Origin of the sequence: Rhodococcus sp. A14, from assembly GCF_011603105.1 — a bacterium.
Lineage (GTDB): Bacteria > Actinomycetota > Actinomycetes > Mycobacteriales > Mycobacteriaceae > Rhodococcus_F > Rhodococcus_F opacus.
This window is the reverse complement of record NZ_JAAOQS010000001.1, coordinates 1-56,869: the sequence shown is the minus strand read 5'-3', so window position 1 is coordinate 56,869 and position 56,869 is coordinate 1. Positions and strand designations below refer to the sequence as shown.

At 67.6% G+C, this 56,869-nt stretch carries 57 protein-coding genes, 2 tRNA genes, 1 other RNA gene and 4 pseudogenes (1 of these 64 cut by a window edge); 26 read left to right on the top strand and 38 right to left on the bottom strand.

Features of this window, described 5'->3' with window-relative positions; genetic code table 11:
* Positions 1-363: the final stretch of a PQQ-binding-like beta-propeller repeat protein gene (locus tag G9373_RS00325; protein WP_005566343.1), read on the top strand. Its footprint begins 945 nt before the window's first position; 363 of the gene's 1,308 nt are visible here — the last part of the coding sequence; its start codon lies off the left edge, out of view; the stop codon is at positions 361-363.
* Positions 364-402: 39 nt separating this feature from the next.
* On the opposite strand, the gene G9373_RS00320 is transcribed toward G9373_RS00325, so the two are convergent.
* From G9373_RS00320 to G9373_RS00300, 5 genes are all read right to left on the bottom strand, one after another.
* Entirely contained in the window at positions 403-1,560 is a 1,158-nt protein-coding gene (locus tag G9373_RS00320) for a hypothetical protein (RefSeq protein ID WP_005566344.1), read from the bottom strand.
* Position 1,561: 1 nt separating this feature from the next.
* The gene (locus G9373_RS00315) at positions 1,562-2,533 is read right to left on the bottom strand and encodes a class I SAM-dependent methyltransferase (RefSeq protein WP_005259548.1); all 972 of its coding nucleotides are present in this window, start codon (positions 2,531-2,533) and stop codon (positions 1,562-1,564) included.
* Positions 2,534-2,588: 55 nt separating this feature from the next.
* Positions 2,589-3,368: an enoyl-CoA hydratase-related protein gene (locus tag G9373_RS00310; RefSeq protein ID WP_005566345.1), complete on the bottom strand. Its 780-nt coding sequence runs from the start codon at positions 3,366-3,368 to the stop codon at positions 2,589-2,591.
* A 57-nt stretch (positions 3,369-3,425) separates the two neighbouring features.
* Positions 3,426-4,268 (bottom strand): NUDIX domain-containing protein, encoded by an 843-nt coding sequence (locus G9373_RS00305; RefSeq protein WP_054246651.1) that lies wholly within the window; start codon positions 4,266-4,268, stop codon positions 3,426-3,428.
* A 65-nt stretch (positions 4,269-4,333) separates the two neighbouring features.
* The gene (locus tag G9373_RS00300; protein ID WP_054246652.1) at positions 4,334-5,158 is read right to left on the bottom strand and encodes an ABC transporter ATP-binding protein; all 825 of its coding nucleotides are present in this window, start codon (positions 5,156-5,158) and stop codon (positions 4,334-4,336) included.
* A gap of 50 nt (positions 5,159-5,208) precedes the next feature.
* On the opposite strand from G9373_RS00300, the gene glgX reads away from it, so the two are divergent.
* Entirely contained in the window at positions 5,209-7,356 is a 2,148-nt protein-coding gene (glgX, locus tag G9373_RS00295; RefSeq protein ID WP_167113554.1) for a glycogen debranching protein GlgX, read from the top strand.
* A 651-nt stretch (positions 7,357-8,007) separates the two neighbouring features.
* On the opposite strand, the gene G9373_RS00285 is transcribed toward glgX, so the two are convergent.
* The 3 genes from G9373_RS00285 to ctaD form a co-directional block, all read right to left on the bottom strand.
* Positions 8,008-8,787, bottom strand: a complete 780-nt coding sequence (locus tag G9373_RS00285; RefSeq protein WP_167113551.1) for an aminoacyl-tRNA hydrolase — start codon at positions 8,785-8,787, stop codon at positions 8,008-8,010.
* The gene (serB, locus tag G9373_RS00280; protein ID WP_005240300.1) at positions 8,784-10,004 is read right to left on the bottom strand and encodes a phosphoserine phosphatase SerB; all 1,221 of its coding nucleotides are present in this window, start codon (positions 10,002-10,004) and stop codon (positions 8,784-8,786) included. Before serB ends, G9373_RS00285 begins: the two co-directional genes overlap by 4 nt.
* A gap of 104 nt (positions 10,005-10,108) precedes the next feature.
* Positions 10,109-11,899: a cytochrome c oxidase subunit I gene (gene ctaD, locus G9373_RS00275; RefSeq protein ID WP_011598346.1), complete on the bottom strand. Its 1,791-nt coding sequence runs from the start codon at positions 11,897-11,899 to the stop codon at positions 10,109-10,111.
* 301 nt (positions 11,900-12,200) lie between these two features.
* Between ctaD and G9373_RS00270 the strand changes: the two genes are divergently transcribed.
* The 3 genes from G9373_RS00270 to G9373_RS00260 are packed head-to-tail and all read left to right on the top strand — an operon-like array spanning position 12,201 to position 14,793.
* Complete coding sequence (locus G9373_RS00270) at positions 12,201-13,208, top strand: iron-siderophore ABC transporter substrate-binding protein (RefSeq protein WP_054248122.1); 1,008 nt, start codon at positions 12,201-12,203, stop codon at positions 13,206-13,208.
* A 35-nt stretch (positions 13,209-13,243) separates the two neighbouring features.
* On the top strand, positions 13,244-14,311 hold the full coding sequence (locus G9373_RS00265; protein ID WP_167113548.1) for an iron-siderophore ABC transporter substrate-binding protein: 1,068 nt from the start codon (positions 13,244-13,246) through the stop codon (positions 14,309-14,311).
* 8 nt (positions 14,312-14,319) lie between these two features.
* A complete protein-coding gene (locus G9373_RS00260) occupies positions 14,320-14,793 on the top strand; it encodes an NUDIX domain-containing protein (protein ID WP_005566353.1) in 474 nt (157 codons plus the stop codon).
* 84 nt (positions 14,794-14,877) lie between these two features.
* On the opposite strand, the gene nrdF is transcribed toward G9373_RS00260, so the two are convergent.
* The 4 genes from nrdF to G9373_RS00240 all read right to left on the bottom strand — a co-directional run bounded on the left by nrdF (position 14,878) and on the right by G9373_RS00240 (position 18,860).
* The gene (nrdF, locus tag G9373_RS00255) at positions 14,878-15,843 is read right to left on the bottom strand and encodes a class 1b ribonucleoside-diphosphate reductase subunit beta (protein ID WP_005240291.1); all 966 of its coding nucleotides are present in this window, start codon (positions 15,841-15,843) and stop codon (positions 14,878-14,880) included.
* Between the two features lie 77 nt (positions 15,844-15,920).
* Positions 15,921-18,002, bottom strand: coding sequence for a class 1b ribonucleoside-diphosphate reductase subunit alpha (gene nrdE, locus G9373_RS00250; protein WP_005259572.1), 2,082 nt, complete (start codon positions 18,000-18,002; stop codon positions 15,921-15,923).
* Positions 18,003-18,061: 59 nt separating this feature from the next.
* Complete coding sequence (nrdI, locus tag G9373_RS00245; protein WP_005259574.1) at positions 18,062-18,538, bottom strand: class Ib ribonucleoside-diphosphate reductase assembly flavoprotein NrdI; 477 nt, start codon at positions 18,536-18,538, stop codon at positions 18,062-18,064.
* 88 nt (positions 18,539-18,626) lie between these two features.
* On the bottom strand, positions 18,627-18,860 hold the full coding sequence (locus tag G9373_RS00240) for a redoxin NrdH (protein WP_005240286.1): 234 nt from the start codon (positions 18,858-18,860) through the stop codon (positions 18,627-18,629).
* A gap of 564 nt (positions 18,861-19,424) precedes the next feature.
* Here G9373_RS00240 and G9373_RS00235 point away from each other — a divergent pair.
* On the top strand, positions 19,425-20,258 hold the full coding sequence (locus G9373_RS00235; RefSeq protein WP_005566356.1) for a siderophore-interacting protein: 834 nt from the start codon (positions 19,425-19,427) through the stop codon (positions 20,256-20,258).
* A 30-nt stretch (positions 20,259-20,288) separates the two neighbouring features.
* On the opposite strand, the gene G9373_RS00230 is transcribed toward G9373_RS00235, so the two are convergent.
* Positions 20,289-20,852, bottom strand: coding sequence for an NAD(P)H-dependent oxidoreductase (locus G9373_RS00230; protein ID WP_005240282.1), 564 nt, complete (start codon positions 20,850-20,852; stop codon positions 20,289-20,291).
* A gap of 101 nt (positions 20,853-20,953) precedes the next feature.
* Between G9373_RS00230 and G9373_RS00225 the strand changes: the two genes are divergently transcribed.
* Complete coding sequence (locus G9373_RS00225; protein WP_005240279.1) at positions 20,954-21,553, top strand: TetR/AcrR family transcriptional regulator; 600 nt, start codon at positions 20,954-20,956, stop codon at positions 21,551-21,553.
* A 34-nt stretch (positions 21,554-21,587) separates the two neighbouring features.
* A complete protein-coding gene (locus G9373_RS00220; RefSeq protein WP_005566359.1) occupies positions 21,588-22,358 on the top strand; it encodes an META domain-containing protein in 771 nt (256 codons plus the stop codon).
* Here the strand turns inward: G9373_RS00220 and G9373_RS00215 are convergent.
* Positions 22,355-22,906 carry a nucleosidase gene (locus G9373_RS00215; protein WP_043789679.1) on the bottom strand — a complete coding sequence of 184 codons (552 nt, stop codon included), beginning with the start codon at positions 22,904-22,906 and terminating at the stop codon, positions 22,355-22,357. The genes G9373_RS00220 and G9373_RS00215 overlap by 4 nt on opposite strands.
* 50 nt (positions 22,907-22,956) lie before the next feature.
* Between G9373_RS00215 and nadE the strand changes: the two genes are divergently transcribed.
* Both nadE and G9373_RS00205 read left to right on the top strand, forming a co-directional pair.
* Positions 22,957-23,796 carry an ammonia-dependent NAD(+) synthetase gene (gene nadE / locus G9373_RS00210; protein ID WP_005566362.1) on the top strand — a complete coding sequence of 280 codons (840 nt, stop codon included), beginning with the start codon at positions 22,957-22,959 and terminating at the stop codon, positions 23,794-23,796.
* A gap of 4 nt (positions 23,797-23,800) precedes the next feature.
* On the top strand, positions 23,801-24,586 hold the full coding sequence (locus G9373_RS00205; protein WP_005566364.1) for an NAD(P)H-binding protein: 786 nt from the start codon (positions 23,801-23,803) through the stop codon (positions 24,584-24,586).
* Here G9373_RS00205 and G9373_RS00200 read toward each other — a convergent pair.
* Entirely contained in the window at positions 24,583-24,840 is a 258-nt protein-coding gene (locus G9373_RS00200) for a MoaD/ThiS family protein (RefSeq protein WP_005566366.1), read from the bottom strand. The two genes, G9373_RS00205 and G9373_RS00200, sit on opposite strands and share 4 nt — an antisense overlap.
* Positions 24,833-25,888 (bottom strand): GTP 3',8-cyclase MoaA, encoded by a 1,056-nt coding sequence (moaA, locus tag G9373_RS00195; RefSeq protein WP_005259589.1) that lies wholly within the window; start codon positions 25,886-25,888, stop codon positions 24,833-24,835. The genes G9373_RS00200 and moaA overlap by 8 nt, the downstream gene beginning before the upstream one ends.
* Positions 25,889-26,010: 122 nt before the next feature.
* Here moaA and glp point away from each other — a divergent pair, with 122 nt between their 5' ends.
* From glp to G9373_RS00175, 4 genes are all read left to right on the top strand, one after another.
* Positions 26,011-27,195, top strand: coding sequence for a gephyrin-like molybdotransferase Glp (glp, locus tag G9373_RS00190; protein WP_167113546.1), 1,185 nt, complete (start codon positions 26,011-26,013; stop codon positions 27,193-27,195).
* On the top strand, positions 27,192-28,166 hold the full coding sequence (moaCB, locus tag G9373_RS00185) for a bifunctional molybdenum cofactor biosynthesis protein MoaC/MoaB (protein ID WP_167113542.1): 975 nt from the start codon (positions 27,192-27,194) through the stop codon (positions 28,164-28,166). Before glp ends, moaCB begins: the two co-directional genes overlap by 4 nt.
* A complete protein-coding gene (locus tag G9373_RS00180) occupies positions 28,159-28,572 on the top strand; it encodes a molybdenum cofactor biosynthesis protein MoaE (RefSeq protein ID WP_025432319.1) in 414 nt (137 codons plus the stop codon). Before moaCB ends, G9373_RS00180 begins: the two co-directional genes overlap by 8 nt.
* Before the next feature lie 252 nt (positions 28,573-28,824).
* On the top strand, positions 28,825-30,243 hold the full coding sequence (locus tag G9373_RS00175) for a DEAD/DEAH box helicase (protein ID WP_169693573.1): 1,419 nt from the start codon (positions 28,825-28,827) through the stop codon (positions 30,241-30,243).
* Here G9373_RS00175 and bluB read toward each other — a convergent pair.
* From bluB to G9373_RS00160, 3 genes are read right to left on the bottom strand one after another with little or no spacing between them, the layout of a single operon-like run.
* The gene (gene bluB / locus G9373_RS00170; RefSeq protein ID WP_051055332.1) at positions 30,240-30,899 is read right to left on the bottom strand and encodes a 5,6-dimethylbenzimidazole synthase; all 660 of its coding nucleotides are present in this window, start codon (positions 30,897-30,899) and stop codon (positions 30,240-30,242) included. The two genes, G9373_RS00175 and bluB, sit on opposite strands and share 4 nt — an antisense overlap.
* A complete protein-coding gene (locus G9373_RS00165; RefSeq protein ID WP_144286201.1) occupies positions 30,896-31,933 on the bottom strand; it encodes a GTP-binding protein in 1,038 nt (345 codons plus the stop codon). The genes bluB and G9373_RS00165 overlap by 4 nt, the downstream gene beginning before the upstream one ends.
* 45 nt (positions 31,934-31,978) lie before the next feature.
* On the bottom strand, positions 31,979-32,827 hold the full coding sequence (locus tag G9373_RS00160; protein ID WP_054247805.1) for an alpha/beta hydrolase: 849 nt from the start codon (positions 32,825-32,827) through the stop codon (positions 31,979-31,981).
* A gap of 64 nt (positions 32,828-32,891) precedes the next feature.
* Here G9373_RS00160 and G9373_RS00155 point away from each other — a divergent pair, with 64 nt between their 5' ends.
* On the top strand, positions 32,892-33,416 hold the full coding sequence (locus G9373_RS00155) for a MarR family transcriptional regulator (RefSeq protein WP_005572223.1): 525 nt from the start codon (positions 32,892-32,894) through the stop codon (positions 33,414-33,416).
* Here the strand turns inward: G9373_RS00155 and G9373_RS00150 are convergent.
* A complete protein-coding gene (locus G9373_RS00150) occupies positions 33,356-33,841 on the bottom strand; it encodes an acyltransferase (protein ID WP_005572221.1) in 486 nt (161 codons plus the stop codon). The two genes, G9373_RS00155 and G9373_RS00150, sit on opposite strands and share 61 nt — an antisense overlap.
* 127 nt (positions 33,842-33,968) lie before the next feature.
* Between G9373_RS00150 and G9373_RS00145 the strand changes: the two genes are divergently transcribed.
* Positions 33,969-34,370 (top strand): PAS domain S-box protein, encoded by a 402-nt coding sequence (locus tag G9373_RS00145; RefSeq protein ID WP_005572219.1) that lies wholly within the window; start codon positions 33,969-33,971, stop codon positions 34,368-34,370.
* Positions 34,371-34,649: 279 nt separating this feature from the next.
* Here G9373_RS00145 and G9373_RS00140 read toward each other — a convergent pair whose 3' ends face one another.
* The 16 genes from G9373_RS00140 to prfB form a co-directional block, all read right to left on the bottom strand.
* Entirely contained in the window at positions 34,650-34,859 is a 210-nt protein-coding gene (locus G9373_RS00140; protein ID WP_011598322.1) for a hypothetical protein, read from the bottom strand.
* A gap of 86 nt (positions 34,860-34,945) precedes the next feature.
* A tRNA-Ala gene (locus G9373_RS00135) sits at positions 34,946-35,018 on the bottom strand.
* 162 nt (positions 35,019-35,180) lie between these two features.
* Positions 35,181-35,912 (bottom strand): DsbA family protein, encoded by a 732-nt coding sequence (locus G9373_RS00130; protein WP_054247804.1) that lies wholly within the window; start codon positions 35,910-35,912, stop codon positions 35,181-35,183.
* 41 nt (positions 35,913-35,953) lie between these two features.
* Positions 35,954-36,442 (bottom strand): MauE/DoxX family redox-associated membrane protein, encoded by a 489-nt coding sequence (locus tag G9373_RS00125; RefSeq protein WP_005259608.1) that lies wholly within the window; start codon positions 36,440-36,442, stop codon positions 35,954-35,956.
* A 26-nt stretch (positions 36,443-36,468) separates the two neighbouring features.
* Positions 36,469-37,695: an MFS transporter gene (locus G9373_RS00120; RefSeq protein WP_005259609.1), complete on the bottom strand. Its 1,227-nt coding sequence runs from the start codon at positions 37,693-37,695 to the stop codon at positions 36,469-36,471.
* A 60-nt stretch (positions 37,696-37,755) separates the two neighbouring features.
* The gene (gene pgm, locus G9373_RS00115) at positions 37,756-39,387 is read right to left on the bottom strand and encodes a phosphoglucomutase (alpha-D-glucose-1,6-bisphosphate-dependent) (RefSeq protein ID WP_005259610.1); all 1,632 of its coding nucleotides are present in this window, start codon (positions 39,385-39,387) and stop codon (positions 37,756-37,758) included.
* 74 nt (positions 39,388-39,461) lie between these two features.
* Complete coding sequence (crcB, locus tag G9373_RS00110) at positions 39,462-39,806, bottom strand: fluoride efflux transporter CrcB (RefSeq protein WP_005240232.1); 345 nt, start codon at positions 39,804-39,806, stop codon at positions 39,462-39,464.
* Positions 39,803-40,177, bottom strand: coding sequence for a CrcB family protein (locus G9373_RS00105; RefSeq protein WP_043793026.1), 375 nt, complete (start codon positions 40,175-40,177; stop codon positions 39,803-39,805). The genes crcB and G9373_RS00105 overlap by 4 nt, the downstream gene beginning before the upstream one ends.
* An 86-nt stretch (positions 40,178-40,263) precedes the next feature.
* Positions 40,264-40,635, bottom strand: a transfer-messenger RNA (tmRNA) gene (gene ssrA / locus G9373_RS00100).
* A 95-nt stretch (positions 40,636-40,730) separates the two neighbouring features.
* A complete protein-coding gene (locus tag G9373_RS00095; protein ID WP_080606182.1) occupies positions 40,731-41,585 on the bottom strand; it encodes a DMT family transporter in 855 nt (284 codons plus the stop codon).
* An 8-nt stretch (positions 41,586-41,593) separates the two neighbouring features.
* Positions 41,594-42,067, bottom strand: coding sequence for an SsrA-binding protein SmpB (gene smpB, locus G9373_RS00090; protein WP_005240226.1), 474 nt, complete (start codon positions 42,065-42,067; stop codon positions 41,594-41,596).
* Between the two features lie 76 nt (positions 42,068-42,143).
* Entirely contained in the window at positions 42,144-43,049 is a 906-nt protein-coding gene (ftsX, locus tag G9373_RS00085) for a permease-like cell division protein FtsX (protein ID WP_167113539.1), read from the bottom strand.
* 66 nt (positions 43,050-43,115) lie between these two features.
* A complete protein-coding gene (gene ftsE / locus G9373_RS00080) occupies positions 43,116-43,805 on the bottom strand; it encodes a cell division ATP-binding protein FtsE (protein ID WP_005240222.1) in 690 nt (229 codons plus the stop codon).
* Positions 43,806-43,860: 55 nt separating this feature from the next.
* Entirely contained in the window at positions 43,861-44,322 is a 462-nt protein-coding gene (locus G9373_RS00075) for a hypothetical protein (protein WP_005572214.1), read from the bottom strand.
* Positions 44,319-45,215 (bottom strand): mechanosensitive ion channel family protein, encoded by an 897-nt coding sequence (locus tag G9373_RS00070; RefSeq protein ID WP_005240218.1) that lies wholly within the window; start codon positions 45,213-45,215, stop codon positions 44,319-44,321. The genes G9373_RS00075 and G9373_RS00070 overlap by 4 nt, the downstream gene beginning before the upstream one ends.
* 5 nt (positions 45,216-45,220) lie before the next feature.
* On the bottom strand, positions 45,221-46,327 hold the full coding sequence (prfB, locus tag G9373_RS00065; protein ID WP_005259617.1) for a peptide chain release factor 2: 1,107 nt from the start codon (positions 46,325-46,327) through the stop codon (positions 45,221-45,223).
* A 166-nt stretch (positions 46,328-46,493) separates the two neighbouring features.
* Here prfB and G9373_RS00060 point away from each other — a divergent pair, with 166 nt between their 5' ends.
* The 5 genes from G9373_RS00060 (at position 46,494) to G9373_RS00040 (ending at position 52,739) form a co-directional block, all read left to right on the top strand.
* Entirely contained in the window at positions 46,494-46,988 is a 495-nt protein-coding gene (locus tag G9373_RS00060; RefSeq protein ID WP_167113536.1) for a carbonic anhydrase, read from the top strand.
* 49 nt (positions 46,989-47,037) lie between these two features.
* Positions 47,038-47,826: a histidinol-phosphatase gene (gene hisN / locus G9373_RS00055; RefSeq protein ID WP_167113533.1), complete on the top strand. Its 789-nt coding sequence runs from the start codon at positions 47,038-47,040 to the stop codon at positions 47,824-47,826.
* A gap of 466 nt (positions 47,827-48,292) precedes the next feature.
* Positions 48,293-49,705, top strand: coding sequence for an acyl-CoA dehydrogenase family protein (locus tag G9373_RS00050; RefSeq protein ID WP_167113530.1), 1,413 nt, complete (start codon positions 48,293-48,295; stop codon positions 49,703-49,705).
* A gap of 29 nt (positions 49,706-49,734) precedes the next feature.
* Positions 49,735-50,940, top strand: a complete 1,206-nt coding sequence (locus G9373_RS00045) for an acyl-CoA dehydrogenase family protein (RefSeq protein ID WP_005572206.1) — start codon at positions 49,735-49,737, stop codon at positions 50,938-50,940.
* A gap of 164 nt (positions 50,941-51,104) precedes the next feature.
* A complete protein-coding gene (locus G9373_RS00040; protein WP_167113527.1) occupies positions 51,105-52,739 on the top strand; it encodes an acyl-CoA synthetase in 1,635 nt (544 codons plus the stop codon).
* Here the strand turns inward: G9373_RS00040 and G9373_RS00035 are convergent.
* A pseudogene (locus tag G9373_RS00035) lies at positions 52,726-53,145 on the bottom strand (nitrate ABC transporter substrate-binding protein); the annotation flags it as partial. The gene G9373_RS00040 and the pseudogene G9373_RS00035 sit on opposite strands and share 14 nt — an antisense overlap.
* A 74-nt stretch (positions 53,146-53,219) precedes the next feature.
* On the opposite strand from G9373_RS00035, the pseudogene G9373_RS00030 reads away from it, so the two are divergent.
* The 3 genes and pseudogenes from G9373_RS00030 (at position 53,220) to G9373_RS00020 (ending at position 55,092) form a co-directional block, all read left to right on the top strand.
* Positions 53,220-53,856, top strand: a pseudogene (locus tag G9373_RS00030) (ABC transporter permease subunit).
* 23 nt (positions 53,857-53,879) lie between these two features.
* Positions 53,880-54,167 (top strand): annotated as a pseudogene (locus G9373_RS46120) (2-oxoglutarate and iron-dependent oxygenase domain-containing protein); the annotation flags it as partial.
* 280 nt (positions 54,168-54,447) lie between these two features.
* On the top strand, positions 54,448-55,092 hold the full coding sequence (locus G9373_RS00020) for a GntR family transcriptional regulator (protein WP_005572201.1): 645 nt from the start codon (positions 54,448-54,450) through the stop codon (positions 55,090-55,092).
* A 72-nt stretch (positions 55,093-55,164) separates the two neighbouring features.
* On the opposite strand, the gene G9373_RS00015 is transcribed toward G9373_RS00020, so the two are convergent.
* Positions 55,165-55,241 (bottom strand) — tRNA-Met (locus G9373_RS00015).
* Positions 55,242-55,685: 444 nt separating this feature from the next.
* On the opposite strand from G9373_RS00015, the pseudogene G9373_RS00010 reads away from it, so the two are divergent.
* Positions 55,686-56,015, top strand: a pseudogene (locus G9373_RS00010) (transglycosylase family protein); the annotation flags it as partial.
* 475 nt (positions 56,016-56,490) lie between these two features.
* On the top strand, positions 56,491-56,869 hold a 379-nt coding region (locus tag G9373_RS00005; RefSeq protein WP_167113524.1), incomplete at its 3' end, for a transglycosylase family protein.

Here is a 56,869-nt window from a genome sequence, read left to right as displayed (position 1 = left end):
ATCGGGTATGCCGCCGCCGGCAGCCCGTCGACGTCCGCGGACGGTCTGATCATCCCCGCGGGCGGACTCGACGGCCACCTGCTGGCGTTGCAGGACAAGGGCGATCATGCCGAACTTGTCTGGGAGCGGAAGGATCTGCTGCAGCTGGGCGTCCCGGCCCAGACGGCCGGGTCCACCGGTTACGCGGTGGTCCGCGAGGGTACGGACGGACTGGCGATGCTCACGTTCGACACCGGGACCGGCGAAACCCTCGACCAGGACACCCTGCCCGGGGCGAAGGGCTTCACGGTCGGCACGTCCGTCGGGCCGAAGGGTGAAGTTCTCACGCCGACACTGCTCGGAGAGCTTTTCGTCCTCCGCTGACCCGTGAGTACTTATTAACGTCCGGCGGTTAAGAAGTACTCACGGGCGCGAAGCGCAGATGAAGACGACGCCGGCTCGGCCGATCCGCGTGATCACCACACTGAGCGAACGACTTCCGCGCAGCTTCAGCTTGGGACGCAGGACCGCGGGATCGACGTCGACGCCGCGCACGAGGATTTCCGCCACCCCGCAGTCGTGCCGCGCCAGCTCCTGCCGCAGCGACTTCTCCGAATACTTCACCTGTTCGAGAATGCGGAAGCCCCGCACGCCGTCGGGGACCGAATCGCCGGTGAGATAGGCGATCCGGGGATCCAGCTGCCACAGCCCGTGCCGGGCGGCGTAGTGCCGCACCAGGCCCGCACGCACGACGGCGCCGTCGGGGTCGATGATCCACTCGCCCGGCGCGCGTTCGGGGATGTCGTCGTCCTCGGCGTCCGTCACCGTCCACGCGGTGCCGTCGGAGCCGAGGACGCTCGCTCGCCGGGTGACACCGGCTCCGGACAGTCCCGGCGACCACAGGCACGCCTCGCGCACGCCGCCGTCGAGCGACACCACCTCCACCTCGCCGTCCCAGCCGAGCCGGTCGAAATCGAGTCCGGGGGCGCACTTCACCGCGAGATCCCGTCCACGGTATGCGTCGATCAGATCGGGCAGCGGCGGCTCCAGCGCGGCGGGGTCGTGTGTGCGCCTGCCGCCGGACCGTCGCGCCGGATCCGCGAGCACGACGGTGCCGCGGGTGCACGGGACGAGCGCGTCGGCGCGGAGAACGGCCGCCCCGGGAACGTTGTGCTGCGCCATCAGGAGCCGGACCGGGTCGAGGTCGCTGCCGATCACGGTTGCGGCCGTCCCGGCCACCGCGTCCAGTTCGGCGCCGATGGAGCACGTGACGTCGTGGACGTGCCGGTCCTTCAGCCGCGTCGCACGGTGTGCGGCGACCGCACGCGGTGTCGCCTGTTGCAGGGCGTCGTCGGTGAAGAACCAGTTTTCGGTGCCGGGAAGTTTGGCTGCCGCCTTCCGCCGCAACAGCACGGTCTCCACCAGCAGCGCCACGTGGGAGCCGAAACGCGTACGCGCCCGGCCGATGTCGGCCAGGCGCGTAGACGTGGTCAGTGCGAAGCCGTCCACCTCCGCGAGCGCGGCTGCCCCGTCCGGGCTCTGCAGGAACTCCACGTCCCCGGCAGTGAACGCATAGCCCAATTCAGTTGCCGGGCTTCACGCCGGTGATCATGACGTTGTAGAAGAATCCCCGTGGAACCACGTGCCGGAGAACCTTCTCGTCGACCCAGCTGAGCGTCTTCCATCCGGTGAACGCGAAACGCCCCCAGCCCCAGCCCAGCTTCTCCGGGGGCACAGCCGCCTCGAACGTGCGGACGGGCCACCCGAGCAGAGCGGCGGCGAATTCCTCGGTGGCCGCGTGAACCTGCTCGGCGCCTGCCGACTTCGCGATCTTCTCGAGGTCGCTCGGATCGAACGTGTGGAGGTCGACGACGGCCTCGAGCGCGGCCGCGCGGGACGACTCGTCCAATTCCGCCTGCGGGCGACGCCAGTCCGCTAGGAACGGCAACTTGGTGACCCGGGTGGTGACCTCCCACGTCGCGCGACCCAGCCAGCGGGCGTAGAAGTTGCCGATCGTGGTCGGCTCACCGGCGAACACGAAACGCCCGCCCGGCTTCAGGACGCGCAGAACCTCGCGCAGCGACTGCTCGACATCCGGGATGTGATGCAGGACAGCGTGTCCCACGACGAGGTCGAACGTACCGTCCTCGTACGGGATGGTTTCGGCGTCGGCGACGCGGCCGTCGACGGACAATCCCAGGCCCTCGGCGTTGCGGAGGGCGACCTTCACCATGCCGGGCGACAGGTCGGTGACCGAACCGGTCTTCGCGACCCCGCCCTGCATCAGGTTGAGGAGGAAGAATCCGGTGCCGCAGCCCAGTTCGAGCGCCCGCTCGTAGGGCAGCGGCTGATCGCCCGCGACGGCGTCGAAACGTCCGCGCGCGTAGTCGATGCACCGCTCGTCGTACGAGATCGACCACTTCTCGTCGTACGTCTCGGCTTCCCAGTCGTGGTACAGCACCTGGGCGAGTTTGGTGTCCTTCAGCGCAGCCTCTACCTCTTCGGCGGTGGCGTGCGGATGAGGAGCTGGGTCGTCATGGGCGCTTGCAGTCATGCGGCAAATCCTACTCGCTGGTAAGAGTGAACAGGTTCTAGTTTCGGGCTCCAGACTACTCGCCTGTGAACTGAGCCTTACCTGGGCCGTTCTCGATGAACGATTCCATCCCGATCTTGCGGTCCTGGGTGGCGAACAACGAGGTGAACAGCTGACGCTCCACCGCGAGCCCTGTCCCCAGGTCGACGTCCAGCCCACGGTCCACGGCGGCCTTCGCCGCAGCCAGGGCGCGGCCCGCTCCCTTCGTGAACTGCGACGCCCACGTGCGGGCCGCCTCGTACACGTCGTCCGGCGCCACGACCTCGTCGACCAGACCGATCGCGAGAGCCTCCTCGGCGTCGACGAACCGGCCGGTGAACAGTAGATCCTTGGCCTTGGACGGTCCGATCAGCCGGGCGAGACGCTGAGTGCCGCCGCCGCCGGGGATGATGCCGAGCAGGATCTCCGGCACGCCGAGCTTGGCGTTGTCGCCCGCGATGCGCCGGTCCGCCGACAGCGCGACCTCCAGGCCGCCGCCGAGCGCGTACCCCGTGATGGCGGCAACGGTGGGCTTCGGGATCTCGGAGACCGCCGCGAGGTCGGACTGCAGGTCGCCGATCACGTCGGACATCTGCCCGAAGTCCATCTCGGACATTTCCTTCACGTCCGCGCCCGCGGCGAAGACCTTCTCGCCGCCGTAGACGATGACGGCCTTCACGTCGGCGTTGACGGTCGCCTCCCGCGCCGCTGCCCGCAACTCCTGCTGAACCTGGCGGTTCAGGGCGTTCATCGGGGGGCGCGCCAGCCGGATCGTGCCGATGCCTTCGGATACCTCGAGAGTGACAAACTCAGCCATGAGGCAAAAGGCTACTTGTCTGCCTCCGACCCGGTTTCGCGGCCCGCCGCATCGCGATCAGTCGCGGGACGCCCACGGATGCGGACCGGCTTCGTAGTAGCCGTCCTGCCCCGGGAACTCGACGCGGAGCTGCTCCTCGTCCGTGATCAGAGTCGGCAGGATCACCGGGATCTCCGGCTCCGCGGCCAGCACCTCCGCGACCGAACCGAACGCGCTGAGCCCCGTGAGCTGACTCCACGTCGGCGGCAGCAAAATGCTTCCGCCGCCCTGCCAGTGCGCGAGCGCCGCGGCGGGACTCTGCCACTGCACCTCCTCGGCCTCGGACGTCGCGCCGTCCGCGATCTGGCCGTGCGGTGCGGCGGCGACGAAGAAACGCGTGTCGTAGCGGCGGCCCTCGCCGACCGGGGTGATCCAGTTGGCCCAGGGCCGCAGCAGGTCGGCCCGCAGGACGAGGTTCTCGCGCTTCAGGAAGTCGCTGAACGACAGTTCCCGCTTCTCGAGCTGTGTTCGGGACTGCGAATAACGGGACGTGTCCGCCACGACCGTGTCCGCGCTCGATCCCGCGAGGAGCACGCCGCATTCCTCGAACGTCTCACGCACCGCCGCACATACGAGGGCCTTCGCGCGCGCCGCATCGGTGGAGAACCGCCCGGCCCACCAGTCGACGGACGGTCCCGCCCAGTCGACCTCGGCTTCGGCGTCGGACGGGTCGACCCCGCCGCCGGGGAATACGGTCATGCCGCCGGCGAACGCCATCCCCTTCACCCGGCGGAGGAGGAACACCTCGATACCGGACGCCGCGACATCTGCCGCGGCGTCACGGATGAGGATGACCGTGGACGCGTCCTTGGGTGCCACGTCGGTACTGTCGCGGGGCGCCTGCTCTTGCTTCGAGACCATGTCTCGGAACCTACGCCGCCGGGTGACGCGGGTCGCAGTCGGTCCCCCGGTGTGACCGCCGGTCCTCAGCCTCGCCGGTGCGCGCCGGGGACGCGGGTCCGCCGCGCGAAGAACCGGCCGTCGACCTTGTCCAGGCTGATGGACTGGCTGAACGCCTCGCTGAGGTTCTCGGCCGTGATGACCTGATCCAGGAGCCCCTGCGAGACGACCTCCCCCTCCTTGAGGAGCAGTGCATGAGTGAAGCCCGGCGGGATCTCCTCGACGTGGTGGGTGACGAGGACCGTCGCGGGGGCGTCGGGGTCGGCGGCGAGATCGGTGAGGCGCGCGACGAGTTCCTCGCGCCCACCTAGGTCGAGACCGGCGGCGGGCTCGTCGAGCAGCAGCAGTTCCGGGTCGGTCATCAGCGCACGGGCGATGAGGACGCGCTTGCGCTCACCCTCGGACAGGGTGCCGTACGTGCGTCTGGCGAGGTGCTCGGCACCGAGGCTCTCGAGCATCTCGACGGCACGGGCGGTGTCCATGTCGTCGTAGCGCTCACGCCAGCGTCCGAGGACCGCGTAGCCGGCGGAGACGACGAGATCGGTCACGATCTCCTCGGACGGCACCCGGTTGGCGAGCGCCGAGGAGGACAGTCCGATCCGCGGACGCAGTTCGTTGATGTCGACGCGGCCGAGCCGCTCGCCGAGAAGGTAGGCGCTTCCGCTCGTGGGATGCAGTTCGGCGGCCGCGATCCGGAGCAACGACGTCTTCCCTGCCCCGTTCGGTCCGAGGACGACCCACCGCTCGTCGAGTTCCACCTTCCAGGTGACCGGGCCCACCAGAGTGTTGCCCCCGCGGCGGAGGAGAACGTCGTCGAATTCGATGAGGAGATCAGGATCAGGTTCATGCACGGACCCATCTTCCCGCACATCTTCCGAGCATTCACGGCAGGATCAGTTGCGTGTCGCCTCACATCGATTCGCACCCCGGCGAGATGTCGTCGCTCCCGCCGAGTCTGCGGCTGCCCGGATCACCGTTTCCCCTGGGAGCGAATGTGCGTGGCACCGGAACGCAGTTCGCGGTCCACGCTCCCGACGCCGAACTGGTACAGGTGTGCCTGATTTCCGAGGACGGCGACGAGACGCGGATCGACCTGGTCCAGCGGACGTACGGCATCTGGCACGGCATCGTCGAGGGCGTCGGTGCGGGACAGCGCTACGGCTACCGCGCGCACGGACGCTGGGACCCCGCACGCGGCGTGCGCCTCAACCCCGCCAAGCTGCTTCTGGATCCGTGGGCGACCGGCATCACGGGCGAACTCGGCGACCACGACGCACTCGTCTCCCACGACGGCGACCCGTTCGGCGGCCCGTCGCGCGTCGACAGCCTGGGCCACACCCCTCTGTCGGTGGTGACGGCCGACCACGCCCGCACGAGCGGACCGCGGATCGAAAGGCCGTGGGAGGAAACCGTTGTCTACGAACTTCACGTGGGATCGTTCACCGCACGGCACCCCGACGTGCCGCCGCAGTACCGCGGAACGTATCTGGGTCTCGCGGAACCCGCCGTCGTCGGTCATCTCGTCCGTCTCGGGGTGACCGCGGTCGAACTGCTTCCCGTCCAGGCGTACATCTCCGAGGCCACCGTGCGTTCGCGGGGCATGCGCAACCACTGGGGGTACGCCACCGCGGCGTTCTTCGCCCCTCACCCGGGTTATGCGGTGGTGCCCGGTCAGGAGATCACCGAATTCCACACGATGGTCGACGCGCTGCACGCCGCGGGGATCGAGGTCGTCCTCGACGTGGTGTACAACCACACCTGCGAACAGGGCGTCGACGGCATCAGCCTCAGCTGGCGCGGCCTCGACGCCCCCGGCTACTACCTCCTCGACTCCGACGGTCGCGACATCGATCTCACCGGCTGCGGGAACACCGTCGACGCACAGTCGCCCGTCGCCGTCCGGATGATCGGCGACAGCCTGCGCTACTGGGCGCACGAGATGGGGGTCGACGGCTTCCGGTTCGACCTCGCGTCCGCTCTCGGCCGGCCCGGTGGCGGCCGATTCGATTCCCGCGCTTCGATCTTCTCCGCGATCACGGCGGATCCCGTTCTCTCCCGGTGCAAACTGATCGCCGAACCGTGGGACGCCACGTCGGACGGATATCGGGTCGGGCACTTCGGCGTTCAGTGGTCGGAATGGAACGACAAGTACCGCAACACCGTTCGACGGTTCTGGAACGGCGGCACCGGGGTACGCGATCTCGCCTCCCGGGTGGCGGGTTCCGAGGACGTGTTCGGAAACCGGCGGCCGTGGGCGTCCGTCAATTTCGTGACCGCGCACGACGGTTTCACCGCCGCGGACCTCGTGTCGTACCGCCGCAAACACAACGAGGCGAACGGCGAGGACAACCGGGACGGCGCCGATCACAACGACTCCGTCGACCACGGCGTCGAAGGCCCCACCGACGATCCGTCGATCATCGAGGCGCGGTCCCGGCACGTCCGCGCGCTCCTGGCCACGCTCGCACTGTCGACCGGCACGCCGATGTTCACCGCAGGCGACGAGTTCGGTCACACCCTCGGCGGCAACAACAACGCGTACTGCGTCCCCGAAGACACCCCGCGTGAAGACTCCTGGCCACTCGACTGGAGTACCGGGGACACGACTCTCACCGCATTCGTCACCCGGGCCCTCGACCTCCGACGCGCCTCCCCCGCGCTGCGCCAGCCGGAATTCTTCGAAGGCAGGCGCACACCCACCGGCCATCCCGACCTCGTGTGGTTCGGCGCCGACGGCGCGGAGATGGACGACCGCGCGTGGTACGACGACTCCAGGCGCACCCTCCAGGCGTGGATCGACGGTTCCGACATCCGCTCCCACACCGAAGACGGGCACCAGCTCACCGACGACAGCTGGCTTCTCGTCTTCCACTCGGGCGGACCCACCGTGATCACCCTGGGCTGTCCCGAATGGTTCTACGGCACGGTGCTCGCCGAATTCGACTCGGCGTCCCCCGACGGCGCACCCGCGCCGGGCGGCCCGATCTCCGGAGACTCCACGATCGCGCTGTCCGGTCCGACGCTGCTCGTCTTTCGTGCGGTCGGATAGATGCCACCGAAGCGCATCATCAGCTGGATGAGCGGGCCGATGCCCAGCGCGTAGACGACGGTGCCCACCCCCACGGTGCCGCCGAGCAACCAGCCGGTGGCCAGCACCGTCACCTCGATCGACGTGCGGATCACCCGCACCGACAGCCCGGTGCGCGCGACCAGACCGGTCATGAGACCGTCCCTCGGGCCGGGACCCATCCCCGCACCGATGTACAGCACGGTGGCGAGCGCGTTGAGGACCACGCCACCGAGCATCACCACGATGCGCACGAGAAGGGAGTCGGCGGGTTCGAGGAACGCGAGCGAGGTGTCCACCGAGACGGCAATGACCACGACGTTGGCGATCGTCCCGAATCCCGGTTTCTGGCGGATCGGGATCCAGAGCGCGAGCACCACGACACCGGTCAGCGCGGTCACCACACCGAAACTGAGTGGCGTGCGATCCGCGACCCCCTGATGGAACACATCCCAGGGGTCGAGACCGAGGCCGGCGGTGATCATCATGGCCATCGAGAAGCCGTACAGCCACAGTCCGGCGAACAGAGCGATCAGGCGTCGAGCGAGCATGCCCGTCAGTGTTCCGGGAAATCCTGCCGCACCCCATAGCCACGACGCAGGCACTGGACTGTCGATGCGTCGGCCACCACGCTCAGGGGCAGGCGATCACGGTCATCGATCCGGGAGCCACTTCGGTGAAGCCGGCGTCGCGCACTGCGATCGCCCGGCCCCGCACCACCTCGATGGTCAGCTCTTCCCACAGTCCGACGTCGGCGTCCCGCACGGTGCAGCGGTAGCCGGTGGCCGCCCACGCGCGAGCCTGCTCGGTGGTCATCGCACCGGCGAGCAGCATCGACGCGTGGCCCACCTGGGCCGCGGCCTTCCCCACCGTCATGTCCAGAGCGGAGTTGATCCACAGCACCGGATCCCCGTCCGGGATCTCTCCGGGGTCGTCGTGGTCGAGATCGGTCCCGCCGATCTGCAACTTCCGGATGCGGGGATCGAGCGCACCGACGGCGACGGGCACGAGCGCGCGGGCCTGCGCACCGTCGACGTCGACGGTGATCCCGTCGACCTCCTGCGCCGCACGCCACCCGGCTCCCCGTGCCCGCCGCGTCACCTTGCGGATCCGGGACCCGATCCAGGCGAGGTAATCCTCCTGCCACGGTCCGGGCGCGCCCGTCTCGTCGGGGCCGACGCGGGGGTCGAGGCACAACGCCACGGCCGCGGTGGCTGCAGCTTCCAGCAGAGCACTACGGGGCGGGGGGTCGGCCTTCGGAATGTGCAGCACGATCGGCATGGCGAGGACCTGTGCCGGGTCGTCCGGATCCGGCCGGCCGCCGTATCCGGCCGCGAGGACGGCGTGACGCGCCGCCCACAGGGTGTCGTCACCGGTCTCCCCGGTGACCGCACCGTGGCACGATTCCGTCACGACAGCGGGACTCGTCGCACCACGCCGTCCACCGCGTCGGCGGCCTCGACCTCGTCGCGGGTGACCCCGAGGATGAACAGCACGGCGTCGAGGAAGGGGTGCGACAGTGCGGTGTCCGCGACCTCGCGCAGAGCGGGCTTGGCGTTGAACGCGATTCCCAGCCCGGCGGCGTTGAGCATGTCGATGTCGTTGGCGCCGTCGCCGACCGCCACCGTCTGTTCCATCGGGACGCCGACCTGAGCGGCGAACTTGCGCAGTGCGGTCGCCTTCGCGGCCCGGTCGACGATGTCGCCGATCACCCGGCCGGTGAGCTTGCCGTCCACGATCTCGAGCGTGTTGGCCTGCACGAAGTCCAGTTCCAGTTCGTGGGCCAGGCCCTCGATGACCTGCCGGAAGCCGCCGGACACCACACCGCAGTGGAAGCCGAGCCTGCGCAGCGTCCGGATGGTGGTGCGGGCGCCCGGTGTCAGTTCCAAGTTCTCCGCGACGTCGTCGATCACGGACGCGTCGAGGCCGGCGAGGGTTGCGACCCGCTGGTGCAGGGATTCGGTGAAGTCGATCTCGCCGCGCATCGCCGATTCGGTGACGGCGCGCACCTCGTCCTCGACGCCCGCCCGCGCGGCGAGCATCTCGATGACCTCGCCCTGGACGAGGGTCGAGTCGACGTCGAACACGATGAGCCGTTTGGCCCGACGGGCCAGTCCCCCGCGTTCGACCGCGATGTCGACGTTCTCGCGCACGGCCACTTCTGCCAGTACGGTGCGCAGACTCTTGTCCGCCTCCGCCGTGCCGGGAGCGCTCACGAGAAGTTCGAGGCCCGTCACCGGGTAATCGGCGACACCGCGGATCGAGTCGATGTTGACCCCGAGGGTCGCCATCTCCCGGGCCACCGAGCGCAGCGCGCGAGCGGACACCGGGCTACCGAGGACGACCACGGCGTGGGTCGACAGCGACTGCCTGCCGGGATCGGCACCGATCTCGACGTCCACCGACATCCCGACGGTGGCCATCGCCTCTTCGAGTTCCTCCTGCAGCGCTTCCCCGTTCTCGGGGCAGGCCACCAGGACACCGAGGGTCAGTCGCCCACGAATCACCACCTGCTCCACGTCGAGAAGGCTCACGTCGTGGCGGGAGAGCGACCCGAAGAGCACCGAGGTGACGCCGGGTCGGTCGGGGCCCGTCACGGTCACCAGAACAGTGGTGTCTGCTGCACCCACCGATGTACTCCGATCATGTTGCTCGCGCGGCTTGTCCGGCACCCATTGTGCCAACTGAAAGGCCCCGCCCGGTGTGGGGGCGGGGCCTTTCCGAAACTGATGTGTCAGCGGCCGGTGTCGGTTCCGGGGTCGCCTTCGTCGCCGACGGTCAGCGGCTCGTGGCGTTCCTTCTCGAGCACGGTGCTGGCGTGCTTGCCACCGTGGCCCGGTCCGACGTGCGCCTCTGCCTTCATCCGCTCGACCATGTGCGGGTAGTGCAGCTCGAACGCGGGACGCTCGGAGCGGATGCGCGGCAGCTCGGTGAAGTTGTGCCGCGGCGGCGGGCAGCTGGTGGCCCACTCGAGCGAATTGCCGTAACCCCACGGGTCGTCGACGGTCACGACTTCGCCGTACCGGTAACTCTTGAAGACGTTCCAGATGAACGGCAGCGTCGAGGCACCGAGGACGAACGCGAAGATCGTCGAGAAGGTGTTCAGGAACGTGAAGCCGTCCGAGGGCAGGTAGTCGGCGTAGCGACGCGGCATACCTTCGTTACCCAGCCAGTGCTGGACGAGGAACGTGCCGTGGAAGCCGATGAACGTGGTCCAGAAGTGCCACTTGCCGAGACGCTCGTCCATCATGCGTCCGGTCATCTTCGGGAACCAGAAGTAGATGCCGGCGTAGGTGGCGAACACGACGGTGCCGAAGACCACGTAGTGGAAGTGGGCGACCACGAAGTAGGTGTCCGTGACGTGGAAGTCCAGGGGCGGGCTCGCGAGGATGACGCCGGACAGACCACCGAAGAGGAACGTGATGAGGAAGCCGATGGAGAACAGCATCGGCGACTCGAACGTCAACTGCCCCTTCCACATGGTGCCGATCCAGTTGAAGATCTTCACCCCGGTGGGCACCGCGATCAGGAACGTCATGAACGAGAAGTACGGGAGCAGCACGGCGCCGGTGGCGTACATGTGGTGAGCCCATACCGCGATGGAGAGGGCGGCGATCGCCAGGGTCGCGTAGACCAGGCCGCTGTAACCGAACACGGGCTTACGGCTGAAGACCGGGAAGATCTCCGACACGATGCCGAAGAACGGCAGCGCGATGATGTACACCTCGGGGTGACCGAAGAACCAGAACAGGTGCTGCCACAGCAGCACACCGCCGGTGGCCGGGTCGAAGATGTGGCCACCGAGGTGACGGTCCACGAACAGGCCCATGAAAGCAGCGGTCAGCAGCGGGAACGCCAGCAGAATCAGGATGCTGGTGATGAAAATGTTCCACGTGAAGATCGGCATCCGGAACATGGTCATGCCGGGGGCACGCAGGCAGATGACGGTGGTGATCATGTTGACACCACCGAGGATGGTGCCGAGGCCTGCGACCGCGAGGCCCATGACCCAGAGGTCGGCGCCGACGCCAGGGGAGTGCAGGGCACTCGTCAGGGGCGTGTAGGCGGTCCAGCCGAAGTCCGCGGCACCGCCGGGGGTGATGAAGCCGGCGGTCGTGATGATCGCGCCGAACACGTACAGCCAGTAGCTGAACGCGTTGAGTCGCGGGAACGCCACGTCGGGGGCGCCGATCTGCAGCGGCAGGATGTAGTTGGCGAACCCGAACACGATCGGCGTCGCGTACAGCAGCAGCATGATCGTGCCGTGCATCGTGAACAGCTGGTTGAACTGTTCGTTCGACAAGAACTGCATACCGGGCACAGCGAGCTCGGCGCGCATCATCAGGGCCATGAGACCACCGATGAGGAAGAACGCGATCGAGGTCGTCAAGTACATGATTCCGAGCACCTTGGGGTCGGTGGTCGTAATCATTTTGAAGATGAACGAGCCCTTGGGTCCCTGCCGCGGCGGGTAAGGCCTGGCTGCAGCTATCGCGGGGACTGGCTGGGGCGCTACGGCAGTCACTGATCCTCCTGAATGCGCGTCCGTCCCCGGGCTGCGAGGCGAACGGTCTCTGGCTTGCGCTCATCGAATCGTAGACCGTGCCCTGAGCGGCCTCCGACTGGGTCCTACCCACTGTCGTACTTACCCGGACTCAGAGCAAATTGTGGCGCACGCGACCTGCGGTTTGTGGCCCCGGGGAGTGCTCACCGTCACGCGGTCCGGCGTGTCGCACGCGACCGGTCGACACGGATCCCGGACGCTCCGACACGCCGAAACCCCGGTGCTAAGGTTTCGCTCACCTAACTTCTACCAGGAGCACCATGTGAACGTTCTCTCCCGACGCCGGGTCGTCGCCGGCGCGGTCGCACTGGCCGCTGCAGCCACTTTCTCGATCACGTCCTGCTCCAGCAGCGACGACTCCGCCGCCGCATCCAGCACCACCTCGTCGACCGGGCAGTTCCCCCGCACCGTCGACCACTTCCGCGGCAGCACCGAGATCCCGGCCGCGCCGCAGCGCATCGTGGCACTCGACAACAGCTTCACCGACGCCGTCCTCCTCCTCGAGGCGCCGCTCGTCGGATACGTCGACTACCGCGAACCCGGCCTGCCCGACTACCTCGGCTCCTCGCGGGACGAGTTCGCGGCGGAAGCCGAATCGGTGGGCAAGGTCAGCAACGCGAGCCTCGAGCAGATCGCCGCGCTGCAACCCGACCTGATCATCTCCGCCGAAGTGCGCGACGCGAAGAACTACGGGCAACTGTCCGCGATCGCGCCGACCATCTTCACCGAGACGACCGGGCCCACGTGGAAGGACAACATCCGGCTCGTCGGCACGGCACTGGGCAAGGAGGAGCTCGCGGAGCAGAAGATCGGCGCCTACGAGGAGCGGGCCGCCGCCGTCGGCGCGGAGATCAACGACACGGCGTCGAATCCGGTGATCTCCGTCGTCCGGTTCGCGGGCGAGCCGACGGCGCGCCTCTACCGCACGACCTCGTTCAGCGGGATCGTCCTGTCGGACGCCGGGCTCGCCCGTCCGCAGAGCCAGGGCCCCGATCCGGCCGATCCGGACAACATCATGCAAGCCATCAGCCCCGAGCTGATCAGCGGGGCGGAGGGCGACGCCATCTTCGTCAGCACCTGGCAGGACCCGGCCGGCAAGAGCGCCGAAGCGGCCAAGCCGTTCCTGGAGAGCCCGTTGTGGCAGACGCTGAAGGGACGCAAGATCGACGTCGACGACGCCCGCTGGATGTCGCCGGTCAGCATCCAAGGCGCGCATCTCATCCTCGACGACCTGTCGGACACGTTCGGGGTGGACAAGCACAGCGGCTAACCTGAACGCGCCCGCACACACAGGAAGTCGCCGAATTGTCCCCTCGTAGGTTTTCCGCCCGCCGCGCGTCCACCGGTCTCGTCGCCGCCGTCGCTGCGCTCGCAGTCGCCGGCTGCTCTCAACCGTCCGACGACGATCCCGCGGCGTCCATCGTCCGGACCACCACGCAAATCGCCGGAGCCGGCGTGGTCGGCATCGAGAGGGACACCACGACCGCCTGCGCCGAGCCGACCCCGGTCGACGCCGCACTCGCGGCCGGCTCGACGCACCGGGTGGTCCACACGAAGGGCGAGAGCGAGGTTCCGTCCGATCCGCAGCGGATCGTGGTACTCGACAGCGCCGCGCTGGACGCGGTGTGCGCACTCGGTATGTGGGAGAACGTGGTCGGCGCGGCGACCGTCGACGGGGACTCGCCGCAACCCGGATACCTCGGCACGGGCATCTCCGAGATCCCGAGTGTCGGATCCGTCGATGCCCCGGACGTGAACAAGATCGCGCAGGCGGACCCGGACCTGATCCTCGGATCGAGTCCGGCGTCCGACCAGCTGGACGGCGCGCTCTCCCCCATCGCGCCCACCGTGTTCGTCGGCTCCGACCCCGTGTACTGGAAGGCGCAGTTCCTCCTCGCCGGCAACGCCCTGGGCCGCGCCGACGCGGCGACGGCCGCACTGGAGCTGTACCAGCAGGACGCGAAGCAACTCGGCGTCGACATCGATGCCGCGCAGACGCAGGCCTCCGTCGTCCGCTTCGGCGCCGACAGCATGGAGGTCGAGGGTCCGGCCACGTTCGCCGGCCAGGTCCTCACCGACGCCGGTGTGCGGCGACCCGCGTATCAGAACCTCGACGGCGCAGTCACCGAACCGATCTCCGAATCCGACATCGATCAGGCCGAGGGCGACCTCATCTACGCCGTCCTGGACGGCGAGGAGGGCACCGCGCACGCGGAGGACGTCATGTCCGGTGAGGCCTGGGAAGACCTCGAGGCGGCCTCCGACAAGCGGGTCTTCGCCGTCGAGGGTGACGTGTGGGGCGGAAACGGTGTCGTCGCCGCGCGCGCGATGCTCACCGACCTGCGGAACACGCTGAACGGTTACGTCGGCTAGGAGGCCCGGTGCCCGTCCCCGAGTTCGTCACCGCCCTGCGCGGCCACGTCGGCACTGCGCCGCTGTGGCTGTCCGGGGTGAGTGTCGTCGTGCGTGACGCCGACGGCCGGGTGCTGCTGACCCGGCGCGTCGACAACGGCAAATGGGCCGTCGTGTCCGGCATCCTCGAACCCGGGGAGGAACCCGGACCCGCCGCCCTGCGTGAGGTGCGCGAGGAAACCGGCGTCGACGCGGAACTGGTCCGGATCACGAGCGTCGACGTCACCGACCCGATCACCTACCCGAACGGCGACGTCGCGCAGTATCTCGACGTGTGCTTCCTCGCGCGGTACCTGATCGGGGAGGCTTCCGTGTCGGACGACGAAAACCACGACGTCGCCTGGTTCTTCCCCGACGCGCTGCCGCCGGACCTCACCCCGTCGTCGCGGCTGCGGCTCGACAAGGCGCTGCAGGACGAGCCCGAGGCGTGGTTCCGCCGCTGAACGCAGTTCGCCCAATGCCACACCGGTGCAGTCGAACTTAACCGGTGTGACATTGGGCGACAGCTCTGGAAGTCGCGAGCGGGCCTAGAAGTCCCAGTCCTCGTCTTCGGTGTTGACGGCCTTGCCGATGACGTAGGAGCTGCCCGAGCCGGAGAAGAAGTCGTGGTTCTCGTCCGCGTTGGGTGAGAGCGCCGACAGGATCGCCGGGTTGACGTCCGTCTCGTCCTTCGGGAACAGACCCTCGTAGCCGAGATTCATCAGCGCCTTGTTCGCGTTGTACCGCAGGAACTTCTTGACGTCTTCGGTGAGGCCCACCTCGTCGTAGAGGTCCTGGGTGTAGTCGACCTCGTTGTCGTAGAGCTCGAAGAGCAACTCGAACGTGTAGTTCTTGAGGTCGTCGCGCTCGGCCTCGGTGAGCTGCTCGAGCCCCTTCTGGTACTTGTAGCCGATGTAGTACCCGTGCACGGCCTCGTCGCGGATGATGAGGCGGATGAGGTCGGCGGTGTTGGTGAGCTTCGCCCGCGACGACCAGTACATCGGCAGATAGAAGCCCGAGTAGAACAGGAAGCTCTCGAGCAGGGTGGATGCCACCTTGCGCTTGAGCGGCTCGTCGCCCTGGTAGTAGTCCATGACGATCTCGGCCTTGCGCTGCAGGTTCGGGTTCTCCTCGGACCAGCGGAAGGCGTCGTCGATGTCGCGGGTGGAGCACAGTGTCGAGAAGATCGAGCTGTAGCTCTTGGCGTGCACCGACTCCATGAACGCGATGTTGGTGTACACCGCCTCTTCGTGCGGGGTGATGGCGTCGGGGATGAGGCTGACGGCGCCCACGGTGCCCTGAATGGTGTCGAGGAGCGTCAGCCCCGTGAACACCCGCATCGTGAGCTGCTTCTCTTGCGGCGTGAGCGTCCCCCACGACGGGATGTCGTTGGACACCGGCACCTTTTCGGGCAGCCAGAAGTTGCCGACGAGACGGTCCCACACCTCGGCGTCCTTCTCGTCCTGGACGCGGTTCCAGTTGATCGCGGATACGCGACTCACCAGCTTGACCATTGATTCCTCACTTCGTTCGGCTGTGAGTACTTATCAACCGCCGGCGGTTAATAAGTACTCACGGGCGGCGGAGCCGTCTACAGCATGCAGGAAACGCAACCTTCGACCTCGGTACCCTCCAGAGCCATCTGACGCAGCCGGATGTAGTACAGCGTCTTGATGCCCTTGCGCCACGCGTAGATCTGCGCCTTGTTGATGTCGCGGGTGGTGGCGGTGTCCTTGAAGAACAGCGTCAGCGACAGCCCCTGGTCGACGTGCTGCGTCGCCGCGGCATAGGTGTCGACGATCTTCTCGTACCCGATCTCGTAGGCATCCTGGTAGTACTCCAGGTTGTCGTTGGTCAGGTAGGGCGCCGGGTAGTAGACGCGGCCGATCTTGCCTTCCTTGCGGATCTCGATCTTCGACGCCACCGGGTGGATGGAGCTGGTGGAGTAGTTGATGTACGAGATCGACCCCGTCGGCGGGACGGCCTGCAGGTTCTGGTTGTAGATGCCGTACTTCTGCACGGACGCCTTCAGCTCGCGCCAGTCGTCCTGCGTCGGGATGTGCACACCGGACTCGGCGAACAGCTGCCGCACCCGCTCCGTCTTCGGCTCCCACACCTGATCGGTGTACTTGTCGAAGTACTCGCCGGACGCGTACTTGGACTGCGGGAAGCCCTTGAAGTGGGTGCCCCGCTCGATGGCGATCCGGTTGGACGCCCGCACCGCGTGGAACACGACGGTGTAGAAGTAGATGTTCGTGAAGTCGATGCCCTCGTCGGAGCCGTAGAAGATCCGCTCACGGGCCAGGTACCCGTGCAGGTTCATTTGGCCGAGGCCGATGGCGTGGGAGTCGTTGTTGCCCTGCTCGATCGACGGCACCGAGTAGATGTGCGTCTGATCGGACACCGCGGTGAGGGCGCGGATCGACACCTCGATGGTGCGTGCGAAGTCGGGCGAGTCCATGGTCTTCGCGATGTTCAGCGAGCCGAGGTTGCAGGAGATGTCCTTGCCGACCTCGCTGTACGAGAGGTCGTCGTTGAACACTGACGGCGTCGAGACCTGCAGGATCTCCGAGCACAGGTTGGAGTGGGTGATCTTGCCCTCGATGGGGTTGGCCCGGTTCACCGTGTCCTCGAACATGATGTACGGGTAGCCCGACTCGAACTGCAGCTCGGCGATGGTCTGGAAGAACTCGCGCGCCTTGATCTTCGACTTGCGGATCCGCTTGTCGTCGACCATCTCGTAGTACTTCTCGGTGACGTTGACGTCCGCGAACGGGACACCGTAGATGCGCTCGACGTCGTACGGCGAGAACAGGTACATGTCCTCGTTCTTCTTCGCCAGCTCGAACGTGATGTCCGGGATGACCACACCCAGCGACAGCGTCTTGATGCGGATCTTCTCGTCGGCGTTCTCCCGCTTGGTGTCGAGGAAGCGGTAGATGTCCGGGTGGTGCGCGTGCAGGTACACCGCGCCTGCGCCCTGACGCGCGCCGAGCTGGTTGGCGTACGAGAAGGAGTCCTCGAGCAGCTTCATGATCGGGATGACACCGGAGCTCTGGTTCTCGATCTTCTTGATCGGGGCACCGTGCTCGCGAACATTGCTGAGCAGCAACGCAACTCCGCCGCCGCGCTTGGACAGCTGCAGCGCCGAGTTGATGGAGCGGCCGATGGACTCCATGTTGTCCTCGATGCGCAGCAGGAAGCAGGACACGGGCTCGCCGCGCTGCTTCTTGCCGGAGTTGAGGAACGTGGGGGTGGCGGGCTGGAACCGGCCGGCGATGATCTCGTCGACGAGCTTGGTCGCCAGTTCCTCGTCGCCGGCGGCGAGCGTGAGGGCGACCATGCAGACGCGGTCCTCGAATCGCTCCAGGTAACGCTTGCCGTCGAACGTCTTCAGCGTGTACGAGGTGTAGTACTTGAACGCGCCCAGGAACGTCGGGAAGCGGAACTTCTTCGAGTAGGCGTGCTCGATCAGCGACTTCACGAACGCGCGCGAGTACTGGTCGAGGACCTCGGGCTCGTAGTAGTTCTCCTCCACGAGGTAGTCGAGCTTCTCGTCCAGGTTGTGGAAGAAGACGGTGTTCTGGTTGACGTGCTGCAGGAAGTACTGGCGGGCGGCGGCGACGTCCTTGTCGAACTGGATCTCGCCGTTGGGGCCGTACAGGTTGAGCATTGCGTTGAGTGCGTGGTAATCGAGACCGTTCGTCGAGTCTCCACCGCGCGCGTCGCGCTCTACGCTCCCCGCGTCGATGGTGTCTGTGATGGTCGGCGCCACTTCTCGTGCTCCTCGTCGTCTAAGTGATCCCAGAATTCACCCAGACCGGCCCTGACCCGCTCGACGTCCTCGGCTGTGCCCATGAGTTCGAAGCGGTAGAGGTAGGGAACGTGGCATTTCTGAGAAATGATGTTTCCTGCAAAGCAATAGGACTCACCGAAATTGGTGTTTCCTGCCGCGATCACTGCTCGGATCAGCGACCTGTTGTGTGTGTTGTTGAGAAATCGGATGACCGGCTTCGGGACGTAACTGGTGTCGCGGCCCATGGCCGTCGTTCCCCCGCCATACGTGGGGACGATCAGCACGTAGGGTTCGCGAACCTCGAAGGTGCCCTCGCGGTCGTGAATGGGTATGCGCGTCGCAGGCAGCCCGAGCCGCTGGACGAATCGGTGCGTGTTCTCCGAGGCGCTGGAGAAGTACACCAGCGATGTCATCGGTTTCCACCATCCGGACTAGTACTACCGTTTACTGCCGCTCGGGAATCGGATCGAATTCCGCCTCGGGCGGTGCGATCGCCTCGCTTCAAGCAGCGTTTGCCGAGAGGGTCTTGATGCGGTCGGGGCGGAAGCCCGACCAGTGCTCGTCACCGGCCACGATCACGGGCGCCTGCAGGTATCCCAGTGCCATGACGTAGTCCCGGGCCTCGGGGTCTTCGGTGATGTCGACGACGGAGTATTCGATACCCGCCTTGTCGAGGGCCCGGTAGGTGGCATTGCACTGAACGCAAGCGGGCTTGGTGTAGACGGTGATGCTCATGAAGTCCCTCTTTCCACTGCCGAATGGAGCTGACGAAGTGTGTGTTCAGCGCACTGAGACTTCCCCTGATCGAGATGGCGGTGACCCCCGATGGAGATGCTCACCGAGTCGGTTCTCGTTGTGGTCTCTCAGTGCTCAAGACACTACACCTAGTGGCCGACAGAAACACTTAACCCGAGATGTTGTGAGTCACATTGATGAAATTCCCAGGTCGTCATCCCGCGGACCATAAATTTCGTGCTCGCTCCGGCGTGTCACACATCACATTTTCGGCGTGACGCGGAACACCCCTCGCATCGCGCTCGTGCACTGGAGGCTCCGGGAGCTTACGTCACCTCCGAGGACACGCCCGCATCCGCGGCGCAGGCCCCGGGAGAGCACCGTCCGGACCGGCCGCAGAGGACTCCGCCGGACCACGGCGGCGCCCTCCGAGCGGCGTACTCGTCACACCCGGAGGCGCCGCTTCCCGGCCGCCTGCGGCCGGGCACACCGGGGCGTCGCGTACGACGCGCCCCCCACGCTTGCCGACCGGTAACTGCCGGGCCGTCCCGCTACCGTGAGCGCATGTCCGACGACTCCCTGGACCACCTCGACTGGTCGGCACCCGTGGCGCGCACGCGGCGGGTGACGCCGAACATGCAGAGGATCACCCTCGCGGGCGGAGATCTCGGTCGATTCGAGTCCAGCGGAAGGCCGGACGAGCGCCTGCTCCTCGCCTTCCCGCCCGACGGCGAAGAGAAACGCAGCTACACCGTGCGTCGCTGGGACCCGGACGCACAGGAGATGGACATCGATTTCGCCGTCCATGCGGGCGGGACCGCAGCACACTGGGCCGCGGGCGCGCGCCCGGGCGAGACGCTCGGGTTCTCGACCGCCTCGGGGTGGTACGCGCCGCCCGCTGACACCGAGTGGCAGCTCCTCGTCGCCGACATGACGGCACTGCCCGCGGTGGGCCGGATCGTCGAGGAGCTACCCGGCTCGGCGCGGGTACACGTGATCGCGGAGGTCACCACCCCCGAGGACCGGCAGCAGTTCGCCACCGATGCCGCGCTGACCGTGACGTGGCTGGACGGGAGCGGAAACGGCGCCGGCGACAGCCTGCTCGCCGAGGCGGCCCGCGACTGGCCGCGACCGGATGCACCGGGATACGTGTGGTTCGCGGGCGAGGCAAGGGTGTCGCGGGCGGTGCGACGCTGGTTGCGCCACGACCTGCGCTGGCATGCGGACCGCTACGACGTCATCGGTTACTGGCGCGACAACAAGGAGGAGTGGGTCGCGCGGTACGAGACGGTGCGCGAACAGATAGAAGCCGCCAGGGACTCTGCCCTGGCGGCCGGTGAAGACTTCGACTCGGTGCGCGACGCCGTCGACGCAGCCCTGGATCGAACCGGGCTGTAGCGACGGCGGCGCCGCGCGCGAGCGGAATCGTCAGGCGTCGACGAGCTGCTTCGTGGCGTCGACGAGGCTGGCGACGACGTCGGCAACCTGCTGCGCGACCTCCGCGTTCTCGCGCGGGTGCCGGTCGCCGAACTTGTCGATCGTGCCGCCGATGGCGAGGGTGACGTCCTCGAGGACCTTGCCACCTGCGATGCGGACGGCCTTGCGGGTGTCCTCGTGCGCCCACTGGGCACCGTTGCCGCTGGGCGAGGCGCTGATGACGGCGACGGGCTTGTCCTTCACGGCACCGGTGCCGTACGGCCGGGAGATCCAGTCGATGGCGTTCTTGAGGACGGCGGGGATGGTGCCGTTGTACTCGGGCGTGAGGAGCAGGAGCGCGTCGGCCCGGCCGGCGGCGTCGCGCAGCGCCTCGACGGCGGGGATGGAACCGGCGACGTCGATGTCCTCGTTGTAGAAGGGGACGTCTCCGAGGCCGTCGAACACGGTCACCTCGGCACCCTCGGGCGCCACGGCGATCGCGGTCTCGGCGAGCTGACGGTTGACCGAGGCGGCGCGCAGGCTGCCGACGAGAACGAGAACGTTGGTCTGTGACATGTCAATAATCCTTCGATGGTGCGTAGGGCGACTCGTGAACATGTATAGCAACTAAACGGACCGCGGTCCACTTATGTTCCCGTCACGGTAGGATGCGAGGCGTGACCAGTCCCCTCCTGCCCCAGATCGGGGTCGATCCCCCCGAACGCGGAGACGCCGCACGCAATCGGCGTCTTCTGCTCGACGCGGCCGCGCTGCTGGTCGCGGAGCGCGGCGTCGACGCCGTCACGATGGACGCGGTCGCCTGCAAGGCCGGTGTGGGCAAGGGCACAGTGTTCCGCCGGTTCGGCAGCCGGTCGGGCCTCATGCACGCACTCCTCGACCACACCGAACGGGAACTCCAGCAGTCCTTCATGTTCGGTCCACCGCCGCTCGGTCCGGGCGCCGACCCGATCGACCGGCTGATCGCCTTCGGGCACGCCCGCATCGCGATCGTCGAGGTACAGGGTGAGGTCCAGCGCGCGGCCGAGAATTCCCTCGAGTTCCGTTTCGCCGCACCCGCCCGGGCGGTGTCCGTGCGCCACGTCGTGTCCCTGCTCCGCGCGGCCGGGGTGCACGGCGACCACGAACTGCTCGCCTGTTCCCTGCTCGCACCGCTCGAGGCCACGCTGGTACTGCACGAACTGCGCGACCTCGGGATGTCCGTGGAACGTCTCGGCGACGCGTGGGAGGACCTGATCCGGCGCGTCACCCGATGTTGATCCCGAATCCGGACAATTTGTCTAACCTCGGGGAATGCGCACCACCGCCACCGTTCTCGGCCTCCTGACGTTCGCCTCGCTCACCGCCTGCGACGGGGACGCGCAGACCACGCCGCCGGATCCCGCGGGCCGCACCTACATCTCCACCTCCGTCGAGGGCGATCCCATTCCCGGCGGTGGGCCGCTCGTGCTCGGCTTCACCGACCCCGGACGCCTCTCCGTCGAGGCCGGATGCAATCAGGGCAGCGCCGACGTCGACCTGTCCGGCGGGAAGATCGTGGCAGGTCCGCTCGCGATGACGCTGATGGCGTGTCCGGGAGAGGCCGCCGGCGCGGACGCCTGGGTGGCGGCGCTGCTCGACGCGCAGCCGAACTGGACCCTCGGCGGCGACACGCTCACCCTCACCACGCCCACCGGTTCGGTGACGCTGACGGACGAGAAGGTCGTCCGGCCGGATCGGCCCGTCGTCGGGACCACCTGGACGGTCACCGCGCTGATCAGCCCGGACGCGGTCACGACGACGGCGGCACTGGAGAGAACGGCACCCCAGTTGTTGATCGCCGGCGACGGTTCGGCGTCCGGCTTCACCGGCTGCAACCGCATGACCGGGACCGCGGACGTGCAGCAGAGTTCGATCTTGTTCAGCCCCTGGGCCACCACCCGGATGGCGTGCCCCCCGGACGTCTCGGAGGTCGAGCGTGCCGTACTCGCGGCGTTGACCGGGGAGACCGGTTACAGCGTCCATTCGGACTCGCTGCGGCTGGTCAACAGCGACGGAATCGGGCTGACACTGCGGGCGAGCTAGAGAGCCGCGAGCCAGCGCCCGAGTTCCCGGGCGCTCGCATCGATCCGGGCGGGCCAGTCCAGTGCCGAGTCGTCGGCCGTGTCGCTGACGTGCTTGACCAGCCGGCACCGGGCGCCGCCGCGAGCGCTGGCATAGGCGACCGCGAAACCCTCCATGTCGACGAGGTCGGCTCGGCGGGCGAGCACGTCGCGCACACCGGCGTCGGACACGAACAGGTCGCCGGTCGCGAGCACGGAGCCGTCACCGTCCGGCAGGGCGAGGAGATCGGCCACCTCGTGCCCGAGCGCCCGGATGGCGTCGCCACTGATGTCGTGGTTGAGCACGGTCGACGGCGTGAACAGGCCGCTGTGGTGCTCGTGCAACGCACCGGCGGTGCCGATGTTGACGACGAGCGGTTTGTCCGTTCGCGGGTAGTCGGCGAGTGCGGACGCCACGGCCACGGCGGCGCTCACCTTGCCGATCCCGGTGATCAGGACCTCGAACTCGGACGGGACGTGCACCGCCTCCGCCTTGGTCGCGCTGACCACCAGAACGCCCGATCTCCTCATGCGCGGAACCGTACCCTGCACTCGTCAGGGGCACTCGCTAGAGTTCTGTCATGGCGAATCTACGTGCGCAGATCCTCGAGGAACTCGGTGCCCAGCCCACCATCGATGCGGCTGACGAGATCCGCAAACGTGTTCAGTTCCTGAAGGACTACCTGCTGTCGACCCCGGCCAGGGGATTCGTCCTCGGCATCAGCGGCGGTCAGGACAGCACCCTCACCGGACGCCTCGCCCAGCTCGCGGCGAGCGAATTGCGCGACGAGGGCCACGACGCCGAGTTCGTCGCCGTGCGGCTGCCCTACGGCACCCAGGCCGACGAGTCCGACGCGCAGATCGCCCTCGACTTCATCAAGCCCGACCGGTCGGTGGTCGTCAACGTGAAGCCCGGCGCGGACGCCACCGCGAAGGAGTCGTCCGAGGCGCTGCGCGACATCATCGGCGACGGCGGCGAACTCCGCGACTTCGTCCGCGGAAACATCAAGGCCCGCGAACGCATGGTGATCCAGTACTCGATCGCCGGCCAGCTCGGATACCTCGTGGTCGGCACCGACCATGCCGCCGAGGCGATCACCGGCTTCTTCACCAAGTTCGGCGACGGCGGCGTGGACGTCACCCCGTTGACCGGGTTGTCCAAGCGTCAGGGCGCCGAACTCCTGCGCGAACTCGGCGCACCGGAGAGCACGTGGAAGAAGGTCCCCACCGCCGACCTCGAGGACGATCGCCCCGCCCTCCCCGACGAGGAAGCGCTCGGCGTCACGTACGCACAGATCGACGACTACCTCGAGGGCAAGGACGTGCCGGACGCCGTCGCCCAGAAGCTCGAGACCATGTTCCTGAATACCCGCCACAAGCGCACGGTCCCGGTGACCCCGCTCGACACGTGGTGGCGGTGACCCGATGGTCCAGGCGCTGGTCGCGGGCGGTACCGGCACTGCAGGCCGGCAGGTGGTCAAGGAGTTCCTCGCGCGTGGTCACTCCGTCCGGGTCCTGACCCGGCACGGCGGCGCGCCGGGCAGCGAGATCGCCCATTTCCACGGTGATCTCGTCACCGGTGACGGCCTCGCGGAGGCCCTCGACGGTGTCGACGTCGTGGTGGACACCACCGACGGCAAGACCCGCGGAACCCGGGCCGTGCTCGAGAAGGGGGCCGAGAACCTCCTCGCCACCGCGGACGGCGCGGGAGTCGGACGCGCCGTCCTGCTCTCCATCGTCAACGTCGACCGAAGCGAATTCCCTTACTACCGGGCGAAGCGGAAGCAGGAACGGGTCTACGAGAGTGCCGCGATGGAGACGTCGATCGTCCGGGCGACCCAGTTCCACGACTTCATTCCCATGATCGCGAAGCCGGCGAGCCGGACCGGGTTGATCCCCGCCTTCTCCAAGACGAGCTTCCAGACCATCGACACCAGAGACGTCGCGACCGCGCTGGTCGACGCCGCCCTGGCCGCCGAACCGGCGCCGGAGGAGCCGATCACGATCGGTGGCCCGGAGGTTCGCACCGCCCGCGATCTGACGGCGGCGTGGAAGAAGGCCACCGGGACGCACGGGTTCGTCGTGAACGTGCCTCTTCCCGGCGCGATGGGTCAGTTCTTTCGGGACGAGTCGAACCTGGTGCCCGACAATCGGTTCGGAACGATCACGTTCGACCGGTGGCTGGCCGACTCCGTGAACGCGGCCCGCTAGCCGCCGGCGAACGGCGGCAGCACGTCCACCTGCGTGCCGGCGGTGCGGGTCAGATCGCGCGTCAGCTCGGAGTCCACCAGGAAGGCGGAGACTGACAGCACCTGCTGCATGTCGGGACCGTACTTGGCGAGGAGAAGTGCCTTCACCTGGCCGAGATCCGCGCCGGCCGGAAGGTCGAGCGTTTCCTTGGTGCAGCCTGCCGCGTCGGCGGCGGCCGCGAAGTACCGCACCGAAATGCCCGTCACGTCATCCACCGATTGCTCCCATGCTGCGTTGCGGCGGCGCGAAGCCGTCCGCGTTGATTCCGTGGCCCGCCCACTTGTTCCACATCGCGCCGCGCCACAACTGCGCCAGCTCCTCGTCGCCCGCACCCGACCGCAGGGCCGCCCGCAGGTCGATCTCCTGGTCACTGAACAGGCACGACCGTACCGTTCCCTCGGCCGTGAGGCGGGTGCGGTCGCAGTCGGAGCAGAACGAGCGGGTGACGGACGCGATGATCCCGACCGTGGCCGGTCCGCCGTCGACGAGCCACTCCTCGGCGGGCGCCGACGGATCTTCCCTCCCGTGTTCGGTGAGGGTGAACCGCTCGCCGAGGACGGCCAGCAACCGGTCGGCGGCGACCATGTTCTCGCGTGCCCACTCGTGGTCGGCGTCGAGCGGCATCTCCTCGATGAACCGCAGTGCAACGCCCTCGCTCAGGCACCACTCCAGGAGATCGGCCGCTCCACTGAGCGTTTCGGGCATCAGCACCGCGTTGATCTTCAGCGGCGCCAGCCCGGCTCGGGCGGCGGCGCGGATACCGGCGATCACCGACGGCAGCCGGTCGCGCCGCGTCAGTCTCGCGAAGTGCTCACGATCGACCGAGTCGAGGGAGACGTTGACCCGCGTCAGTCCGGCCCGGGCGAGCCCGGCCGCGCGGTGTTCGAGACCTACCGCGTTGGTGGTCATCGCGAGCGGGATCCCCGGCGCGCGCTCGGCGCACCCGGCGATCATCTGCTCGAGATCCACGCGCATCAGCGGCTCGCCCCCGGTGAACCGCACCTCGCGCACTCCGAGCCGGTGGACGGCGATGTCGACGAGCCGGACGATCTCGTCCGCGGTGAGGAGGTTCTCCGCCGGGATGGCGGGCAGGCCTTCCTCGGGCATGCAGTACGTGCAGCGCAGCGAGCACTTCTCGGTGATGGACACCCGCAGGTCACGCGCGACCCGGCCGAACCGGTCGACCAGCTGGTCGACGTCGGGCCTGCCCGCGAGCGAGACCGACGACCGGACGGTCGGGATTCCCATCGCCACTGCCGTCATCGAGTTGCCTTTCGCTGCATCTGTCCAGTATGCCGCGAGGGGGTGACCGTTGTCCGGCGCGGTGCCCTCGTCGCCCTGTCGGAGGGATGCCTAGGATTGGTGACCATGGCCGGAGGAACATCGTGACCGCACGCTCTGTGGAGCAGCACACCCAGCACGTCGCCGAACTCCTCGCGACGCTCCATGAGCGCCCGGCCGAGGAGATTCCGCTCGGCGAGGCACTCGGGCGCGCCCTCGCCGCCGACGTCCACTCCCCCGTCGACCTGCCGTTGTTCCGGAATTCGCAGATGGACGGGTACGCGGTCGACGCCGCATCCGTCACGTCGGTGCCGGCTGTGCTGCCGGTGCTGGGCGTGATCGCCGCGGGACCGGCCGGCGCCACCACCCACACTCCCGGGACCGCCTACCGGATCATGACCGGGGCCCCGATCCCCGACGGCGCCGACGCCGTCGTCCCGGTGGAGGACACGGAGGCCACGGACGGACAGGTCCGCATCGAACGCTCGCGCGCCGCGGGCGAATTCGTGCGCGAGCGCGGCAGCGACGTCCGGGAGGGCACGCTCCTGCTGCCCGCAGGCAGTGTTCTCGCCGCCCGGCACATCGCCGTCCTCGCCGCCGTCGGCCTGCAGCGCGTCCCGGTGCGTCCGCGCCCCCGCGTCGCCGTGATCACCACGGGGGCCGAACTGGTGGACGCCGGGACCACACTGCACCCCGGCGAGATCTACGACTCCAACGGCATCGCCCTCGCGTCGAGCGCCAGGGCCAACGGCGCCGAGGTCGTCTCGATCACCCGCAGCGGCGACGACCCCGCCGAGTTCCGGACCCTGCTCGCGGAGGCGACCACCAGCGCCGATCTCGTCCTCACCTCCGGCGGGGTGTCGATGGGCGACTTCGAGGTGGTCAAGGAGACGCTCTCACCGCTCGGCGCACAGTTCGGTCACGTCGCGATGCAACCGGGCGGCCCGCAGGGCACCGCCGTCGTGGACGGCACGCCCGTCCTCAACTTTCCCGGGAACCCGGTGAGCACGCTCGTCTCGTTCGAGGTGTTCGCGCGTCCCGAGATCCGGCGCGCGGCCGGGCTCCCCGCGACGGAACCCGAGGAACTGCCGCTCACCGCGGCCGTCACCTCCATTCCCGGCAAGCGGCAGTTCCTCCGCGCACGCCGCACCGATGCCGGAGTCGAACTCGTGTCCGGCCCCGGTTCCCATCTCGTCGCCGCGATGGCATGGGCGGACGTCCTCGTCGACGTTCCCGCCGACGTCACCGCGCTCGACGCCGGCCAACTCGTGAAGGTGATACCCCTATGAGCGACCTGACGCACCTCGACAGTGAGGGCCGCGCCCGCATGGTCGATGTGAGCGCGAAAGCGGACACGACCCGAATCGCGGTGGCCGCGGGGCAATTGGTCACCACACCCGCGGTGATCGAACTGGTCCGGGCCGACGATCTACCCAAGGCGGACGTTCTCGCGACGGCCAGGATCGCCGGGATCTCGGGGGCGAAGAAGACGTCCGAGCTGATTCCGTTGTGCCATCAGCTCGCGCTGTCCTCGGTGAAGCTGGAGTTCGGTTTCACCGACGATGCCATCACGATCGAGGCCACCGCGAAGACGAAGGGCCCGACGGGTGTCGAGATGGAGGCCCTCACCGCCGTGGCGGTGGCCGGATTGACGTTGCACGACATGGTGAAAGCCGTCGACCCTGCCGCGACCCTGGACGGTGTCCGGTTGCTCACCAAGGACGGCGGCAAACGCGGACACTGGACGCGTGAGCAGCACAGCACCGGAATCCCCACGGTGACATCGCGATCCGCGGCCGTTCTGGTCGCCTCGACCGGCGGCGCGAAGGGCACTCGGGAAGACACGACCGGCCCGGTGATCGCCGCGTGGCTCGAGGACCGTGGCTTCACCACCCGGGGTCCGCTGGTCTACGCGGACGCCGACATCGCGGCCGGCCTCGCCGACGCACTGTCCGGCAATCCGGCGCTGATCATCAGCACCGGCGGCACCGGCGTCTCCCCCACGGATGCAACCCCGGAGGCGACCCGCGCGGTGCTCGACCGCGAACTGCCCGGTGTGGCCGACGCCATCCGGTATCGCGGGACGGAGGTCACCCCGCACGCCTCGCTCAGCCGCGGACTCGCGGGTGTGGCGAACGGCACAGTCGTGGTGAATCTGCCCGGTTCGCCGGGCGGCGTCAAGGACGGATTGTCCGTCCTCGACCCCATCGTCGACCATCTCCTCGCTCAGGTCGCCGGCGGAGGTGCGCACGATGCCTGACATCCTCGCCCAGATCTCGGACCAACCCCTCGATCCCGCCGTCGTCGACGCCGCCGTGGCCGGGCCCGAGCACGGCGCCGTCGTGGTGTTCACCGGAGTCGTGCGCAATCACGATGGCGGACAATCCGTTTCGGACCTCGAATACCAGTCGCACCCGGACGCCGAACGCTTCCTCCGTACCGTGTGCGAGGAGGTCGCGGCGTCCACCGGACTGCCCGTGGCGGCCATCCACCGGGTCGGATCCCTCACCGTCGGCGACCTCGCGGTGGTCGCCGCGGTCGCCGCACCACACCGCGCCGAGGCGTTCGCCGCGTGCGCCGAACTCGTGGAGCGCATCAAGCACGAGGTACCCATCTGGAAGCGGCAGAAATTCGCCGACGGGGCCTCGGAATGGGTCGGTTTGTGACTCCTCGGTCGGACCGTTCGGCTGCCACCGGGTAGAGTGGCGATCACTAGGTGACCACGACGGTCATCCAGCGTCGTAGAACGCATTCAGTTCGGTCACCCGAATCCTGTTGGATGTGCACCACCGCATCCGCTCTTCTTACGGCGAAGAAGCTTGCCGACCGGCAACGCCGCCAACCTGTGCTCGAGCTCCGACGGAGACCTTCCGTATCGGCCCTCCGGGCACAACCCTGTGCCCGAAAGGCCTGACCACTTGTCTGATACACATACTCCCGACACGACGTTCGCCGCGCTCGGTGTCCGTGAACCACTGGTGAAAGCACTCGCCGACAAGGGGATCACCTCCCCGTTCCCCATCCAGGTCGACACCCTCCCCGACACGCTGTCGGGCCGCGATGTGCTCGGCCGGGGCAAGACGGGCAGCGGTAAGACGCTGGCCTTCTCCATCCCGATGGTGTCCCGCCTCGCGGGTGAACTGTCGGGCGGAAAGCGTCGCCCGGGCCGCCCGGTGGGCCTGATCCTGGCCCCCACCCGCGAGCTCGCCACGCAGATCACCGCAACCCTCGAGCCCCTCGCAGCCGCCTACGACCTGCGGGTCACCACGATCTTCGGTGGTGTCTCCCAGAACCGTCAGGTGAGCGCTCTCAAGGCCGGCGTCGACATCGTCGTCGCGTGCCCCGGACGGCTCGAAGACCTGATGAAGCAGAAGTTCGTGAGCCTCGACGCCGTCGAGATCACCGTGCTCGACGAGGCCGATCACATGGCCGACCTCGGCTTCCTGCCCGTCGTCACCCGCATCCTCACCGCGACTCCCCAGCAGGGGCAGCGGCTGCTGTTCTCCGCCACCCTGGACAACGGCGTCGACAAGCTGGTGAAGCGGTTCCTGAAGAACGAGGTCCTGCACTCGGTCGACGAGGCGAACTCGCCTGTCGCGGCCATGACGCACCACGTGTTCGACGTGGACGGCGTCGAAGCCAAGCGCAAGCTGGTCGAGCGGCTGGCGTCCGGAACCGGACGCCGGATCCTGTTCATGCGCACCAAGCACCAGGCCCGCAAGCTGGCCCGTCAGCTCACCGAGGCGGGAATCCCCTCGGTCGACCTGCACGGCAACCTGTCGCAGGCGGCCCGTGACCGCAACCTCGCGTCGTTCTCCGCCGGTGAGGCACGCGTGCTGGTGGCCACCGACGTCGCCGCGCGCGGCGTCCACGTCGACGACGTGCAGTTGGTCGTCCACGTCGATCCGCCCGCCGAGCACAAGGCATACCTGCACCGTTCCGGTCGCACCGCACGCGCGGGCAGCGCCGGCGACGTCGTGACGGTTGTGCTGCCCGAGCAGCGCAAGGACCTCGCCGTGCTCATGCGCAAGGCCGCGATCAAGGTGACCCCCGTCCGCAGCACCGCGGAGTCCGCACACGTGCTCGACCTGGTCGGCGACATCGCACCGCACGTCGCTCCCGCCCCCAAGGCGGCACCGGCGTCGAACGGCGGCGGACGCAATCAGCGACCGGGCGGCGCCCAGGGTGGACGCGGCCAGGGCGGTCGCGCACACGGTCAGGGCGGCGGCGCACGTCGCTCCCGCTCGGGTGCGGCCGGACGCCCGCGCGCCGCTGCGTCCACGGGCGGCGGCACCCGCACGGCGTCCGCCGGTGGCTCACGCCGCCGTCAGGGCTAGAACTTCTCGAGGTGGACGGCGTCGGCCAGTGGCCGGCGCCCCCGCCACCCGAAGCGCTCGAGGTCCGGCACCTGCTGGAACTCGGCAACCTTCCCCACGCACAGCCAGGCGATGGGGCGCACCGGGTCGGGGATTCCCAGCAATTCGGTGAGATAGGGCTCGTCGTAGAACGACACCCAGCCGACGCCGACGTTCTCGGCGGCCGCGGCGAGCCACAGATTCTGGATCGCGAGCACGGCGGAGAACAGACCGGTGTCGTCGACCGTGTGCCTGCCGAGGATGTGTTCGCCGCCGCGGCTCCGGTCGTAGGTGACGACGATGCCCATACCGCTCTCGCAGATCCCTTCGATCTTGATGGGATCGAACGTCTTCTTTCGGTCTTCGGGCAGCGAGTCCGCGAAACGCCGCCGCGCGCCCGCCACGTGGTCGGCGAACGTGGTCAGCGTCTCGGTGTCGCGCACGACGACGAAATCCCAGGGCTGAGTGTTGCCGACGCTGGGGGCGCAGTGCGCCGCGCCCAGGATGCGGTCGAGCACGTCGGCCGCGATCGGCTCCCCGGTGAATTCGGCCCGCACGTCACGGCGACGACGGATCGCGTCGTACACGGACAGCGCGGGCTCGGGATTCGTTTCAGGACTACACACAGACTCGGTCACGCGGTCACGGTATAGCGGTGCACGCCCAGCATCGCGCCGGGGTCCGCCTCTTCTCCCTCCGCCACGACACAGTCCGCGAGCCGGGTCCGCACCTGCTCGGCCTCGATGTCGGCGCCGATGAGCACCAGCTGGGTCGCCCGCTCCTCGCCGGATTCCCAGCGCGTCGACGTGAATCTGATGTGCGGACCGACCGTCTGCACCTCGAACTTCCGCGACTGCCCGGGCACCGCAAAGTGCACGAATCCCTTGATCCGGTAGATCCCGACCGGTCGCTTCTCGAGGAACTCGACGAGCCGCCGCGGATCGATCGGGTCGTCCGAGGCGAAATCGAGTGCCTCGTAGGACGAGTGGAGGTGATCGTGGTCCTCGCAGTGGTCGTGCTGGTCCAGCAGGAGCTGGTCGAGGGTGAGTTGCTCCCCCGCCGCCGGTTCACGCCCGGGTTCCCGGTCGAACAACAGGGTGGGCTCGATCCGGCCGTGGTCGGTGGTCAGGACGGGCGCGCGGTCGTTGTAGTCGCGGACCATCGCCTGCACGGCGGCGCGCCGGCCGTCGTCGATGCGGTCCGTCTTGTTCAGGATCACGAGGTCGGCGAGTGTGACGTGCTTGCCGAGGTCCGGGTGCTGCGCCGACATGTCCTCGAACTGCTCACCGTCCACCATCACGACCAGACCGCCGTACACGACGTGCGGGTTGGTGCTGCCGAGAACGAGCCGAATCATGTTGCGCGGCTCGGCAAGTCCGCTCGCCTCGACGATGATCACGTCGATCTGCGACGTGGGATGCGCCAGGCGGTCCAGCATCTCGTCCATGTCGCTGACGTCCACGGCGCAGCACATGCAGCCGTTGCTCAGCGACACCATGGAATCGACCTGGCCGGCCACCATCATCGAATCGATGTTCACGGCGCCGAAGTCGTTGACGATGACGCCGACCCGGACCCCGCGGTTGTTGCGCAGCACGTGGTTGAGCAGGGTGGTCTTTCCCGAACCGAGGAATCCGGCGACGATGACGACGGGAATCCGCTTCTTCGCCAACGCTGCGACCTCCGTGGGACCTCGACGATCTACCGGGCGCCCATCCTAGCGCCCCACCCCCGCGGAGAGGATCGCCGCGTCGACGACGGCAGCGGGCGCCATCGGCAGCGCATGATGCGTGGCTCCGGGAATCGTCGTGACCGTGGCTGACGGGAGCAACCGGCGAACGTTCGCCGCCACCCTCCCCGGATCGTGCGCCCGGCTCGCCCCGGCCAGCACCACCGACGTGTGGGCGGTCAGCCGCGCCAGCGCGTCCCGCTTCGGGCGTGGGGGCACCACGAGCGTGGTGCGGCCGAAGGCGGCCGTCCCGAGCGCGGTGACGCCGAGCCACCGGGGGTCGACTCCGGCGCCTGCGGTCTCCCAGCCGATCAGGCTCCGCTGCCGCTTCTCCGTCGGCCTGATCAGCACCGGCACCGCACGGAGCAGGTATCTCGGGCTCGTGCCCGCAAAGCAGGACGTCGGGTCGAGCAGCACCAGGCTGTCGACGCGACGGGAACCGTGCAGCGCGTAGGCGAGGGCGATCATGGCGCCGTACGAATGGCCGACCACTGCGGACGCGTTCACCTCGAGATGGTCGAGCACGGCGTCCAGCCACTCGAACAGGTTCAAGGCCGTGCGCAGCGGTGCACCGTCGTTCACGCTGCGCCCCACGTCGCCCATGACGTCCACCGCGAGCACCCGGTGACTGCGGGCGAGCGCCGCGACGTTCGCGATCCACACGGTCGACGTCGCCCCGCCTCCGGGAAGCAGGAGAAGCGGCGCCCCCGACGCGGGTCCGCACACGTTGACCCGGGTGGACCCGAACGGTGTGGGGACGTCGACGGGGGTGACGTTCACCGGCCAGTCGTCCAGCAGCGCGTCGTAGGCGGCAACGAAGTCGTCGACTGCCGACATCAGCCCTCCTCGAATTACCTCGATGATCGAGATACTAGACAATCGAATGAAAAGTCGCAGTAGATTGCAGGGCGTGAACCCGGACGACGGCGCACAGACCGTGCACCGGCTGCGCGCACTCGCAGTCGAGCTGAACCTGCTCGGTGCCGAATTCGCGCAACTGCACGGACTGCACACCACCGATCTGCGCGCCCTGATCTGCATCCTCGACGCCAACCGGGCGGGCCTCGCCGCCACACCCGGATGGCTCGGAGGTCAGCTCGGCATCAACTCCGCCTCGGTCACCGCCCTCCTCGACCGCATGGAAAAATCCGGCCTGATCCGGCGCGACCGGGACGCCGACGACCGTCGGAGGTCGCTGCTCGCCGTCACACCCCGCGCCGTCGATCTCGGCCAGACGTTCTTCGGACCACTCATCGACCGGACAGCCTCCGTCCTCCGCGACTTCGACGCTGTCGAAAGAGCCACCATTTCACGGTTTCTCGACGGTGCGAACCGAGCGGTCGCCGTCGAACGCCAGGCCGGCGCTCAGCGGACGGACGGCGACGGGTCGAGGTCGCGGACACGACGCGCGGGCGACCCCGCGTAGAGCCCGTTCGGCTCGCAGTCGCGGGTGACCACCGTGCCCGCCCCGATGACACATCCGTCCCCCACCGTCACTCCGGGGAGGATGATCGCGCCTGCGCCGATCCAGCATCCGTCGCCGACCACGATCGGGCGGTCGACCACCCGCCCGCCCCGGCCGGAGCTCGGACCGATCTCGTGCGTGCTCGTGATGAATTGGGCCCGGTGCCCAACAGCGACCTGCCTGCCGAGCGTGATGGGCGCGGTGCCGTCGAACAGCACTCCGCGGTTGACGAACGTCCCCAGCCCCATCGTGACGTCCTTGCCGCCGAAGTGGCAGCCGGAACAGATGCCGGCCCCCCACACTTTCGCGCCTGCCGCCATCAGCAGGAGAACCCGCAGCCACACGGGGACGAACGCGGAGGCCTGGACGATGGTGACGAACCGCATCCCGTCACCCTATCCCCAAGCATCAGGTCCACTACCGGACGTTGCTCGTCGTTAACTGCGACACCGCCCGAAGATCCGAGGCGCGGCGTACTATGTGGGCGCCATCGAAGATGCCCGAGGGGGGACAGTGAGACAACTGGATAGCGACGGATTCGCTGCACTGATGGAGTCCATCCCCCACGCGATCAGCGTTCACGACCGGGAACGAAACCTCGTGTTCAGCAACCCCGCCTGTGCGGCCCTGATCGGCTACGACACCGAAGAATTCGCAGACCTCGAGCACGAGCAGCTGTTCCACCCCGACGACGCCGAACTGTGGGGAACCATGCTCGCCCGGGTCCTGGGCACGGAAAGCACCAGCGCGACAGCACATCTGCGAATCCGCCACCGGGAAGGCCACTGGATCTGGGTGCGCGTCGCGGCGTCCACGTTCACGGCAGGCACCGAGAGGTTGGTCGCCCTCGTGCTCCAGGACGAATCCGACACGATCTGGGGCAACCCCACGGCCGCGAGGCAACCGATCCGATAGCCGCGCGCTCACCGACCGTCGCCGGACGCCGCGCCACTGCACGGCGGAGTCCGGACGGTCGCGCCGCACCGCCGACAGAAATGGGTGCGGTGCCCACCGTTGTTCGACGTCGCGCACCCACACACCTCCCACCCCACCAGGCACGTGTTGGCGGCCAGCGTGTGCCCGTTCGGACAGCGCCCCGGCGCGGTTTCGGTTCTGGCGGCCACACGTCGAATCTACCCGGTTATCGAACATATGTACGAGTTCGACCTCGAGTACCGTCGCTGCGCTGGTCGGTCACATGTAGTTACCGGGCGAACCGTCCTCCTGCCCGTCCTCCCGCTCCACCAGGAACCAGCTCCCGGGGGCGTAGATCAGCTCCCGGGCGGCACGGACGATGACGAGCGCCCCGGACTCGTGGATGCTGTAGCTGTCGTCGTCGCCGAAGTCGGTGACGGCGAACTCCGCCAATTGGTCGAATGATCGATGCGTCACAGTGAATGTCATGACGCCAGTGTCCCACCGGGACAAGGGGAGGAATGAGGAAAGCCTCTCACCCGCATTGTCTGCGGATGAGAGGCTTCTCTCGAACGTGGAGCTAAGGGGACTCGAACCCCTGACCCCCACACTGCCAGTGTGGTGCGCTACCAGCTGCGCCATAGCCCCGTATTCGGTTGTTCTCCGCACTCGGAATGACTTCCTCCGTGCTCGAAGAAAGTTACACCATTGCCGACCGGGCCAACAAATCGCCTGGTCAGAGGCGCTTCGCGCCCGTGCGCCTTTCTGGTTGTTCCAGCTACCAAAAAGGCGCACGGGTGGCGGAGCCGCCTACAGCTGCGACACCCAGTTCTCGTTGGAGAGTGCATCGATCACGGTGCCGTCCTTGACCACGGCAGGGGTGCCGGTAGCGCCGCTCGCGGCGAGGGCCTGACGGCCCGCCTCGGCGTGCGCACGGGCCTGCTCGACCTTCGCGCCGGTGGTGATGCACTGGACGGCCTCGTCGGACGCTCCGGCGTCGCCGGCGATCTGCGCGAGCTCCTCGTTGGTGTGATCGGAGCTGCCGTTCTCCTTCGGCTGGTTCGACGGGGAGAACAGCGCCGCGTGGAACGCCGAATACGCCACGGCGTCACCGGTTTCTGCGACGCACTCGGATGCCGCGACGGCGCGGGTGGAGTAGTCACCGCTGGCCGAGAGCTGGTCGAGGAAGTTCAGGACGTGATACCGGACGGCCACCTTGCCGTCGTCGATGGCCTGCGCGAGTTCCTGGCCGTTCTTGTTCTCGAGCTCGGCGCAGTACGGGCACATGGGATCTTCGAACAGGTCGACCGTGGTGGCCGCGTCGGGGCGGCCGAGAAGTACGACACCGTCGTCCTGCAGCGCCACCTGGACCTCGGAGTTCTGGACCCCGCCGTAACCGTCGTTGCGCGGCTTGCTGCGGTTGCTCTGCCAGATCACACCACCGATGACCAGTACGGCGATGACCACTACCGCGAGCCCACCGAGAATATAGGTGGACCGGCTGGATTCCGGCTGCGGGTTGTACTTGTTCTTCGAGCTCACGTGGATGCAGTCCTTCGACGTCGGATCGATTTACCGAATGCTTACTCTGCCACCGCCTGCTGAGGGGTCACTGAGAATGTGGCGCTGGAGCCGAGCCCCAGCGCGAACAGGGAACGGGGGAACACGATCAGCCACACTGCCAGTGCGAGGAAGCCCACATCCCGGAGGATCTCCTTGGTGTAGTCCCAGCCGTTCACGTCGGCCGCACCACCGCCGCCGAAGCATCCGCAGTCGATGGACAGCCCGCGGGCCCACACCGAGACGATCACGGCGATGAGCACGAGCAGGAGCGCGGCGGACACCGCGGCCGTGGCGCGGACGGCGAGCCCGATCAGCAGGAGCAGCCCGAGCGCGATCTCGAGGAACGGCAACGTGTTGGCGACGGGCCGGACGAGGTCCTCGGGAAGCAGTTGGTAGGCGCGGACCGCGATGATCGTCTGGGCGGGGTCGGCGACTTTGAGTGCGCCGGAGACCAGCCAGACGGCAGCGAGAGACAGCCGGGCGAGAAGGGAGACGACCTTGATCCACACCCGAACGAGCGTACCGAAGGCGTCGGTCAGACCGCCTCGACCGACACCTTGGGCGCCGGCTTGTTCGGCACGAGCAGCCAGCCCACTGCGGCGAGAAGCATGACCCCGCCGGTGACGCCGAATGCGACCGCGTAGGACAGGTGCTGGGCGAGCAGACCCGCTCCGACCGGGCCGAGGACTCCGCCGACGTCGGCGACCATCTGGAAGGTCGCCAGCACGGGACCACCCCGGGACTTCGCGCCCACGACGTCGGCGACCGCGGCTTGCTGCGCGGGACTCATCACTCCGGATCCGATGCCCGCGATGCCGGACAGCACCAGGAATACCAGCAGGTTCTCGCTGAGTCCCATCCCGACGGTGCTGGCGCCACACACCAGCAGTCCGAGCAGGACGAACAGCTTCCGGCCGTAGACGTCGGACAACCGCCCGGACACGATGAGGACGAGTGCATTGCCGACGGCGAAGACGGTGAGGGCGATGCCGGCGAGGGCGGCGTCGCGGTGCAGCGCCTCGACGACGAACAGCGGGACCATCGCGACCCGCACGCCGAAGATCACCCCGCCGAACGCGAAATTGGAGCCGAGCGCGGCGCGGTAGACGGGCTGCCCGAGAGCCTCCCGGAGCGTCATGGCGGCTCCGGCGGCGGTGGCGTCGGGCGCCGTCAGGTGCGAACCGCGCAGACTCACGAAGACGACCGCGGCCGCGATGACGAGGGCGATCGCGTAGATGACGAACGGAACCCGCAGTCCGAATCCGACGAGCAGCCCGCCGACGAGGGGTCCGGAGATCGACCCCATCAAGAAGCTCGTCGCGTAGAGCCCGGATACTCGACCGCGGCTGTCCACCGGTGCGATGCGGATCACCAGGCCCATCGCCGACACCGTGAACATCGTCGAGCCGATGCCCCCGAGCGCGCGGAAGACGAGCAACTGCCAGTAGTCCCCCGCGACCGCGCAGGCGGCGGTCGAGGCGGCGACGATCAGGAGTCCGGTGATGTAGACCGGCCGCTCCCCCAGTTTCTGCACGAGCCGGCCGCTGACCGGGGCGAAGACCAGGCGCATGAACGCGAACGACGAGATCACCACCGTCGCCGCCGTCACGCTCACGTCGAAACTGCGGGCGAACTGTGGGAGGGCGGGTGCGACGATCCCGAATCCGAGTGCGATGACGAAGCTGGCCGAGACCAGCACCCAGATTTCCGAAGGGAGCCGCGGGCTGCGCCCGGCGGGCAGCCCGGCTGCGCGAGTGTTCATAGTTGAATCCGATGGTAGGTGCCCCCGCAGCGGCGGCGGCACCTACCCCCGGCCGAACACCTACTTCAGGACGTCGGCCACCAGTTCCTTGGCCGCCGCCTGCACCTGCGCGAGATGGTCCGGGCCCTTGAACGATTCGGCGTAGATCTTGTAGACGTCCTCGGTGCCCGACGGCCGCGCCGCGAACCACGCCGACTCGGTGGTGACCTTCAGCCCGCCGAGGGCCGCCCCGTTACCCGGGGCACTCGTCAGTGTCGCGGTGATCGGCTCCCCCGCCAGTTCGGTGGCCGACACCTGCTCGGGCGACAGCTTCGCCAGTACCGCCTTCTGCTCGCGGGTGGCGGGGGCATCGATACGCGCGTAGGCGGGGCTGCCGAACTGCTCTGCCAGTTCCCCGTACCGGACCGACGGTGTCTTGCCGGTCACCGCCGTCATCTCCGAGGCGAGCAGGGCCAGGATGATCCCGTCCTTGTCGGTGGTCCACACCCCGCCGTCGTGGCGCAGGAACGACGCACCCGCACTCTCCTCGCCACCGAAGCCGAGCGAGCCCTCGAGAAGTCCGGGGACGAACCACTTGAAACCCACCGGCACCTCCAGCAGTTCGCGGCCGAGGCTCCCGACCACCCGGTCGATCATCGACGAACTGACGAGTGTCTTGCCCACCTTCACTGTCGAACCCCACCCCCTGCGGTGCGAGAACAGGTAGTCGATGGCAACCGCGAGGTAGTGATTGGGATTCATCAGTCCCCCATCGGGAGTGACGATCCCGTGCCGGTCCGCGTCGGCGTCGTTTCCGGTGGAGATGTCGAACCGGTCCCGGGCTCCGATCAGCGACGCCATGGCGTCCGGCGACGAGCAGTCCATGCGGATCTTGCCGTCGGTGTCGAGCGTCATGAACCGCCACGTGGCATCGACGAGCGGGTTGACGACCTCGAGATCGAGTCGATGGGTGTCGGCGATCGCACCCCAGTAGTCGACGCTCGCTCCGCCCAGCGGGTCGGCGCCGATCCGCACTCCGGCCGTCCGGATGGCGTCGAGATCGAGGACGCTCGGCAGGTCGTCGATGTAGAAGCGGAGGAAGTCGTACCGCTCGGCCCGCTGGATCGCCCGCTCCGCGGAAGTTCTCCGCACCCCCGAGAGGTCCCGGCGGAGTAACTCGTTGGCACGATCGGCGATGATCGTCGTCGCCTCCGAGCCGGCGGGGCCTCCGTGCGGCGGGTTGTACTTGAAGCCGCCGTCGCGGGGTGGGTTGTGGGACGGCGTCACGACGATGCCATCGGCCTGCGACTCCGGGCCGCTGCGGTTGTAGCGGAGAATCGCGTGACTGACCGCGGGGGTCGGGGTGTACCGGTTCCGCGAATCGATCAGCACAGTCACGTCGTTCGCGGCCAGCACTTCGAGAGCCGACGTCCACGCCGGCTCCGACAGGGCATGGGTGTCGCGTCCGACGAACAGCGGCCCGTCGATGCCCTGGGACGCCCGGTACTCGACGATGGCCTGGGTAGTGGCCAGGATGTGTGCCTCGTTGAATGCGTTGTCCAGGCTCGACCCGCGGTGCCCGGATGTCCCGAACACCACCTGCTGCAAGGGATTCTCGGGGTCGGGCACGCCGCTGTAGTACGCGGTAACCAGGTGCGCGATGTCTACGAGATCCTCCGGCAGTGCCACCTGACCCGCTCTGTCGTGCGCCACGAGACCTCCTGGAAACTCATCGGGATCGAACTCGACTACCCACCCATCCTGCACCCTCGCACCGGAGTCTGCCCTCAAGACGTCAATCGGAATCCCAGCCAGGCGGCGGCCAGTCCGGCCGCCACACTCGCGACCACGTAGACGACGGACGGGAGCGCCCGCCGGATCCGCAGCAATCCCACCGATTCCACCGCGAACGTCGAGTACGTGGTCAGTCCGCCGCAGAAACCCGTGCCCAGCAAGGCGAACGTCTGCACGGACATCGACGCCCCCGACAACAGTCCGAGGATCAGGCACCCGGCGACGTTCACCAGGAAGGTGGCCACCGGAAAGCTGCGGTACGAGTCGACGTACCGGCCGGTGAGGTACCGCGTCGTCGCACCGAGCGCGCCGCCGAGGGCTACGAGGAGGACGGTCATGCCGCCGCCTGTCGCGCCAGCCGGTGCCGGTGACCGACGAGCATCCCCAGCCGCGCCGCGAGCAGGGCCGGTATCAGGGTGGCCACTACGTAGAGCGTCCCTGTGACGGCGTCCTCCCGCACCGCGTCGACCGCGAACGTCGAGAACGTGGTGAAGCCGCCGAGGACGCCGACTCCGAGGAACAGTCGCCACAACCGGTCCGGCCCGACCGTCTCGGCGAGGTAACCGAGCAAGAGCGACCCGACCACGTTGATCAGAAGGACGGTCCAGATGCCCGGCCACAGGGCGGCCAGCAGGAATCTCGCGGACGCACCGAGCGCACCGCCCAGGGCGACCACGGCCACCGGTTTCGTCAGGGACACGGCACACATCGTGTCACGGCTGAGGGGCGGGGCCGTTCGAACTCGCAGGGCACAAAAAATCCGGGCCCGACACCTGGTGGTGTCCGGCCCGGACTCGGTGGAGCTGCCGGGAATTGAACCCGGGTCCTCCGCAGCAAAGCTAGGGCTTCTCCGTGTGCAGTTTGCTATGTCTCTACTTGGATCTCCCAGTCTCGCAAACAAGCCAGGATGACGATCCCAGTCGCTGTTGGTTGTCCCATTCGACTCCGCGACCGAGTCGAACGGTAAAGCCCTCTAGCTGATGCCAGTACCCGGGCCGAGGGCGAACCCGGACTGACAGACACGCAGTCGCTACTTAGGCAGCGAGTGCGTAGTCGCGCTGATTGGAATCGGCGCTTATATGTTTGCAGCGACGCTTACGGTGGTCTCTTGCCTGCACCGACACGCTTCCCCTACCTCAACGTACGCAGTCGAAACCGTTCAGCCCCGTACGTGCCCCACGAGTCTCGCGGGGCCACCTAGTGTAACGCGAACCCGGTCCGGATTCATCCCGGTTTTCCTCCCGAGTGTCGGCGGCCGTATTTCAGCTGGCCACGGCGATCATTCCGACGGCCGCGAGGGCGAGGAGCATCCCCGCCTGCTGCATTCTGCTCACCCGTTCACCGAGCATCACCATCGCCAGCAGAACGGTGGCGGCGGGGTACAGCGATCCGATCACGCTGACGAGCGACAGCAGACCGCCCTGGAACGCGTACATCATGGCCGCATTGGCCAGGACGTCGAGGAAACTCACGTACACGGCGAGCTTGAGGGGTTCGCCGTGCGGCAGCACGAAGTGGCCGGCGGACAATGCGACGAGCCACACCACCGCGGTCGCCGCGGCACGGGACACGGCGAGCGCCCACATCCCGCCGTCGTCACCGATCTGATGCAGCGAGACGAAGGAGAGCGCGAACGCGACGCCGGATCCGACGGTGAGCAGCGCCACGGTGCGGGTGAAGCGCAGCACCCTGCCCCCGGCGACCTCTCCCGCGGTCTCGTCGGGAGATTCCCTGCTGACGAGGACGACGGCGACGAGGGCCACGGCGATCCCGATGTACGCGATGGGCCCGGGTCGCTCACCGAACGCGAGCCCGATCAGTACCGGAATGCCCGCGACCAGCACGGCCGTCAGCGGCGACACCACCGACATCGGTCCCGAGGCCAGCGCGAGGTAGAACCACCAGACCGCTACACCACCGGCCACTCCCGCCACGGCGCCCCAGACGAGGGACGACGAGGTGAGTGTGCCCCCGGCGAACGGGGCGATCACGAGCACGATCAGCAGCGACAGCGGGTACGACACGATGACGACGCGTAGCGCCGCGACCCTGCGGGACGCGACTCCCCCGATGAAATCGCTCACGCCGTAACCGATCGCGGCCACGAGCGCGAGCAGGACGGACGTCAGCGCATGCCCTTGACTCGGCGGCCGAGTTCGCGGGTCACCTCGCGCTCGGCGGTCCGCCTGGCCAGATCCTGGCGCTTGTCGTAGTCCTGCTTACCCTTCGCGAGCGCGAGCTCCACCTTGACCTTGCCGTCGGAGAAGTACATCGACAGGGGAACCAGAGTCTGGTTTCCCTCCCGCGTCTTGCCGACGAGGTGTTCGATCTCCCGCTTGTGCAGCAGCAACTTCCGGGTACGGCGCGGCGCGTGGTTGGTCCACGTGCCCTGCGTGTATTCGGGAATGTGCAGTGAGCGCAACCAGACCTCACCGTCGTCGACGGTGGCGAACGCGTCGACCAGCGACGCCTTGCCCTCGCGCAGACTCTTCACCTCGGTACCGACGAGGGCGATCCCCGCCTCGTAGACGTCGAGGATGGTGTAGTTGTGACGCGCCTTGCGATTGGTCGCAATGACCTTGCGGCCCTTTTCCTTCACTTTCCGGGCCTTTCAGTCCGCGATGTCCGAGGTGAACAGTTCGTACCCTCCAGCATAGGAGAAGAGGCAAACCGAATTATTCGCGGACGTACAAGCGCAGGGTCACGTACGCGGTGACCGCCGCCATTCCGACGCCCACGAGGATCAGCACCGGTGAGACGAACAGCACGTCACTGTTGGAGATCCGGGCCACGATGTTGGCCTCGTAGACATCCGCGAGCACGTCGTCGATGAACATGTTCTTCGCGGTGAACAGGCCCACGATGGCAAGAACGGCACCCACCAGCGCGGCGACCACCGCCTCGAGCAGGAACGGCAACTGTGTGTACCAGCGGGTGGCGCCGACCAGCCTCATGATGCCGACCTCGGTGCGCCGGGTGAACGCCGCGATCTGAACCATGTTCGCGATCAGCAGGATTGCCGCGACGGCCTGCACGATCGCGATCGCGAACGCGGCGTTGCGCACGCCGTTGAGGACGCTGAAGAGCCGCTCCACCAGCTCGCGCTGGTTGAGGACGCTCTCGACTCCCGGGCGGGTGCCGAACTTCTCGTTGATCACGCCGAACCGCTCGGGGTCGCTGAGCTTGACCTTGAACGAGGCCGGGAAGCTGTCGGGGCTGACGAGTGCGGCGAGCTCGGGTTGATCCTTGAACACCCGCTCCGTCGCGTCCTTCACGGCGTCGTCCCGGTTGAGATACTCCACCGACACCACCGACGGCGTCTCTTCCAGCTCGGTGCGCAGCGTCTTGCAGATCTCCCCCTCACACCCCGGGTCCAACGTGGAGATGTCGTCGGTGAGAAAGATCTGCACCTCGACGCGGTCCAGGAAGATCTGCTGGGTTTTGCCGGCCATCTGCACCACCAGCAACCCGCTGCCAAACAGGCCGAGCGAGATCGCGGTGGTGAGGATCATCGCGATGGTCATGGTGACGTTGCGACGGAGTCCTGTCAGGACCTCACTGAAAATGAAACTGGCACGCATCGGGGAATCAGAGTCCTTCGTAGGAGACTTGGGGACAATACTGAAGCTGGAGTGCAGGGAGGGCGGCTAACGCCCCACGCCGTACACACCCCGAGCCTCGTCGCGCACCACTCTGCCGAGGTCCAGCTCCACCACCCGACGGCGCATCGAGTCGACGATGTGGTGGTCGTGGGTGGCCATCACCACCGTCGTTCCGGTGCGGTTGATCCGTTCGAGCAGCAGCATGATGTCCTGGCTCGTCTCCGGGTCCAGGTTTCCGGTGGGCTCGTCGCACAGCAGCACCAGCGGCCGGTTCACGAACGCCCGCGCGATGGCGACACGCTGCTGCTCACCGCCCGACAGTTCGGTGGGGAGACGATCCGCCTTCCCGGACAACCCGACCATCTCGAGCACCTCGGGCACGGTCCGGGAGATCATCGCGCGCGGCTTCCCGATCACCTCGAGCGCGAACGCGACGTTCTCGGACACGGTCTTCTTCTGCAGGAGCCGGAAGTCCTGGAAGACGACGCCCATGCTCTGCCGCAGCTTCGGCACGCGCCGGGCGGAAAGCTTGTTGACGTGGAAGTCCGCGATGTGAATGTCACCCGACGTCGGCGACTCCTCCTTGAGGAGCAGGCGCATGAAGGTCGACTTTCCCGAGCCCGACGGGCCGATGAGGAAGACGAACTCGCCCTTGTCCACCTCGACGCTCACCTTGTCCAGGGCGGGCCTCGTGGAGGTCTTGTACGACTTCGACACATTCTCGACGCTGATCACGAGGAGCCAGTCTAGACGTTATCGAACAGTGACCAAATGGAGCAACGCGCGGACGTCATCGCCCACTCGGCGGTGTCGCCGACGTCGTCGGGACGGAAGACGTGGTCGGCGGGGTGCCCGTGGGCGGAGGCGGAAACGGGTTGGGAATCCCGAACGGCAACGTCGGGGTCGACGTCACCTGGCTGGTCCCCGTGGGCGCCGTCTCCTGCGGGGTCGGCTCGGGCGTCGCCTCGGTGGTCGTGACCGTCTCCGACGTCGACTCGGTCGTCGTCTCGATCTCCGATGTCGGCAGCGTCGTCTCCTGAAGGGGCGCTTCCCGGGTGGGCACGACAGCCGGCGCGACGGGTCCCTGGACCACTTCTTCGACGGGGTTCAGGTACGTGTACAGCGTGTACAGCACCACCCAGAGGATGCACAGCACCAGCGTCGACGTCCGCACCCGTCCGCCGAAGATCTTCGCGGGAAGGAACGACGAGTGCAGAATCCGGTCGAGTCCGCGCCGCGGTTCGTCGGTCATCCCTCGCCCTCCGCTGCCCGGACCGTCTGAAGGTCCGGTTCGACGGTGATCCCCTGCCGTCTCATCGCGGTGGCGATCCGCACGCGCAGTGCGCGCCCCACCTGGAACTGCTTACCCGGCAGGGTTCGCGCCACGACGCGAACGCTGACCTCGTCGACCGTCAGACTCTCCACTCCCATCACCGTCGGTTCGTCGAGCAGTAGTTTCTTCAGTCCGCGATCCGCGAAGGCCTCGACACCGACCTGGTGCAGCACCTCGTTGACCCGGTTGATGTCCGACGTCGCCGGGACGGGAACGTCGATCACGGCACGCGCCCAGTCCTTGGACAGGTTGATCGCCTTCACGATCTGGCCGTTGGGAACGGTGATGACCTCACCGTCCGAGTTCCGCATCCGGGTGACCCGGAGCGTGACGTCCTCGATCACACCCTCGGCGTCTTCCGACGACCCCGTCACCGCGAGCTGCACCGTGTCGCCGAACCCGTACTGCCGTTCGGTGATGATGAAGAAGCCGGCGAGGATGTCCTGCACCACGCGCTGCGCGCCGAAACCGAGCGCCGCACCGAGCACGGTGGCCGGGGCCACCAGGCTGCCGATCGGCAGACTCAGCTGGTCCAGCACCTTCATCGTCGCGATGACGTAGATGATGGTGATGATCACCCAGGTGATCACCTGCGCCACCGAATGCCGGTGCTTGGTCGCCTCGGACCGCACGAGGGCGTCGCCCTGCATGTAGTTGCTGTCGATCCGGTCGGTGACCTTGCTGCCGCCCCAATTGACGAATCGCGCCATCAGGATCGCTCCGAGGACGGTGAGCGACACCGCAAGCCCCGTCGACGAGAGCCAGTCGAGCAGGTTCTGGGTGGGAGCGAACATCGCCGCCGTCGCTTCCATAGGTATTAGGACGCCTGATTCTCGCGCATCCGCCAGCGGATGCCCGATTCGAGGAATCCGTCGATGTCACCGTCGAGCACCGCCGACGGGTTGTTGACCTCGTACTCGGTGCGCAGATCCTTGACCATCTGGTACGGGTGCAGCACGTACGACCGCATCTGGTTGCCCCAGGAACTGCCGCCGTCGCCCTTGAGCGCGTCCATCTCGGCACGCTCCTCCTTGCGCTTGACCTCGAGCAGCTTGGCCTGCAGAACGCGCATCGCCGACACCTTGTTCTGTAGCTGCGACTTCTCGTTCTGACAGGTCACGACGATGCCGGTCGGGATGTGCGTCAACCGGACCGCGGAGTCGGTGGTGTTGACGGACTGCCCACCGGGGCCCGAGGAGCGGTACACGTCGACGCGGACGTCGTTCTCGTTGACGTCGATGTGGTCGGTGGTCTCGACCACGGGCAGGACCTCGACCTCGGCGAACGACGTCTGGCGGCGACCCTGGTTGTCGAACGGGCTGATCCGGACCAGCCGGTGCGTGCCCATCTCGACGGACAGGGTTCCGTAGCTGTACGGCGCCTTGACCGCGAACGTCGCGCTCTTGATGCCGGCCTCTTCCGCGTAGGACGTGTCGTAGACCTCGACGCCGTAGCCGTGCTTCTCCGCCCAGCGGACGTACATGCGCATCAGCATCTCGGCCCAGTCGGCGGCGTCGACGCCGCCGGCGCCGGAGCGGATGTTGACCAGCGCATCACGCTCGTCGTACTCGCCGGAGAGCATCGTCTTGACTTCCATCGCGGCGATGTCTTCACGCAGGCTGTGCCGCTCGGCGTCGACGTCCGCGATGGCCTCCGCGCCCTCGTCCTCGGCGAGTTCGTAGAGCACCGGCATGTCGTCGAGCCTCGACCGCAGTTCCTCGACGCGGCGCAGTTCGGCCTGCGAATGCGAGAGCTGGCTGGTGACCTGCTGGGCGTGCTCCTGGTCGTTCCACAGCTCCGGATCGGCGGCCTGGTGTTCGAGCTCGTCGATGCGGCGGCGCAACTCCTCCACGTCCAGCACCGATTCGACGGTACGGAGGGTGGTGTCGAGCTCGCTGAGGTCTGCGGATACGTCGGGATGCACGGTTCCCAAGGTTACCGGGTGCGCGCGCGGACCCTCTCACCCCTGCTTCCCAGCCGAAGTCACCCCTTCCGATCACGTCGAGTCGAACCCTTGCGCACCCCGGGTACTCCTTGTTGCATGCACGAGTACGCACTTGTTTGTGCCGCCATTCCGGACGGAGTCGACGATGACCGTGACCGACCAGTACCTGAAGAACAACGAGGAGTACGCCGCCCGATTCACCGGGCCGCTCCCCCTTCCCCCGAGCAAGCACGTCGCGGTCCTCGCCTGCATGGACGCGCGTCTGGACGTCTACCGGGTCCTCGGCATCCAGGAGGGTGAGTCGCACGTCATCCGCAATGCCGGCGGTGTGGTGACGGACGACGAGATCCGGTCGCTCGCGATCAGCCAGCGACTGCTCGGCACCACCGAGATCATCCTCATCCACCACACGGACTGCGGGATGCTCACGTTCACGGACGACGACTTCAAGAAGTCCATCCAGGACGAGGTCGGTATCGAACCGGCCTGGTCGGCCGAGGCGTTCTCCGACCTCGACGAGGACGTCCGGCAGTCGCTGCGCCGCATCCGGTCCAGCCCGTTCATCACGGCGACCACGTCCCTTCGCGGGTTCGTCTTCGACGTCGCCACCGGAAAGCTCGCCGAAGTGAAGATCGACTGAGCTCGCGCCGGCGCGGTACGGATAAGCACTACGAGTAATCTGTGCGACCGTGACCGACCTCCACGCCGACCTGCAGCTCGCCCTCCGAATCGCCGACGAAGCGGACGCGATCACCAGGGCGCGATTCGGGGCGCTCGACCTGTCGGTCGACGACAAGCCCGACCTCACACCGGTCACCGACGCCGACCTGGCCGTGGAACGGGCAGTGCGCGCGACACTGGAAGCCGAGCGGCCCGCCGACGCCGTCCTGGGCGAGGAGTTCGGCGGCAACGCTCAGTTCACGGGACGCCAGTGGGTGGTCGACCCGATCGACGGGACCAAGAACTTCGTCCGCGGCGTCCCGATCTGGGCCACCCTGATCGCGTTGCTCGAGGACGGCGTTCCCATCGTCGGCGTGGTGAGCGCCCCGGCACTCGCGCGCCGCTGGTGGGCCGCTTCGGGCGCGGGCGCCTGGTCGACGTTCGACAGGTCGGAGCCCACTCGCCTCGCCGTCTCCGCCGTCGACCGACTCGGATCGGCCAGCCTCACGTTCTCGAGCCTGTCGGGATGGAAGGAACTGGGCATCCGCGAACAGTTCCTCTCCCTCACCGACGACGTGTGGCGGGTCCGCGGCTTCGGTGACTTCTTCTCCTACTGCCTGCTCGCCGAGGGCGCCGTCGACATCGCCGCCGAACCCGAGGTGTCGCTGTGGGACCTCGCGCCCCTCGACGTCCTGGTGCGCGAGGCCGGCGGCCGCTTCACCAACCTCGCCGGCGCCGACGGCCCGCACGGAGGCAGCGCACTGGCCACCAACACGCTGCTGCACGACGAGGCGCTGTCCCGTCTGCGCGCGAACTGACGTCGGAGTCAATACAGACAGCGGGTTCTGACAGGACTCCGGCGGAGGAGTCCGCCTCCGCCCTCCTCGGCCCCGAGACTCCCCGATTCCGCGGTTGGCCGCGTCCACCGTCGACGATTCCGGGGCCGCTACTTCACGCCCACCGCACGCGCGGGCACGTCCGGGATCCTGCCTGGTCGCTGGACCCCACCTGTGGTTGCGGCGAACCGCTGCTCGGTCCGAGCCGATTTCGCCCTCGCTCGCGCCGCCCCTCGACTCGACCCGGCGGTGACGGAGCCGACGAATCCGGGGATATCGATCATCGTGTCGCCCTAGGTGAGCGGACTCGCCGCCACCTCCTCCCCGAACAGGCGCCGGGACGCTTCCGCGGACGGTCGCAGGCACTCGAACTTACTCAATAGTAGACACCCACCTTACTCCTGAGTAAGATAGATCGTGTCCACGCCCGAACACCGAGAAACAGCTGGTGATCATGAGCAAGCAAGACACTGTTGCCCCCAACGACAGCGCGAAGCGGAAGCCCCGCGACACGTCCGCCGTCGGACTGAATCCGGTCAAGCGCGACGCCATGGGTGCCGCGATGCGCGTGCTGACCAAGATCACCGGTTCCGATCTGGCCGAGAAGTACAACCTTCGCCAGACGATCGACCGGGTGACCTACGAAGGCACGAAGACCGGCTTCAAGACGCTCGGCGCCGCGACCCGCGGGTTCCAGAAGGTGTCCGGCGGCGGTGCGCCGAAACGCCTCCCCGACAACCCGACCGCCAAGGCCGGCTACTTCGACCTCACCCCGAGCGACGAGCAGCAGATGATCGTCGAGACCGTGCGCGAGTTCGCGGCCGAGATCCTGCGACCCGCGGGCCACGACGCCGACGCTGCCGCCGCTGCCCCTGCGGATCTCGTGAAGCGCGCCGCCGAACTCGGCATCACCCTGATCAATGTTCCCGAGGCACTCGACGGGGCCGCCAGTGAGCGCGGGGCCGTCACCAACTCCCTCGTCGCCGAGGCTCTCGCCCACGGCGACATGGGACTCGCCCTGCCGATCCTCGCGCCGAGCGGCGTCGCCGTCGCCCTCACCCAGTGGGGCACCGACTCCCAGCAGAAGACCTACCTGCCCTCGTTCACGGGCGAGCAGGTTCCGAACGCCGCCGTGGTCGTCAACGAGCCCCGCGCACTGTTCGATCCGTTCGCGTTGCAGACCAAGGCGGTTCGCTCGCCCAGCGGTTACAAACTCAACGGCGTCAAGAGCCTCGTTCCCGCCGCCGCCTCGTCGGAGCTATTCATCGTGGCAGCCGAACTCGACGGCAAGCCCTCCTTCTTCATCGTCGAGGCCGACACGAAGGGACTCGTCGTCGAGGCGGACCCGAGCATGGGTCTGCGCGCCGCGGGCCTCGGCCGGCTCAACCTCACCGACGTCGCCGTGCCCGAGTCGGGGCTGCTCGGCGACGCCGACGCCGACGTGCGGAAGGCCGAATACGCCGACGCCATCCGGCTGGCCCGCCTGGGCTGGGCGTCGCTCGCAGTCGGAACCGGACAGGCCGTCCTCGACTACGTGATCCCGTACGTCAACGAGCGGGTCGCGTTCGGCGAACCGATCAGCAACCGTCAGGCGGTCGCGTTCATGGTCGCGAACATCGGCATCGAGCTCGACGGCCTGCGTCTGGTGACGTTGCGCGGCGCCTCGCGCGCCGAGCAGGGGCTCTCCTTCGCCCGCGAGTCGGCCCTCGCCCGAAAGCTTGCGTCCGAGAAGGGCATGCAGATCGGCCTCGACGGCGTTCAGCTGCTCGGTGGCCACGGTTACACCAAGGAACATCCCGTGGAGCGCTGGTACCGCGATCTGCGCGCCATCGGCGTCGCCGAGGGCATCGTCCTGATCTGAGCGGCCGGATTCGAACTAAGGAAACTGTCATGATCAACCTCGAACTTCCCAAGAAGCTCAAAGCCTCCGCGAATCAGGCGCACCAGGTCGCCGCGGAAATCTTCCGGCCGATCTCCCGCAAGTACGATCTCGCCGAGCACGCCTACCCCAAGGAACTCGACACCATGGCCGCCATGGTGGAGGGACTCAACGACTCCGGTAAGGGCGCGGCGGGCGCCGCCCTCGGACGGGGCGACGAGCCGAAGGTCATCGGGAACGTGAACGGCGGCAACATGTCGTCGCTGATGAACGTCATCGAAACCTGCTGGGGCGACGTGGGTCTCACACTGGCGATCCCGTACCAGGGCCTCGGCAACTCGGCCATCGCCGCCGTCGCCACCGACGAGCAGCTCGAGCGTTTCGGCAAGGTGTGGGCCTCGATGGCCATCACCGAACCCGGTTTCGGTTCCGACTCCGCCGCCGTCACCACCACCGCGGTGCTCGACGGCGACGAGTACGTGCTCAACGGCGAGAAGATCTTCGTCACGGCCGGCGAGCGCTCCACGCACATCGTCGTGTGGGCCACCGTCGACAAGACGAAGGGCCGCGCCGCGATCAAGTCGTTCGTCGTCCCGCGCGACGCCCCGGGCCTGAGCGTCGCCCGCCTCGAGCACAAGCTGGGCATCAAGGCGTCCGACACCGCGGTCCTGCTGCTGCAGGACTGCCGGATCCCCAGGGACAACCTGCTCGGCACGCCGGAGGTCAACGTCGAGAAGGGCTTCGCCGGCGTCATGCAGACGTTCGACAACACCCGTCCGATCGTCGCCGGCATGGCGGTCGGCCTCGGCCGCGCCGCGCTCGAGGAACTGCGCAGTATCCTCTCCGACGCCGGTGTGGAGATCTCCTACGACACTCCCGCGTACAACCAGCACGCTGCCGCCGCCGAGTTCCTGCAGCTCGAGGCCGACTGGGAAGCCGCCTACCTGCTCGCGCTGCGCGCAACGTGGATGGCGGACAACAAGAAGCCGAACTCTCTCGAAGCATCCATGTCGAAAGCGAAGGCCGGTCGCACCGGAACCGCCATCTCCCTCAAGGCCGTCGAACTCGCCGGCACCTTGGGCTACTCGGAGCGCCCGCTGCTCGAGAAGTGGGCGCGCGATTCCAAGATCCTCGACATCTTCGAGGGAACGCAGCAGATCCAGCAGCTGATCGTCGCTCGCCGTCTGCTCGGAAAGTCGTCCGCCGAGCTGAAGTAGCAGCTCGAGGGGGACTTCCATCGAGGGGTGCAGCCCCCGCCGCACTCACCTGCGGCGGGGGCTTCTTCGTGCGGGACGTCCGGCTTCACCGGACCGCGCGGCCGGCCCCCTCACGTCATCTACGCTGGACGGGAAATCCGTCACTGCAGCCGGAGGGGTTCTCCATGCCAGCTCAGCACTTCCTCACCAAGATCACGGACACCGTGGGAGCTGTGCGGGTGATGAACCGCGCAGGCCTCGTTCCCTTTCCCCGCGTCGACCAGGGCGTCCGATCGATCCTGGCCGTGCGGAAGTACGGTCCGTTCGCCGGGCCCGTCCACGCCAATGCCGAGGCCGGACTGGATGCGGTGGCCCTGATCGACGAGCGCGGCCCGCTCACCTACACCGACATCGAGGAGCAGTCCAACGCCCTGGTGCGGGCGTGGCAGGCCGATGGCATCACTCCCGGTTCCGTCATGGGATGCATGTGCCGCAATCATCGCGGCCTGGTCCTGACGATGCTCGCCGCCGCCAAGAACGGCACCAAGCTGGTGCTGATGAACACCGGGTTCGCCCGGCCCCAACTCGTCGACGTCGCCGCCCGCGAGCAGGTTCAGGCGTTCGTGTACGACGACGAGTTCCACGCGGTCGCCGAGGCCCTCCCGGACGAGGTCTTCACCTATCGCTCCTGGGCGGAGGACGATTCGACGTCCCAGGTCCGCACGCTCGACGGCGTGATGGAGGGCAGAGACCGCAGTTCGCTGCCCGCGCCGTCCACGCAGGGCGGTTTCGTCCTCCTCACCAGCGGCACCACGGGCACACCGAAGGGCGCTCCCCGCGGACACACGTCGCCGCTCGCGTCGGCCCAGTTCCTCGACCGGGTTCCGCTGCGACGCGGGCAGACGATGATGATGGCGGCCCCCGCGTTCCACGGGACCGGAGTCTCCCAGTTCGCACTCGCGCTGGCACTGGGCCAGACCGTGGTGATGCATCGCAAGTTCGATCCGGAGAACACGATCCGCCTGGTCGAGAAGCACCGCTGCGACACACTGGTCGTCGTTCCCACCATGCTGCAGCGCATCATCGACCTCGGGCCGGAGACCCTGGCCAAGTACGACACGTCGAGCCTGAAGATCATCTTCGCGGCCGGATCCGCCCTCTCCCCCGACCTCTGCAAACGCACCACCGCCGCTTTCGGCGACGTGCTCCACAACCTGTACGGCTCCACCGAGGTCGCCGTCGCCACCGTCGCGACTCCGGCCGACCTTGCGCTGGCGCCGGGCACCGCGGGGCGGGCACCCGTCACCTGCCACGTGGAACTCTATGACGAGTCGGGTCAGCGGATCACCGAACCCGAGACCGTCGGACGGATCTTCGTCGCCAGCGGTCTCAGCTTCTCCGGATACACCGACGGTCGCGACAAGGAACGCATCAACGGTCTGCTGTCCACCGGCGACGTCGGCCACTTCGACCGCAACGGCCTCCTCTTCGTGGACGGCCGGGACGACGACATGATCGTGTCCGGCGGCGAGAACGTCTACCCTCTCGAGGTCGAGAACCTGCTCGCCGACCGGGAGGACGTGCTCGAGGCCGCTGTGATCGGTGTCGAGGACTCCGAATTCGGCCATCGCCTCCGAGCTTTCGTGGTACCCGGCCCGCGATCCGCGAAGGACGCCGACGAGTTGAAGGCCCACGTCAAGTCGAACCTGGCGCGGTACAAGGTGCCCCGCGAGGTCATCTTCATCGAAGAACTTCCCCGCAACGCGACGGGCAAGTTGCTGCGTCGCGTCCTGATCGAGATGGACGTCACGGAGAGCTGATCCCGATCCCGGGATCGGTGAACCGGTTCGTGTAGATCTGTTCCGCGGTCGGCGAATCCGGGATCGCGGCACCCCCGGCGACGAGGATCGGTTTCAGTTCGTCGACCGTCCCCTGCACTCGCGCCATGTCGTACGTTCCGACCGATCCGTCGGCCTCGTTCGCGATCAGCCCTTCGTCCTTCAGCAGTGTCGCACTGAACTCCGCCTCACCCTCGGCATAAGGCGAGAACGAGGAGTCCTGGGACACGCCGTCCACGATGGCCTCGTTGGTGGACTCGGGAGCGGAGACGTAGTCGGCGGTGGACTGCTGGATGATCGGCACCAGCTTCTGCAGGCACGGCGTCAGCGATTCCACCTTGTCCGCGCGGACGGAGACGATGGACGCGTAGATGTAGCCCGAGTCCTCCCGTCGCGAGCGCGCGAACCCCGGCCGTCACGGCCACGAGCGGCCCCTCGGCGCGGCGGCCGCGAACGGTCAGGATGGCCGCGGGCCTGCAGTTACCCGTGCTGTCGCCGGCGGGAGCACTCGCCCTGTGGTCCGCGGTGAGCTGGTTCGTCCTCTCCCCCGAACGGCAGTTCCTCCTTCCTCCGCCGAATCGCGTTCTCACGCAGTCGCTCCTGGACTGAAAGCACCTGTCCCCTATGCTCGAGGCCCTCGCCGTCACTGCCCGCGTCCCGCTGATCGGCCTGTGCTTCGGTTACGGAATGACGGCCCGCACACTCGTTGCGTCCTCATCGCCGCCTTTCCCATCATCACCAACACTCACTTCGGACTCCAGTCCGTCGACCGCGGCCTCCACGACCTGTTCACACTCGGCCGGGCATCCCGATGAGATCGCCTGGTGAAGCTGGAACTTCGACGGCACTGCCCGCCGTTCTCACCGGCATTCGCACCGCGTCCGGCCTCGTCGCGGTCGGCACGATCATCGGAGACCTGTTCTTCGCCAAGGGCGAGCCCGGCATCGGCACGCTTCTCGACGTGTTCCGCAGCCGGCTCCAATCCGAGGATCTCGTCGCCGCGATCGTGATCGCGTCCGGTGTCGCCGTGTTCTCCGCGTTCGGCATCCTGTCCCGACTGCTCGTCGGCAGCTGGCACTCGTGCTGCCACAGATCCTGAGCACACCTTCACGAAAGGCCGTCATGCTCACTTCCCCGTTCTCCGCCCCGACCGTCGACATCACGCCGTATCTCGCCGGGGGAGCCCGCGCCCACAACAGTGCCGAATGCGCACGTGTGGCGGCGGAACTCGACACCGCCTGCCGTGAGGTCGGCTTCGTCCAGATCGTCGGTCACCGGATTCCCGGAGCGACGGTCGACCGGCTGGCCAGTGCACTCGACCCCGCGTCCGAGTCCCTGAGCATGAGTCTCGGGGTGGAATCCGCGAATCGGATGAACGACTTCTACGAAGCCTTCGTCGTGGGAGCCGAGACCACGACGCCGTGATCGAACCGCTCCCGGGACTCTCGTCGACGGGGTGCCGGGATATCCGCCGATCACGGTCGCGGAGAACATCGCGGCCAAGGTCGCCGGCGTGAAGCGGGCGTCAAACCGACTGCGGCACTTCGCGAAGCCGCGCGGGTCCTGTCCACCCGCTGGCAGCATCAGTCGGTGGGGCGCCCTCCCGCCGGCGATCGAATAGAGTCGACGCAGGAGCCGGGCCGGGCGGCGAGGTCACGACCCGCCTCGAGGAAAGGGTTCGGAAGGATCGATGACACACACGGAGCGAGCCCTGCTCACCGAATCCGTTCACGACACTCTTCGTGAACAGATCTTCTCCGGCGAACTGCCCCCTGGTACGCCACTCAGCGTTCCGGCGCTGGCCGCGAAACTGAACGTCAGCCGTACCCCTGTCCGGGAGGCCGTGCAGCAACTCATCTACGAGGGCATCGCGGTCTACACCCGCAATGCGGGCGCCAAGGTCGATTCTCTCGACGCGGACTCGATCCGCGCCGTCTTCGAGGTCCGTGAGGTGCTCGACGGACTGGCCGCATTTCATGCGACTGCCGCCGCCACCCACGAGACGGTGCAGCAGTTGAAGAAGATGGTGCAGGTCCAACGTGAGCTGCTAGACGGTCCCGCCGATCAGCGCCGCGATTCACGGCTCGACCTCGAATTCCACACCCTCATCCGGGAAACCGCGCGCAACAAGCCACTGAGCGTAGCCCTCCTGCGGTTGGACGGGCAATCGCATCTGTACCGGTCGGACATGTGGAGTGCGGATCTGAATCGGAGGCTGGCCGTCACCGAGCACGAGCGGATCGTCGGCGCCATCGAGTCCGGTGACGCGGTCGGCGCGCGGGCTGCAGCATGCGCCCATGTGGCGGGATTGCTGGTACGAACGACGCGGATGTGAGGGTCGCCCTCGACCGGGGCGAGCAGACAAAAAAGAACCGGCGTCCTGGATTCCAGGACGCCGGTTCTTCAGTGGTAGCGGGGACAGGATTTGAACCTGCGACCTCTGGGTTATGAGCCCAGCGAGCTACCGAGCTGCTCCACCCCGCGTTGCATGAACAAAGTTACACGAGCGAACGAACGGATTGCAAATCGCCCGGAAAGCGTCCGACTAGCAACCTTTCAGCACCACTCGAGTCACATCCGTTACCTGAATGTTATGACGCTCGTCACATTTCGGGCGAAAATCTGTAACGCTGCCGAGACCTGAAACGTCGGGGACGACCTGGGAAAACAGCGGTCGTTCGTCCCAGCATTTGGACGCCCGTCACAGAAAATCGACCCGTGACCATTCCGTGATCACCGCGTACGTTCGTTGCCAGCCCGAAACTACCGGGCAACGCCGACCCGCCGCAGCTCGACCTGCCCCCGCGGGATTCGGAATCCCGACACCTCGAGGGGCAGGGACGAGGACAGATCGACCACCGGGTCGGCACACCAGCCGTTACCGCACCACCACCACCTCGTCAGCAGGCGCGGAGAGGAAACAACCACATGACCAATTCCAGCATCGTCAAGCGGACCATGGGCGCAATCGCACTCACCGGAGCAGTCATCGGAGTGCCGCTCGGCCTGAGCACCGGCACCGCATCGGCCGCTTCCGGAGACTGGGACGCCGTCGCAGCGTGCGAGAGCAGCGGCAACTGGGGCGCCGACACCGGAAACGGCTTCTCGGGCGGTCTGCAGTTCACCGACAGCACCTGGGCAGCGAACGGCGGCTCCGGCTCACCGGCCAACGCATCGCGCGAGGAGCAGATCCGCGTCGCCGAGAACGTCCTGGCAACCCAGGGACCCGGCGCCTGGCCGGTCTGCGGACAGTACCTCTGATCCGCACCTTGCTCGAAGTGCCCCGCGCGCAGCACGACTGCGCGCGGGGCACTCCTGAATAGCGAGTCCTCGTCTTACACCACCGGGACCCGCTTTCCTGCCATTTCGACGTGAGCCGCTGCACAAAATCGTGGTGATCCCCACCACATAACAGCAGGGTAACGAATAGACGCCGAAACGATATCGAGACGCTCTGACCTGCAAAGACAGCGATAATTCGCCGTCGCAGCCGGACAGCTGTCCACCATTTTCGCCAGGTGAACTGCGGGCAAAGCTCCCGTACGGTCGCTCTCGGCCCGAAACAACCGGGCGAAAGCCGGCCCGCCGCTGCTAGCTCTGCCCCGCGGGTTCGGAATCCCCGAAACCTTCGAGGGGCAGGGACGCGGCACAGACTCGCAGCCCGGCGTGACGACGCGAACGTCGTCGCCCGCAGGCCGGCCACGCCAGCAAGCGCGGAGAGGATTGACCCCGCATGACCAATCACAGCATCAGCAAGCGTGCCCTCGGCTGGATCGCCGTCACCGGAGCCGTCGTCGCCGTCCCGCTCGGACTGAGCACCGGCACCGCCTCCGCCGCTTCCCACAACTGGGACGGCGTCGCCCAGTGCGAGAGCGGCGGCAACTGGGGAATCAACACCGGAAACGGCTACTACGGCGGCCTGCAGTTCTCGCAGAGCACCTGGGAGGCCAACGGCGGCACCGGCTCGGCATCGAACGCCAGCAAGGCCGAGCAGGTCCGCGTCGCCGAGAATGTTCTCGCGACCCAGGGCCAGGGTGCATGGCCGGTGTGCGGTCAGTACCTGTCCACCGGTGGCGGCGACGTCGCCGAGGCTCCGGCCCCCGCCCCGGAGC

Bases quoted from the DNA above. Each gene is read 5' to 3' on its own strand.
- nrdF (WP_005240291.1), bottom strand. From the start codon at position 15,843: ATGGTCAAGCTGGTGAGTCGCGTATCCGCGATCAACTGGAACCGCGTC.
- G9373_RS00215 (WP_043789679.1), bottom strand. From the start codon at position 22,906: ATGAGGAGATCGGGCGTTCTGGTGGTCAGCGCGACCAAGGCGGAGGCG.
- G9373_RS00220 (WP_005566359.1), top strand. From the start codon at position 21,588: ATGCGCACCACCGCCACCGTTCTCGGCCTCCTGACGTTCGCCTCGCTC.
- moaCB (WP_167113542.1), top strand. From the start codon at position 27,192: ATGAGCGACCTGACGCACCTCGACAGTGAGGGCCGCGCCCGCATGGTC.
- G9373_RS00120 (WP_005259609.1), bottom strand. From the start codon at position 37,695: ATGAACACTCGCGCAGCCGGGCTGCCCGCCGGGCGCAGCCCGCGGCTC.
- G9373_RS00140 (WP_011598322.1), bottom strand. From the start codon at position 34,859: ATGACATTCACTGTGACGCATCGATCATTCGACCAATTGGCGGAGTTC.
- ftsX (WP_167113539.1), bottom strand. From the start codon at position 43,049: ATGCGTGCCAGTTTCATTTTCAGTGAGGTCCTGACAGGACTCCGTCGC.
- G9373_RS00060 (WP_167113536.1), top strand. From the start codon at position 46,494: ATGACCGTGACCGACCAGTACCTGAAGAACAACGAGGAGTACGCCGCC.
- nrdE (WP_005259572.1), bottom strand. From the start codon at position 18,002: ATGCTCAACCTGTACGGCCCCAACGGCGAGATCCAGTTCGACAAGGAC.
- crcB (WP_005240232.1), bottom strand. From the start codon at position 39,806: ATGACCGTCCTCCTCGTAGCCCTCGGCGGCGCGCTCGGTGCGACGACG.
- G9373_RS00235 (WP_005566356.1), top strand. From the start codon at position 19,425: ATGTCCGACGACTCCCTGGACCACCTCGACTGGTCGGCACCCGTGGCG.
- G9373_RS00075 (WP_005572214.1), bottom strand. From the start codon at position 44,322: ATGACCGACGAACCGCGGCGCGGACTCGACCGGATTCTGCACTCGTCG.
- G9373_RS00020 (WP_005572201.1), top strand. From the start codon at position 54,448: ATGACACACACGGAGCGAGCCCTGCTCACCGAATCCGTTCACGACACT.
- G9373_RS00310 (WP_005566345.1), bottom strand. From the start codon at position 3,368: ATGGCTGAGTTTGTCACTCTCGAGGTATCCGAAGGCATCGGCACGATC.
- G9373_RS00105 (WP_043793026.1), bottom strand. From the start codon at position 40,177: ATGTGTGCCGTGTCCCTGACGAAACCGGTGGCCGTGGTCGCCCTGGGC.
- G9373_RS00315 (WP_005259548.1), bottom strand. From the start codon at position 2,533: ATGACTGCAAGCGCCCATGACGACCCAGCTCCTCATCCGCACGCCACC.
- G9373_RS00230 (WP_005240282.1), bottom strand. From the start codon at position 20,852: ATGTCACAGACCAACGTTCTCGTTCTCGTCGGCAGCCTGCGCGCCGCC.
- G9373_RS00180 (WP_025432319.1), top strand. From the start codon at position 28,159: ATGCCTGACATCCTCGCCCAGATCTCGGACCAACCCCTCGATCCCGCC.
- G9373_RS00070 (WP_005240218.1), bottom strand. From the start codon at position 45,215: ATGGAAGCGACGGCGGCGATGTTCGCTCCCACCCAGAACCTGCTCGAC.
- G9373_RS00240 (WP_005240286.1), bottom strand. From the start codon at position 18,860: ATGAGCATCACCGTCTACACCAAGCCCGCTTGCGTTCAGTGCAATGCC.
- moaA (WP_005259589.1), bottom strand. From the start codon at position 25,888: ATGACGGCAGTGGCGATGGGAATCCCGACCGTCCGGTCGTCGGTCTCG.
- G9373_RS00045 (WP_005572206.1), top strand. From the start codon at position 49,735: ATGATCAACCTCGAACTTCCCAAGAAGCTCAAAGCCTCCGCGAATCAG.
- nrdI (WP_005259574.1), bottom strand. From the start codon at position 18,538: ATGACATCGCTGGTGTACTTCTCCAGCGCCTCGGAGAACACGCACCGA.
- G9373_RS00040 (WP_167113527.1), top strand. From the start codon at position 51,105: ATGCCAGCTCAGCACTTCCTCACCAAGATCACGGACACCGTGGGAGCT.
- G9373_RS00150 (WP_005572221.1), bottom strand. From the start codon at position 33,841: ATGCGGTTCGTCACCATCGTCCAGGCCTCCGCGTTCGTCCCCGTGTGG.
- G9373_RS00160 (WP_054247805.1), bottom strand. From the start codon at position 32,827: ATGTCGGCAGTCGACGACTTCGTTGCCGCCTACGACGCGCTGCTGGAC.
- nadE (WP_005566362.1), top strand. From the start codon at position 22,957: ATGGCGAATCTACGTGCGCAGATCCTCGAGGAACTCGGTGCCCAGCCC.
- G9373_RS00205 (WP_005566364.1), top strand. From the start codon at position 23,801: ATGGTCCAGGCGCTGGTCGCGGGCGGTACCGGCACTGCAGGCCGGCAG.
- G9373_RS00305 (WP_054246651.1), bottom strand. From the start codon at position 4,268: ATGGTCTCGAAGCAAGAGCAGGCGCCCCGCGACAGTACCGACGTGGCA.